The 57,671-nt window shown below is 40.5% G+C and carries 55 protein-coding genes (2 of these 55 running past the window's edge); 23 read left to right on the top strand and 32 right to left on the bottom strand.

Going from position 1 to position 57,671, the window contains the following annotated elements:
* The 4 genes from FUA25_RS10840 to FUA25_RS10825 form a co-directional block, all read right to left on the bottom strand.
* Nucleotides 1–32, bottom strand: partial view of a DUF4173 domain-containing protein gene (locus FUA25_RS10840; RefSeq protein ID WP_147756923.1) — the 5' end (the start) only. 1,324 nt of this gene lie to the left of the window's left edge; 32 of the gene's 1,356 nt are visible here — the first part of the coding sequence; it begins with the start codon at nucleotides 30–32; its stop codon lies beyond the left edge, outside the window.
* A gap of 108 nt (nucleotides 33–140) precedes the next feature.
* Nucleotides 141–431, bottom strand: coding sequence for a winged helix-turn-helix domain-containing protein (locus FUA25_RS10835; protein WP_147756969.1), 291 nt, complete (start codon nucleotides 429–431; stop codon nucleotides 141–143).
* 1 nt (nucleotide 432) lies between these two features.
* On the bottom strand, nucleotides 433–978 hold the full coding sequence (locus FUA25_RS10830) for a hypothetical protein (protein ID WP_147756922.1): 546 nt from the start codon (nucleotides 976–978) through the stop codon (nucleotides 433–435).
* Nucleotides 978–1,595: a hypothetical protein gene (locus FUA25_RS10825; RefSeq protein WP_147756921.1), complete on the bottom strand. Its 618-nt coding sequence runs from the start codon at nucleotides 1,593–1,595 to the stop codon at nucleotides 978–980. Before FUA25_RS10825 ends, FUA25_RS10830 begins: the two co-directional genes overlap by 1 nt.
* 256 nt (nucleotides 1,596–1,851) lie before the next feature.
* On the opposite strand from FUA25_RS10825, the gene FUA25_RS10820 reads away from it, so the two are divergent.
* Nucleotides 1,852–3,453: a class I SAM-dependent methyltransferase gene (locus FUA25_RS10820; protein WP_147756920.1), complete on the top strand. Its 1,602-nt coding sequence runs from the start codon at nucleotides 1,852–1,854 to the stop codon at nucleotides 3,451–3,453.
* A 65-nt stretch (nucleotides 3,454–3,518) separates the two neighbouring features.
* On the opposite strand, the gene FUA25_RS10815 is transcribed toward FUA25_RS10820, so the two are convergent.
* From FUA25_RS10815 to FUA25_RS10760, 12 genes are all read right to left on the bottom strand, one after another.
* Nucleotides 3,519–4,286, bottom strand: a complete 768-nt coding sequence (locus FUA25_RS10815) for an enoyl-CoA hydratase/isomerase family protein (protein WP_147756919.1) — start codon at nucleotides 4,284–4,286, stop codon at nucleotides 3,519–3,521.
* 55 nt (nucleotides 4,287–4,341) lie between these two features.
* Nucleotides 4,342–6,849 carry a phenylacetic acid degradation bifunctional protein PaaZ gene (paaZ, locus tag FUA25_RS10810; RefSeq protein WP_147756918.1) on the bottom strand — a complete coding sequence of 836 codons (2,508 nt, stop codon included), beginning with the start codon at nucleotides 6,847–6,849 and terminating at the stop codon, nucleotides 4,342–4,344.
* Nucleotides 6,850–6,859: 10 nt separating this feature from the next.
* The gene (locus FUA25_RS10805) at nucleotides 6,860–7,132 is read right to left on the bottom strand and encodes a hypothetical protein (RefSeq protein WP_147756917.1); all 273 of its coding nucleotides are present in this window, start codon (nucleotides 7,130–7,132) and stop codon (nucleotides 6,860–6,862) included.
* Between the two features lie 121 nt (nucleotides 7,133–7,253).
* The gene (locus FUA25_RS10800; protein WP_147756916.1) at nucleotides 7,254–7,667 is read right to left on the bottom strand and encodes a PaaI family thioesterase; all 414 of its coding nucleotides are present in this window, start codon (nucleotides 7,665–7,667) and stop codon (nucleotides 7,254–7,256) included.
* Nucleotides 7,668–7,943: 276 nt separating this feature from the next.
* A complete protein-coding gene (locus tag FUA25_RS10795) occupies nucleotides 7,944–9,077 on the bottom strand; it encodes a 3-hydroxyacyl-CoA dehydrogenase NAD-binding domain-containing protein (RefSeq protein ID WP_147756915.1) in 1,134 nt (377 codons plus the stop codon).
* A gap of 52 nt (nucleotides 9,078–9,129) precedes the next feature.
* The gene (locus FUA25_RS10790; RefSeq protein ID WP_147756914.1) at nucleotides 9,130–9,930 is read right to left on the bottom strand and encodes an enoyl-CoA hydratase/isomerase family protein; all 801 of its coding nucleotides are present in this window, start codon (nucleotides 9,928–9,930) and stop codon (nucleotides 9,130–9,132) included.
* Between the two features lie 50 nt (nucleotides 9,931–9,980).
* Nucleotides 9,981–10,445 (bottom strand): 1,2-phenylacetyl-CoA epoxidase subunit PaaD, encoded by a 465-nt coding sequence (gene paaD / locus FUA25_RS10785; protein WP_147756913.1) that lies wholly within the window; start codon nucleotides 10,443–10,445, stop codon nucleotides 9,981–9,983.
* 111 nt (nucleotides 10,446–10,556) lie between these two features.
* On the bottom strand, nucleotides 10,557–11,306 hold the full coding sequence (gene paaC / locus FUA25_RS10780) for a 1,2-phenylacetyl-CoA epoxidase subunit PaaC (protein ID WP_147756912.1): 750 nt from the start codon (nucleotides 11,304–11,306) through the stop codon (nucleotides 10,557–10,559).
* 84 nt (nucleotides 11,307–11,390) lie between these two features.
* Entirely contained in the window at nucleotides 11,391–11,672 is a 282-nt protein-coding gene (paaB, locus tag FUA25_RS10775) for a 1,2-phenylacetyl-CoA epoxidase subunit PaaB (RefSeq protein WP_147756911.1), read from the bottom strand.
* Between the two features lie 14 nt (nucleotides 11,673–11,686).
* The gene (gene paaA, locus FUA25_RS10770) at nucleotides 11,687–12,631 is read right to left on the bottom strand and encodes a 1,2-phenylacetyl-CoA epoxidase subunit PaaA (RefSeq protein WP_147756910.1); all 945 of its coding nucleotides are present in this window, start codon (nucleotides 12,629–12,631) and stop codon (nucleotides 11,687–11,689) included.
* Nucleotides 12,632–12,670: 39 nt separating this feature from the next.
* The gene (locus FUA25_RS10765; RefSeq protein WP_147756909.1) at nucleotides 12,671–12,928 is read right to left on the bottom strand and encodes a hypothetical protein; all 258 of its coding nucleotides are present in this window, start codon (nucleotides 12,926–12,928) and stop codon (nucleotides 12,671–12,673) included.
* Nucleotides 12,929–12,978: 50 nt separating this feature from the next.
* Nucleotides 12,979–14,067: a 2Fe-2S iron-sulfur cluster-binding protein gene (locus FUA25_RS10760; RefSeq protein ID WP_147756908.1), complete on the bottom strand. Its 1,089-nt coding sequence runs from the start codon at nucleotides 14,065–14,067 to the stop codon at nucleotides 12,979–12,981.
* 347 nt (nucleotides 14,068–14,414) lie between these two features.
* On the opposite strand from FUA25_RS10760, the gene clpB reads away from it, so the two are divergent.
* Nucleotides 14,415–17,006, top strand: coding sequence for an ATP-dependent chaperone ClpB (gene clpB / locus FUA25_RS10755; RefSeq protein WP_147756907.1), 2,592 nt, complete (start codon nucleotides 14,415–14,417; stop codon nucleotides 17,004–17,006).
* 150 nt (nucleotides 17,007–17,156) lie between these two features.
* On the opposite strand, the gene FUA25_RS10750 is transcribed toward clpB, so the two are convergent.
* From FUA25_RS10750 to FUA25_RS10740, 3 genes are all read right to left on the bottom strand, one after another.
* Nucleotides 17,157–19,382 carry a M1 family metallopeptidase gene (locus FUA25_RS10750; RefSeq protein ID WP_147756906.1) on the bottom strand — a complete coding sequence of 742 codons (2,226 nt, stop codon included), beginning with the start codon at nucleotides 19,380–19,382 and terminating at the stop codon, nucleotides 17,157–17,159.
* Nucleotides 19,383–19,436: 54 nt separating this feature from the next.
* Nucleotides 19,437–20,315 (bottom strand): SDR family oxidoreductase, encoded by an 879-nt coding sequence (locus FUA25_RS10745; protein ID WP_147756905.1) that lies wholly within the window; start codon nucleotides 20,313–20,315, stop codon nucleotides 19,437–19,439.
* Nucleotides 20,316–20,505: 190 nt separating this feature from the next.
* Complete coding sequence (locus tag FUA25_RS10740; protein ID WP_147756904.1) at nucleotides 20,506–21,054, bottom strand: DUF6261 family protein; 549 nt, start codon at nucleotides 21,052–21,054, stop codon at nucleotides 20,506–20,508.
* Nucleotides 21,055–21,330: 276 nt separating this feature from the next.
* Here FUA25_RS10740 and FUA25_RS10735 point away from each other — a divergent pair, with 276 nt between their 5' ends.
* The 6 genes from FUA25_RS10735 to FUA25_RS10710 all read left to right on the top strand — a co-directional run bounded on the left by FUA25_RS10735 (nucleotide 21,331) and on the right by FUA25_RS10710 (nucleotide 26,327).
* Nucleotides 21,331–22,101 (top strand): Abi-alpha family protein, encoded by a 771-nt coding sequence (locus FUA25_RS10735; protein WP_147756903.1) that lies wholly within the window; start codon nucleotides 21,331–21,333, stop codon nucleotides 22,099–22,101.
* Nucleotides 22,102–22,634: 533 nt separating this feature from the next.
* Nucleotides 22,635–23,090: a hypothetical protein gene (locus FUA25_RS10730; protein ID WP_185146692.1), complete on the top strand. Its 456-nt coding sequence runs from the start codon at nucleotides 22,635–22,637 to the stop codon at nucleotides 23,088–23,090.
* 474 nt (nucleotides 23,091–23,564) lie between these two features.
* A complete protein-coding gene (locus FUA25_RS10725; protein ID WP_147756901.1) occupies nucleotides 23,565–23,903 on the top strand; it encodes a hypothetical protein in 339 nt (112 codons plus the stop codon).
* 164 nt (nucleotides 23,904–24,067) lie between these two features.
* Nucleotides 24,068–24,622, top strand: a complete 555-nt coding sequence (locus FUA25_RS10720; protein WP_147756900.1) for a hypothetical protein — start codon at nucleotides 24,068–24,070, stop codon at nucleotides 24,620–24,622.
* Between the two features lie 576 nt (nucleotides 24,623–25,198).
* The gene (locus tag FUA25_RS10715; protein ID WP_185146691.1) at nucleotides 25,199–25,711 is read left to right on the top strand and encodes a hypothetical protein; all 513 of its coding nucleotides are present in this window, start codon (nucleotides 25,199–25,201) and stop codon (nucleotides 25,709–25,711) included.
* A gap of 97 nt (nucleotides 25,712–25,808) precedes the next feature.
* Nucleotides 25,809–26,327: a hypothetical protein gene (locus tag FUA25_RS10710; RefSeq protein WP_147756899.1), complete on the top strand. Its 519-nt coding sequence runs from the start codon at nucleotides 25,809–25,811 to the stop codon at nucleotides 26,325–26,327.
* A 346-nt stretch (nucleotides 26,328–26,673) separates the two neighbouring features.
* On the opposite strand, the gene FUA25_RS10705 is transcribed toward FUA25_RS10710, so the two are convergent.
* Together FUA25_RS10705 and FUA25_RS10700 are read right to left on the bottom strand one after the other, a co-directional pair.
* A complete protein-coding gene (locus FUA25_RS10705; RefSeq protein ID WP_147756898.1) occupies nucleotides 26,674–29,598 on the bottom strand; it encodes a M16 family metallopeptidase in 2,925 nt (974 codons plus the stop codon).
* A gap of 117 nt (nucleotides 29,599–29,715) precedes the next feature.
* Nucleotides 29,716–31,050, bottom strand: a complete 1,335-nt coding sequence (locus tag FUA25_RS10700) for a dihydroorotase (RefSeq protein WP_147756897.1) — start codon at nucleotides 31,048–31,050, stop codon at nucleotides 29,716–29,718.
* Between the two features lie 120 nt (nucleotides 31,051–31,170).
* Here FUA25_RS10700 and FUA25_RS10695 point away from each other — a divergent pair, with 120 nt between their 5' ends.
* From FUA25_RS10695 to ribA, 9 genes are all read left to right on the top strand, one after another.
* Nucleotides 31,171–32,589 carry an oligosaccharide flippase family protein gene (locus FUA25_RS10695; RefSeq protein WP_147756896.1) on the top strand — a complete coding sequence of 473 codons (1,419 nt, stop codon included), beginning with the start codon at nucleotides 31,171–31,173 and terminating at the stop codon, nucleotides 32,587–32,589.
* Nucleotides 32,590–32,595: 6 nt separating this feature from the next.
* On the top strand, nucleotides 32,596–33,033 hold the full coding sequence (dut, locus tag FUA25_RS10690) for a dUTP diphosphatase (protein ID WP_147756895.1): 438 nt from the start codon (nucleotides 32,596–32,598) through the stop codon (nucleotides 33,031–33,033).
* Between the two features lie 62 nt (nucleotides 33,034–33,095).
* Nucleotides 33,096–34,121, top strand: a complete 1,026-nt coding sequence (locus tag FUA25_RS10685) for a sugar phosphate nucleotidyltransferase (protein WP_147756894.1) — start codon at nucleotides 33,096–33,098, stop codon at nucleotides 34,119–34,121.
* A 93-nt stretch (nucleotides 34,122–34,214) separates the two neighbouring features.
* Complete coding sequence (locus FUA25_RS10680; protein ID WP_147756893.1) at nucleotides 34,215–35,042, top strand: DUF4292 domain-containing protein; 828 nt, start codon at nucleotides 34,215–34,217, stop codon at nucleotides 35,040–35,042.
* Nucleotides 35,039–36,595 carry a murein hydrolase activator EnvC family protein gene (locus FUA25_RS10675; protein WP_147756892.1) on the top strand — a complete coding sequence of 519 codons (1,557 nt, stop codon included), beginning with the start codon at nucleotides 35,039–35,041 and terminating at the stop codon, nucleotides 36,593–36,595. The genes FUA25_RS10680 and FUA25_RS10675 overlap by 4 nt, the downstream gene beginning before the upstream one ends.
* 32 nt (nucleotides 36,596–36,627) lie before the next feature.
* Entirely contained in the window at nucleotides 36,628–36,831 is a 204-nt protein-coding gene (locus FUA25_RS10670) for a twin-arginine translocase TatA/TatE family subunit (protein ID WP_147756891.1), read from the top strand.
* A gap of 6 nt (nucleotides 36,832–36,837) precedes the next feature.
* A complete protein-coding gene (locus tag FUA25_RS10665; RefSeq protein WP_147756890.1) occupies nucleotides 36,838–37,452 on the top strand; it encodes a DUF4254 domain-containing protein in 615 nt (204 codons plus the stop codon).
* Complete coding sequence (locus FUA25_RS10660; protein ID WP_147756889.1) at nucleotides 37,449–37,907, top strand: hypothetical protein; 459 nt, start codon at nucleotides 37,449–37,451, stop codon at nucleotides 37,905–37,907. The genes FUA25_RS10665 and FUA25_RS10660 overlap by 4 nt, the downstream gene beginning before the upstream one ends.
* 8 nt (nucleotides 37,908–37,915) lie before the next feature.
* Nucleotides 37,916–38,512: a GTP cyclohydrolase II gene (gene ribA, locus FUA25_RS10655; RefSeq protein ID WP_147756888.1), complete on the top strand. Its 597-nt coding sequence runs from the start codon at nucleotides 37,916–37,918 to the stop codon at nucleotides 38,510–38,512.
* Nucleotides 38,513–38,562: 50 nt separating this feature from the next.
* Here the strand turns inward: ribA and deoD are convergent, their stop codons facing one another.
* Together deoD and FUA25_RS10645 are read right to left on the bottom strand one after the other, a co-directional pair.
* A complete protein-coding gene (gene deoD / locus FUA25_RS10650) occupies nucleotides 38,563–39,270 on the bottom strand; it encodes a purine-nucleoside phosphorylase (RefSeq protein ID WP_147756887.1) in 708 nt (235 codons plus the stop codon).
* Between the two features lie 145 nt (nucleotides 39,271–39,415).
* On the bottom strand, nucleotides 39,416–39,913 hold the full coding sequence (locus tag FUA25_RS10645; RefSeq protein ID WP_147756886.1) for a hypothetical protein: 498 nt from the start codon (nucleotides 39,911–39,913) through the stop codon (nucleotides 39,416–39,418).
* Nucleotides 39,914–40,023: 110 nt separating this feature from the next.
* On the opposite strand from FUA25_RS10645, the gene FUA25_RS10640 reads away from it, so the two are divergent.
* From FUA25_RS10640 to FUA25_RS10620, 5 genes are all read left to right on the top strand, one after another.
* Nucleotides 40,024–41,757: a glycoside hydrolase family 3 protein gene (locus FUA25_RS10640; RefSeq protein ID WP_147756885.1), complete on the top strand. Its 1,734-nt coding sequence runs from the start codon at nucleotides 40,024–40,026 to the stop codon at nucleotides 41,755–41,757.
* Nucleotides 41,758–41,779: 22 nt separating this feature from the next.
* Nucleotides 41,780–42,937, top strand: coding sequence for an N-acetyl-alpha-D-glucosaminyl L-malate synthase BshA (gene bshA, locus FUA25_RS10635; protein WP_147756884.1), 1,158 nt, complete (start codon nucleotides 41,780–41,782; stop codon nucleotides 42,935–42,937).
* 63 nt (nucleotides 42,938–43,000) lie between these two features.
* Nucleotides 43,001–44,266 (top strand): DUF2851 family protein, encoded by a 1,266-nt coding sequence (locus FUA25_RS10630; RefSeq protein WP_147756883.1) that lies wholly within the window; start codon nucleotides 43,001–43,003, stop codon nucleotides 44,264–44,266.
* A gap of 11 nt (nucleotides 44,267–44,277) precedes the next feature.
* Nucleotides 44,278–44,514: a PspC family transcriptional regulator gene (locus tag FUA25_RS10625; RefSeq protein ID WP_147756882.1), complete on the top strand. Its 237-nt coding sequence runs from the start codon at nucleotides 44,278–44,280 to the stop codon at nucleotides 44,512–44,514.
* Nucleotides 44,515–44,603: 89 nt separating this feature from the next.
* Nucleotides 44,604–45,116, top strand: a complete 513-nt coding sequence (locus FUA25_RS10620; RefSeq protein ID WP_147756881.1) for an N-acetyltransferase — start codon at nucleotides 44,604–44,606, stop codon at nucleotides 45,114–45,116.
* 36 nt (nucleotides 45,117–45,152) lie between these two features.
* Here the strand turns inward: FUA25_RS10620 and FUA25_RS10615 are convergent, their stop codons facing one another.
* Complete coding sequence (locus FUA25_RS10615; protein ID WP_147756880.1) at nucleotides 45,153–45,884, bottom strand: SIMPL domain-containing protein; 732 nt, start codon at nucleotides 45,882–45,884, stop codon at nucleotides 45,153–45,155.
* Between the two features lie 67 nt (nucleotides 45,885–45,951).
* Nucleotides 45,952–46,686, bottom strand: coding sequence for a hypothetical protein (locus FUA25_RS10610; RefSeq protein ID WP_147756879.1), 735 nt, complete (start codon nucleotides 46,684–46,686; stop codon nucleotides 45,952–45,954).
* Between the two features lie 178 nt (nucleotides 46,687–46,864).
* On the opposite strand from FUA25_RS10610, the gene FUA25_RS10605 reads away from it, so the two are divergent.
* Nucleotides 46,865–50,029, top strand: a complete 3,165-nt coding sequence (locus tag FUA25_RS10605; RefSeq protein ID WP_228411686.1) for a UvrD-helicase domain-containing protein — start codon at nucleotides 46,865–46,867, stop codon at nucleotides 50,027–50,029.
* Nucleotides 50,030–50,056: 27 nt separating this feature from the next.
* On the opposite strand, the gene FUA25_RS10600 is transcribed toward FUA25_RS10605, so the two are convergent.
* The 7 genes from FUA25_RS10600 to cysS form a co-directional block, all read right to left on the bottom strand.
* Nucleotides 50,057–50,563 (bottom strand): ferritin, encoded by a 507-nt coding sequence (locus tag FUA25_RS10600; RefSeq protein WP_147756878.1) that lies wholly within the window; start codon nucleotides 50,561–50,563, stop codon nucleotides 50,057–50,059.
* A 165-nt stretch (nucleotides 50,564–50,728) separates the two neighbouring features.
* Nucleotides 50,729–51,172, bottom strand: coding sequence for a hypothetical protein (locus FUA25_RS10595; RefSeq protein WP_147756877.1), 444 nt, complete (start codon nucleotides 51,170–51,172; stop codon nucleotides 50,729–50,731).
* A gap of 92 nt (nucleotides 51,173–51,264) precedes the next feature.
* Entirely contained in the window at nucleotides 51,265–52,242 is a 978-nt protein-coding gene (locus tag FUA25_RS10590; RefSeq protein WP_147756876.1) for a glycosyltransferase family protein, read from the bottom strand.
* Between the two features lie 114 nt (nucleotides 52,243–52,356).
* Entirely contained in the window at nucleotides 52,357–53,343 is a 987-nt protein-coding gene (locus tag FUA25_RS10585) for a hypothetical protein (RefSeq protein WP_147756875.1), read from the bottom strand.
* Nucleotides 53,344–53,508: 165 nt separating this feature from the next.
* Nucleotides 53,509–56,163: a 4-alpha-glucanotransferase gene (locus FUA25_RS10580; RefSeq protein ID WP_147756874.1), complete on the bottom strand. Its 2,655-nt coding sequence runs from the start codon at nucleotides 56,161–56,163 to the stop codon at nucleotides 53,509–53,511.
* Nucleotides 56,164–56,271: 108 nt separating this feature from the next.
* The gene (locus FUA25_RS10575) at nucleotides 56,272–57,426 is read right to left on the bottom strand and encodes a T9SS type A sorting domain-containing protein (RefSeq protein ID WP_147756873.1); all 1,155 of its coding nucleotides are present in this window, start codon (nucleotides 57,424–57,426) and stop codon (nucleotides 56,272–56,274) included.
* Between the two features lie 99 nt (nucleotides 57,427–57,525).
* A protein-coding gene (gene cysS, locus FUA25_RS10570) for a cysteine--tRNA ligase (protein WP_147756872.1) crosses the window boundary here: on the bottom strand, nucleotides 57,526–57,671 show its 3' portion. It continues 1,324 nt past the right edge of the window; 146 of the gene's 1,470 nt are visible here — the last part of the coding sequence; the start codon falls outside the window, past its right edge; the stop codon is at nucleotides 57,526–57,528.

Below are 57,671 nucleotides of genomic sequence, written 5' to 3'. Positions count from 1 at the left end.
GTTGTGAGGAGGATTAAGTGATGTGTTTTCATTTTGATAAAGATTTAAGGTTGTTTGGTTATGGTTCTATTTTTTTAATGACGAAGTTTATTTATTCAAAGAACTTTGTATTTCAAAGTTAAATGATAAAAAAAATTGGTTTACCTGCCCAGTAATTTTTCGAGCGCGGTTAAATGCTCACTGAAGGCTTTTTTCCCAGAAACTGTTGCGCGGTAAGAGGTTTTTGGTTTTTTGCCGACAAATTCCTTTTTCACTTCTATATATTTTGATTTTTCCAAGGCGGTGCTGTGACTCGCAAGATTGCCGTCGGTAATTTGGAGCAGATTTTTCATTTCTGTAAAATCAACCCAGTCGTTCACCATCAGAACGGACATAATCCCCAGTCTGACGCGGCTTTCAAATTCTTTGTTGAGTTTACTGATGTTGATCATTTTAATTTTCGAAATTGCTGAAAATTCCATGTTTCTTTTTTATAAAAAACATATTTCCAAATTTTTTGGATTTAAAAACATAATAAAAGTTCCAATTACTTCTAACCAGTAATGGTTCTTTGTCAACCACCTGGTGATTAGGTGCTAAATTAATTATCATTAAGTGTGGACTTGTGTATCCGTCTACAAATTTGATTCGACCTTTATGAATACTTTTAATTGAACCATTATTAAAATATTCATAGAAAGTAAAATCATTATTTTCTTTAATCTTGTAGGTAAAATGTTCATATTGCCAATTTGCATTTTTCCCTTTAAACATCTTTCTATCAACCACATAAGTTCCATATATATCTTTTTTGTCAACTTTTGTTTTGCTGTTAATAAAGTCATTAACAAATAAAATACAAATAATTACAATAATGACTCCCCAAATCCCCAAAAATAAATTTAAATAGATTTTCTTTTTTGTTAATAAATAAGTTACTGGTAAAATTAAAGTAACCCCTAGAAAAAATAATAAGATTAAAAATGAAATAAAATACATTATTTATACTTTTTAAACATCAAAATTCCATACACAATATGCAGCAGCCCGAATCCAAGAGCCCAGAACGCCAATCCCCATCCCAGAAAAAAGAAGGAAAGCAGGCCAAGAACAATTTGACAGTAACCCAAATTCTGGATGTCGGTAAAAGTATATTTTGAAGCATTTACCAAAGCCAATCCGTAAAAAATCAATGTTGCAGGGGCAATAAACACGAACATATGGTGATACAAAAGCCCAAGACAGAAGAATCCGCCCGTTACCAACGGAACTGCAAAATTAAACAGCAGTCTTTTCGTGGTTTGATCCCAGATTTTCAGGTTGTTTTCCTTGCTTTTTCTTGCGGTGAAAAAATAACCTGATAAAACCGCGAGAACGAGGATCACAATTCCGATCATTACAAGTTCCTGCACCAAATCCGGAGTAAAGACGTTTCTGTTTCCGTCAAAATAATTGATTTCTTCGCGCTGAAAAACAAAATACACATACACTGCGCCGAGTAAAGCCACCAGTCCGGCGAAAACACCGGAAAGTCCGCTCAATGAAATAAACCGTGAACTGCGCTCCATCATCGTGCGGATGTGCGACAGGTCTTCGTGATAATTTTTTGATTCCATAAAAAGAACTTTGAATTACAAAGTTAATATTTAATTTTAAACGGCAAAATGTTTTTTGCTTTTTTTGAATGATCTGATTGTTGCCACGACACCAATTGATTTTAATGAGAGACAATGTCATTCTGAACGAAGCATTGCGAAGTGAAGAATCTCAACATAGACATATTTCTATTGTAAAGGATGGTGCTTTGGAAATTTACCTGGTTGCGGACTTAAAAAATCCCTATATTTATACAACCTCATTTCAACGTACATTATGGACAAAAAAGAGCTCCGAAGTTCCATTTTCAGACATCTCGACGGTATCGTTACCGCTCCGGTCGTCGCTGCACTTCAAAAAAAAGAGATCATTGACCAAATTTTAAGGTCGGGAAAAATCACGCTGAAAGAATTTTCAGAAAAAATGGAAAGCAACGAAGGCTACCTGAATGTTGCGCTCCGCGTTCTGGCTTCGCAGGGTTTTGTGGATTATCATCTGAACAACAATGATGAATCCGTGACAGTTTCGGCGAACGCCAACACGGGATTTCTGCTTTCATTTGCGAAAATGTATGAAGAAGTGATCCCTTTTCAGAAAGAATCCATGACTTTTAATTTTCAGCAACTGGAACCTGAATCGTTCAATAATCTCGTACAGCTTTTTGATGAATTCATGAATCATTTCGGACTTGAAATTTCAGAAGATGAAAATGAGCAAAAAGTACAGCAGCAAATCCTCAAACACATCGAAGGCTGTCTGGTCGGACCGATCATTGTTCAGCTCGGAATGAACGGCATGTTCCACAAATATTTCATGGAAACTTCCTTCCAGGCCGTTGAGTTCCATAAAAATCCGGAAAACTTTGAAAAGGTTTTGGATTTCCTGACCCACTTAGGATGGTTTACGAAAACGAATCAGAACTATAAATTCACTGAAAACGGACTGTACTTTGCGCGGCGCGCCACTGCGTACGGTGTTACCGTATCTTATCTTCCGATGTTTAACCGGATGGAAGACCTGCTTTTCGGAGATCCAAAAAAATTGAGAGAAACCGCAGAAGGCGAAGACGAAATTCACGTGGACCGCAAAATGAATGTTTGGGGGAGCGGCGGCGCCCACTCCACTTACTTTAAAGTGGTGACAGATTTTATTGTTTCCATCTTCAACCAGCCGATTCATCTTCAGCCAAAAGGAATTCTGGATATGGGTTGCGGTAACGGCGCCTTCATCCAACACATTTTTGAGACGATTGAAAGGCAAACTTTGCGCGGAAGAATGCTCGAAGATTATCCGCTTTTTCTGGTCGGGGCCGATTACAACCAGGCTGCGCTGAATGTTACACGCGCCAACCTCATCAACAACGACATCTGGGCAAAAGTAATCTGGGGCGACATTGGGAATCCGGATTTGCTGGCGAACGATTTAAAGGAAAATTACGACATCAATCTTTCGGATCTCGTGAATATCCGGACATTTCTGGATCACAACAGAATCTGGAAGGACACGAAGAATATGAATCCAGACAGAATCTCTACTTCAAGCGGTGCGTTTGCTTTTCGCGGCGCGCGTATTCCGAACAAACTCGTAGAAGAAAATCTGAAGGAACATCTGAATCTATGGCTTCCGTATATAAAAAAGAACGGTTTGCTCGTCATTGAACTTCATACTTTACAACCTGAACTTACCAGCAAACATCTCGGCGAAACTGCCGCCACAGCTTATGATGCCACCCACGGATTTTCCGACCAGTATATTGTGGAAGTGGATGTTTTCCATAAAATTTGTAATGAAGTCGGTTTGACGGTTGATAAAGATCTGTTCAAAAAATATCCGGATTCTGACCTGGCAACGGTTTCGATCAATCTGCTGAAAGCCTAAAAAGAAAAGCAAAGATTTGATCTTTGCTTTTCTTGTCTAAATTTTTACGAAAAATTACGTTAAAACTATTTAGCGCGCAGTCTTTCTTTAATTTTTTCAATATTTTGTTTTGCTGAATCTTCCAGAATTAGGCTCGCGCTCATGTGGATTCTTTCCGGCATGAGGTTTTCGAAATGTTCTGTGCCTTCCCACGAAACTTTTTTAATCAAAGCCAGTGCGTCAGAACTTCTGTTTGAAAGTTTTTCAAGAAAATCCTGAAGTTTTTTATCCATTTCAACAGTACTTGAAGACACCACGTGATATACATCGTGCTTTTCGCACCACTCAGCGCTCCGGAAATCTGCGTCGATCGACATGGCTTCGTAGGCCGATTTTCCGATTTTTCTTTCCACATAAGGCCCGATCACAAACGGCCCGATTCCCAAATTGAGTTCCGTTAACGCCATCGCAGCATCTTCCGTCGCGAAACAGTAATCCGCGGCACAGGCGATTCCTACTCCACCGCCCGTAGTTTTTCCCTGAACCCGAACGATGACCAGTTTTCCGCAGTTGCGCATCGCATTGAGCACTTTTGCAAAACCGCCGAAGAATTTCGTCGAAGTTTCAAGCTCTTCAATGGAAAGCAATTCGTCGAAACTGGCACCTGCACAAAAGGCTTTTTCGCCGTCTGATTTTAAAAGAATCGCTTTAACGCTGCTGTCTTTACTACTGTCCAGAATGGTTTGCGCTAGTTTTTCGAGAATTTCTCCGGGTAAAGAGTTGCTTTTTGGGTGTCCGAAAGTGATTTCGGCTATATTGTTTTTGATTTCGTGGTGTACAAATCCGTTGTTCATATCTTTTTTATAAATTTAATAGTCGTGTATACTGATAAACTGACTTTTAATCTTTTTAAATTCCATTACTATTAAACAACCCAAACTGTTCAAAATGATGGGTAAAATGTTTCCGGTGGAAAAGTTCCATCATTTCTTTATTCAGCGTTCCGAAACGCGGATGAAAATGTTCAGCGGTTGGGTTTTCGCGGTAGTAAATTAAAAATTCTTTCAAAGCTTCAGACAGTTTTTCTTTCGCCTCATTCAGGTTTTTAAACCTTAGGACTGGTTTTTCGCCTTCTTTCAGCAAAGGATACTGTGCGCCCGGACGGATTTTCTGATCAGTATAGATCCAGTCCTGCAGCAGTTCCATTTTTTCAGCCGGAATTTTCGGAAAATCAGACGGATCCAGTTCGCTGAAACCGTTTCTCAGTACTTCTTCCAGATGTTCCACCATCATTTGTGGTGACATTTCACCAAATTTACGTTCTGAAGACTCGGTGAGTGCGTCCATCATTTTCTGGATTTCTTTTGTTTTCAGTTCCAGGAATGGTGATTTTTTCGCGACCAAAGTGAGAATTGTGGCGACACACACGATTTCATCGCGCTGGTTTACGACTTCCACCAGCCATTTCACCACACCGCTCGGGATGTTTCTGCCTTTTACGCCTTTGTTGATTTTTTCTTTCGCTGTCAAATAAACCGTCATCGTATCTCCGGCATAAACCGGTTTGAAGAAACTTGCATTTTCCAGTCCGTAATTCGCGATAACCGGACCTTTTTTTCCGGAAACAAATAGACCTGCGGCCGCTGAGAGAATAAAATAACCATGCGCAACCGTTTTATCGAAGATGGTCCCGTTCAGGGAAGTAGCATCGGTGTGGGCATAAAAATGATCCCACGAAACATTGGAAAAATTCACGATATCGGCTTCCGTAACCGTTCTTCCGGCGGTTTCCAAAGAATCACCCACTTCCACTTCTTCGAAATATTTTCTGAAAGGATGTTTATCTGAAAATTTCTGGGTCGCCCCCTGCTGATAAATTCTGGTGATCGCCGTGAGAATATCCGGCGAACCCTGAATTGCTGTTTTCTGAAGGAAGAAATGAAGACCGTTCAATCCGCCCATTTCTTCGCCTCCGCCCGCTCTTCCGGGACCACCGTGCATTAAAGTCGGCAACGGAGATCCATGACCTGTACTTTCTTTGGCATTATCACGGTTCAGCACAAAAATCCTTCCGTGCGTTGTAGCCATTTTCCAGGCAGTTTCAGCGACAAATTTTTCATCGTGAGAAATGATGGAACCCACCAAACTTCCTTTTCCGCGTTTTGCGAGTGCAGCAGCTTCATCTGCATCTTTGTACGGCATGAGCGTTGAAACCGGACCGAAAGCTTCCACATCGTGGGAGATATTTTTCACGAAAGGACTGTCGTTATAAAAAAGTTTCGGACTCATAAATGACCCTGACTCAAAACTGGCATCGATAAGATTCTGCTGTCCGTCATAAATAAGTTCGGTTTCGGTCTGCAATAATTTTATCTTTTCAGAAACTTCGTTGAACTGGTCTTTACCCGCTAACGCGCCCATTCTGGTCTCACGGTTCAGCGGATTTCCGATTTTCACCTGATCCAAAGCTCTTGTTAACGCATTCTGAACGTCGCCAACCAAATGTTCGGGAACGATAATTCTGCGGATGGCGGTACATTTCTGACCCGATTTGGTCGTCATTTCATTTCTGACTTCCTTAATGAAAAGGTCGAATTCCGGAGTTCCGGGTTTTGCATCCAATCCTAGAATAGAGCAGTTTAAAGAATCCGCTTCCATATTGAAACGCACTGAATTCTGTGCGATGGAAGGCATTGATTTCAGTCTTTTTCCTGTAGATGCCGAGCCGGTAAACAGTACCGAATCTCCGTCTTTCATAAACTCGAGCATGTTTCCGGCACTTCCGCAAATCAGCTGGATGGCTCCTTCAGGAAGGATTCCGCTTTCAATCATATCCTGAAAAACGGCATGCGTGAGGTAACTTGTAGGCGTCGCCGGTTTCACAATACTTGGAACTCCAGCCAAAAGTGAAGTGGACAGTTTTTCAAGCATTCCCCAAACCGGAAAATTGTAGGCGTTGATCTGCACCGAAACTCCTTCGCTCGGGGTGAGAATATGTGTACCGAGGAAGGTTCCGTTTGCGGAAATTTTCTGTGTATCACCATCTACCCAAAAAGGCGTATTCGGCAGCATTCTTTTTGCCAGACCGGAATAGGTGAAAAAAGTTCCAAAGCCGCCTTCGATATCCACCCACGAATCTGCATGTGTTGCACCGGTTTTATAGGAGATTTCGTAATATTTTTTCTTTCTTTCCAGGAGATAAAGCGCTACTTTTTTCAGCATTTCGCCCCGGTCGTAAAACGACATGGAAGCGAGGTTTTTGTAACCCACCGTTCTGCCGTAATCCAGTGCCTGTTCGAAATTGATTCCTTCGGTATCCACCAATGCGACTTTATCGCCGGTTACCGAATTATAAAGCTGGTTTCCGTTTCCGGAACCTTCGATCCACTGACCGTATATATAATTTTTGAGTTTCATATTTGAAATATTATTGGGTGTTTTTTGATGTTTTAAGCGTTCTGATCAGCATTTTTACAAGAAAAAAGAGCAGCAGTAAAATCACCGCAAAATCGATGGTAAAAATTGCAGCCGGAAAAAAGTCAAAGAAAGCACTCTGTTGGGCAGGCGCCGCAGTCGGGTCCTGTGCATTTGCACTTACTGAAAGCGCGATTCCCTTCCTGACTGTATAAAATGCCGCAAAATTCAGGATGGCAAGGGTGAGAATTCCGGCAAAGAGTTTAGTTTTTGATATTTTGAACATGGTTTACGGGAACTTTTATGGAGCAATTTTCCGGATGTTAAGGTACTGAAATTTTCACTTTTGGAAAAATGGTCTTTGGAAGCCGAAGCTGTGTATTTGAAGGAACTTCGGAATGAGCCAACTACAAATCCGTTACTTTTTTTTCGATTTTATACACGGTTCCGCGAAAGGCAGCGACCAAAATTTTATGCTGATTCGTAATCGAAATGTCGTAAACCCCGGTTTTTCTTGTATCTGAAACCAAAACGCTTTCTGCAGTCAGAATATCGCCCATTTTGACGGCTTTTGTGAAATTGATGATGCAGTTCAGGGCTACAGAAGCCTCGTTGGTATTGTTGCTGGAAAACGCGAGCGCCGAGTCGGCCAGGGAAAATGTGATTCCACCATGAACAGTTTTGAGCCCGTTGATCATTTCTGGCTTTACCGGCATTTCGATCAGGCAGTATTTTTCACGGATCTCGATCAGTTGTATTCCCATCCATTTTGAGAATTCGTCCTGATTGAGCATGTATTGTGCAATTTCGTGTGGAGTCATTATTGAAGGTTGAATGTTAGGATATTTCTATTTGTGTTTTTTCGAACCAAATGATCCGAACAGCATTTTATTGGGTCTAAATAGAATAAGATTTGTCAAGAAAAAAACACAAAACATTAATAAATAGCCTTTTGCATCATAAATCTCATACAGTCCATCTTTATCAATTGTTTTTGACAGCACAAAAATCAATAACCAAAATAAAAAAACAGAAATTAATGCTTGAGTTAATGAATTGATAAAGTTTTGCCGGGTAAAAATAGTATTTATCATTGATTAGATTTTTTGAAGTAGCGGGCTTTGTCTGTATCTTTCTTCCTGATATTCACTGTGCAGATTCTGCAAAGTTTCAGAGATTTTTCCGTAACCGATTTCTTTTCCCCAAGCCAATAAACCTTTCGGATAATTCACGCCTTTCTGCATGGCGAGTTCCAGATCTTCGTCACTGGCAATTTTCAGTCTTTTTGCTTCTACCGCTTCATTGATCAGCATCGAAATGATCCGAAGAAAAATCTGTTGATAGAGGTCTTCATTTTTTTCCGGCGTCGGTCTTACCGCATTTTCTGAATAATCATAAAATCCTTTTCCGGTTTTCCGGCCGTGAAGTTTCGCTTCGCTCATCCTTTGCTGAAGAAGGCTGGGCTTAAATTTCGGATCGTAAAAATAATCGGCATACACGGTTTTTGTCACCGAAAAATTCACATCAATCCCAATCAGATCCATCAGTTCAAAAGGTCCCATTCTGAAATTCCCAACGGAACGCATGGCATCATCGACCTGTTCAGGCGTCGCCAAATTTTCTTCCACAATTCTCAGCGCTTCTCCGTAAAATGGTCTCGCAATTCGGTTCACGATAAAGCCGGGAACATCTTTTGCAATGATGGGTTCCTTGCCCCACAATTTCATTAAATCATAGATTTTTTGCTGAAGGTTTGTATCGGTCAAAAGTCCGGGAATAATTTCCACCAAAGGCATCAAAGGCGCCGGATTGAAAAAATGAATTCCGATAAAACGTTCTGGGTTCCGAAGTTCGGCCGATAAAGAAGTGATCGAAAGAGACGAAGTATTGCTTGCAATTACGCAGTCTTCTGAAACAACTGTTTCCAGTTTTCTGAAGACCTCGGTTTTGATCTCTTTGTTTTCAATTATGGCTTCAATGACCAGATCGCAGTCTTTAAGTTCCGCAAGGTCTGTGCAGCTTCTGATATTATTGTAGATTTCCACAGCCTTTTCAGCTGAAATTTTCTGTTTTTCTGTGAGCTTTTTTAAGGTATTCTTTAACTGAAAAAGCGATTTTTCGGTCTGATCCGAATTTACATCGAAAAGGAAAACTTCGCAGCCGGCTGTTGAAGCGACCTGTGCAATTCCGATTCCCATCGTACCGGAGCCGATGATTCCTATTTTTGTCATATGATATGGTAAGAAAAGGGCTCAGCTAAAAAAACCAGGCCCTCAAATGATATTACTTTCCTTTATAATTGGGTTTTCTTTTTTCTAAGAATGCGGCTACGCCTTCGTAAAAATCTTCGGTATGGGCAGCCTGCTGCTGCAAATCGCCTTCAAGCTCGAGCTGCTCTTTTAAAGTGTTGTCGTAGGAATGTGCAAAAGCTTTTTTCGTGAGTTTAATCGCAGCTGTAGGTAAATTTGACATTTTTTCAAGAATTTCCAGCGATTTTGCCTCAAACTCAGCCTCCGTGAATACCTCAGCTACCAAACCGTAGCTTTTCGCCTCCTCGGCAGTCAGTTTTTTTCCGGTAAACGCCAGATAATTGGCCAGCTGTCTTCCCAACAGTTTCGGCAAATAATAGGTTCCGCCGGTATCAGGAATAAGCCCGATGTTAACAAAAGCCTGCGCGAAAAATGCTTTTTCCGACGCGAGTACAAAATCACAGATCAAGGCCAACATGGCTCCGGCTCCGGCTGCAGGTCCGTTTACCAAAGCGATAACCGGTTTTTTGCAATGGGTGATTTCGGTCACTAATGGGTTATAATAATCCAGAACAATTCTTTCTACAATGCGGTGCTCATGATGATCAGTGCCCTGCACGAAGGCATCATCCAGGTTCTGTCCGGAACAGAAAGCTCTTCCGCGGCCTGAAATAGCTACGCAACGAACGGTTTCGTCTTCGCTGCACTCGGCTATAAAATCTTTAAGATCCCCTAATGCCGGCTTATTAAGGGCATTCATCGTTTCCGGCTGATTGAGATATGCAATCTTCAGTTTTCCGTCAAAATGAGTTACAATTTCGATCTGTGTATACATTTTTTTAATTTTTTGGGGTTAAAGTATGATTAAAACTTACTTTTTCTACGTTAGTGACATTTGAAATAGTCAAAAGGTTCGAGACAAACGTTGCACTGATAACTGGCTTTACAGAGGGTGGAACCGAAACGGCTGATCTGTTTGGTATCGGTTGAGCCACAACGCGGACATTTTTTCGGAACATTCAGATGGTCTTCTTCCGACCCTTTTTCGGGCGGAGTAATGCCGTAAATCCTTAATTTTTCGCGGGCTTCGTCGGTGATCCAGTCAGTCGTCCAGATGGGTGATATTTTGGTGATGACTTTCGCGGTAATACCCTTTTCCCTGAATAATTTAATGATGTCTTCCTCAATATTAAACATCGCAGGACACGCAGAATAAGTGGGGGTGATGATGATTTCCGCCTCATTTTCAGACACCATCTTTGCATCGCGCACAATCCCGAGCTCCACGATATTGATAACGGGTATCTCGGGATCTGGGATCTGGGATAATATTTCCAGTAAATTCTGCATGTTTTTATCTAAAAGTACTAACGTGTAATTATTTTAAAGGGTATCGAAGAGATTCTTCACTTCACTCCGCTGCGCTCCGTTCAGAATGACACGTGCAAAGACTTCCTTCTTTTACCACGTACAGTTCGGATACGTGCGCTGCATATACTGCAGTTCGCATAAAATAAACCCGAAATATTCTGTATGATAGCCTGTTCTGGAGCCTTTCTGCATAAAATCGCTTTCCGGGATTTCCAGGCCGAACTTCTGGAAATCTTCAGAAACTTTTGCTTTCCAGTCTGCATATAACATCTCAGAATCAGGAAGAATGTCCAGCTTTGCCAGATCGGATTCTCCTTCTGTTTCCGCGAACATTCCTTTCGTATATTCCCAAAGCGTCTCTACAGCAGCATTTAACCGGTTTTTGCTTTCTTCTGTTCCGCCGGCAAACATTTTCACCCACGTTGAAGTGTGTGTATAATGGTATTTCACTTCTTTCAAAGATTTTTCCGCGATGGCAGCCAGCTGCTCATCAGAACTTTTCATCAGTTCCGAATACAAAAGCTTCTGATACAGGGAGAAAAAATAGACTTTAAGAATCGTCTGCGCATAATCGCCGTTCGGAAGTTCGGAAAGCTGACAGTTCATATAGTCTTTTTCAAGACGGAGAAAGGCCAGATCGTCCTCGGTTTTGTTTTCACCCTGAATTTGCACGGCATATTTGAAAAGATTGCTGCTTTGACCCAGATAATCGAGGGCGATATTGGTAAGGGCGATATCTTCTTCGAGATAAGGTCCCTGCCCGCAAAGTTCACCCAGACGCTGACCGAAGATCAAAGTATCGTCTGCCAGTTTTAAAATATAATTGTAAAGTGGATTCATTATTTTTAGATTCAAGAATCAAGATTCAGGAATCAAGATCGCGAGATAACATCTCGGGTCTTGATTCTTGGGTCTTGGGTCTGTTTACATATTTTTTACATCATTCGGAATCGCATAAAAGGTCGGATGACGGTAGAGTTTATCGTCGGCCGGATCAAAAAAGGCTTCTTTATCCACTCCTTCGGAGGTGACGAGATATTTGCTCGGAACCACCCAGATCGAAGTGCCTTCCATTCTCCTTGTATATACGTCTCTTGCATTCTGAAGGGCCATTTCTGCCGTCGCTGCCTGCACCGTTCCTGCATGTTTGTGCGAAAGTCCCGGTTTGGTCTGGATAAACACCTCCCACATTTCTAAATTGCTCATTATTGAATATCTGTTTAAATTGTATTTGTTGCGTTTTCCATTTTACCTGCGAATGCCATTGCCGCATCTTTCACCCAGCTGTGTTCGCGCTGTGCTTTTCTTTTGGTCTCCAAGCGTTTTTTATTACAAGGTCCGTTGCCTTTCAGCACTTCCATGAATTCATCCCAAGGCAAATCGCCGAAATCGTAATGCTGGGTTTCTTCGTTCCATTTTAATTTATCATCCGGAATTTTAAGGCCTAAAAACTCAGCCTGACCAACGGTAACATCGATAAATCTTTGTCTTAGGGCATCATTGCTTTCCCTTTTTACCCGGTAATCCATAGATTTCTTTGAATTCGGCGAAGACTCATCATTCGGGCCAAACATCATTAAAGCCGGCCACCAGAAACGGTTCAAAGCTTCCTGCGCCAGATCTTTCTGTTCTTTTGTGCCGCGGCAGAGCGTCATCAAGATTTCGTAACCCTGTCTTTGGTGAAAGGATTCCTCTTTACAGATTCTCACCATCGCTCTGGAATACGGTCCATAAGAATTTCCCATCAGCATCACCTGGTTCATGATCGCTGCGCCGTCAACCAGCCAGCCGATCGCACCGATATCTGCCCAGGAAAGCGCCGGATAATTGAAAATGCTCGAATATTTTGCTTTTCCGGAAAGCATATCATTGTATACAGAATCCCGGTCGGCAGCGATTTCGCCGTTATTCAAGGTTTCCGCAGCAGCATATAAATAGAGTCCGTGACCTGCTTCGTCCTGAATTTTGGCCAGAAGTGCCATTTTTCTCCGGAGTGAGGGCGCTCTGGTAATCCAGTTGGCTTCCGGCAGCATCCCGACGATTTCGGAATGGGCGTGCTGAGAAATCTGACGTACGAGTAATTTTCTGTAATCATCGGGCATTACATCTTTCGGCTCCACTTTATTTTCGGCCTGAACGTATTCTAAAAATTTTTCCTGATTCATTTTTATATTCTAAAAAGTAAAACAATATCTTGTTAAATCCTATAATTTGCCATCGTGCAAATCATCTTTCAGATAAATCCCGACTTTGGAATCGATGAATTCCCCTGCCACAAAACTGATGGTTTTGTCGCTGCCTTCGATCTGATATTCTTTGAAGAAGTAAACATTTCCCTGGTCCGGGCCTTTTACTTCAACTTTCTTGTCGACACAGTGCCAATAATGGTTCCAGATATTGATTCCGTCAATCCTGAATTCCTCATTTTCGTCGACTGCTCTTACAAATTTCCAGTTTGTCATCGTTTTTTAGTTTTGAAAACTTTCAGGATTTCAATAACCCCGAAGCTCTGTTAAACATCGTAATTCAGCATCACAACATTCGTCGTGGGATGGCACTGACAGGTAAGGACGAATCCTCTCGCGACCTCATCGTCAGTAAGGGCAAAGTTCTTTTCCATAAACACCTCCCCTTCCATGACCTGCGCTTTACAGGTACAGCAAACGCCGCCTTTGCACGCGAAAGGAACCGGAAGCTTGTCATTTAATGCCTGATCCAGAATGCTTCTTTTCTTCGAATTAAGATGGAAAGAATATTCATCATCATCAATAATCAGCGTCACCATGCTTTCCAAATTGGGAATTGCTTTAAACTCGTCGCTCATTTCCGCATTCTCTTCATCGTCGGGAGCGGCGTAATATTCGTACATGATCTGAAGCGACGGTACTTTTTTATCGTTTTTCAGATAACCGGAAATGCCTTTAATCATTTCCGAAGGCCCGCAGATGAAGAACGTAGCGTCCTGCACTTTAATTTCCGGAAGTCTTTCAAACAGACCCTCCAGTTTTTCGGCCGAAATTCTGCCTTCAAAGAGTTCGTCCTCATAATGTTTCTCCCGCGAAAGCAGGTAAATCACTTTCAAACGACCTGCGAATTTTTCCACAAGCCCGTCGATTTCTTTCTTGAAAATAATATCGTTTACACTTTTATTGCTGAAAAAAAGATAAGCTTTGCTTTTCGGCTCCTGATAAAGTGCCTCCTTTAAATTGGACAAGACCGGAGAAATCCCGCTTCCTGCTGCCAATCCGATATATGTTTTCTCGTTGGAAGCATGATAATTGGTAAAGAAATGCCCCATTGGCGCAAGTACTTCCACCGAATCACCCAGCTTCAGTTCTGTATTTAAAAACGTGGAAACCCTTCCGTCTTCCAGATGTTTTACCAAAATTTCAAGTTCGGAATTCCCTTCGCTCGGCGCATTCACAATGGAGTAAGAACGTCGTAAATCTTCGTCCCCGAAAATGAACCGGACATTCAGATACTGCCCCTGCTTAAAAGCAAATTCATGACGCAGATGCTGCGGAATCTCAAAAGCTATGTTTACGGAATCATTCGTTTCCTTCGTTACCCGTACTGTTTTTAATAAATGAAAATGATGCATATTTTTATAAAAAAACTCGAAAAATGTGAGTCCAACAAATATACTGATTTTTTTAAGGGTAAAAAATCCATTTGTATATCCTCATATTTTCTTCATTTAAAAAGACATGAGTACTAATCAATTTAGTCATCATTTCAATCACCAAAACTGTTAAATCCGGAAATTTTGTCTTAACTATCACGTGCTCAAATGCTTAAAACGGAAATTTTGTCTTAAAAATTTATAAAAAATGCTTAAAGAATGGTTTTTGCGGATAACGATTTTGATTAAAAAGATTGATAATTGCAGGAAAGAATCCATAAATTTGTATGGGTTCTTCGTGTTTCAAAACCAAAAAACCAATTCTTATGAACTTAAACCAATATACCGTTAAATCGCAGGAAGCCATCCAGAAAGCACAGCAAATTGCTATGGAGTTCGGCCACCAGAGTATTGAACCTCAGCATTTGCTTGAAGGGATTCTTCAGTCAGATGAAAACATCTCGGTTTTTCTCATGAAGAAATCGGAAGCAGAACTCAGTTTAGTGAGAGACCGTAACCGCGAAAATCTTGAAAAGCTCCCGAAAGTGGAAGGCGGAAGCATCTATCTCTCGCAGTCCGCGAACAAAGTCTTATTAGATGCCCCGAATATCGCGAAGAAAATGGGCGACGAATATGTGACGATTGAACACCTCTGGCTCTCTCTTCTGGAAGTGAATTCCGACGTTTCAAAAATGCTGAAAGACATGGGCGTTACGAAAAAAGGTCTGGAAGCCGCCATCAATGAACTCAGAAAAGGCTCAAAAGCCACTTCTGCAAGTTCTGAGGAAACCTATCAGAGTCTGAACAAATACGCGAAAAACTTCAACGAACTCGCAGCAGAAGGAAAGCTCGATCCGGTCATCGGCCGTGACGAGGAAATCCGCAGGGTTCTGCAGATTTTATCGCGGAGAACAAAAAACAACCCCATTTTAATCGGTGAACCGGGAGTCGGGAAAACGGCGATCGCCGAGGGAATTGCGCACCGTATTATTTCAGGGGACATTCCCGAGAACCTGATGGACAAAACACTTTTTTCCCTCGACATGGGTGCGCTGATCGCCGGTGCAAAATACAAAGGAGAGTTTGAAGAAAGACTGAAATCAGTTGTGAATGAAGTCATTAAATCCGACGGGCAAATCATTCTTTTCATTGATGAAATCCACACGCTGGTAGGAGCCGGCGGCGGCGAAGGTGCGATGGATGCAGCAAATATCCTGAAACCCGCTTTGGCACGGGGAGAACTAAGAGCAATCGGTGCAACGACTTTAAATGAATATCAGAAATATTTTGAAAAAGACAAAGCGCTTGAAAGACGTTTCCAGAAAGTGATGGTGGAAGAACCGGATACCGAATCCGCAATTTCGATTCTTCGCGGAATCAAAGACAAATACGAAGCCCACCACAAAGTAAGAATCAAAGACGAAGCGATAATCGCTGCCGTAGAGCAGTCGCAACGTTATATTACAGACCGTTTTCTGCCGGATAAAGCCATTGATTTGATCGATGAAGCTTCCGCAAAACTCAGAATGGAAATCAATTCAAAACCGGAAGAACTCGATGTTCTCGACCGTAAACTCATGCAGATGGAAATTGAACTCGCCGCCATTTCCCGGGAAGGAAATGAAACGAAGATCAATCATCTGAAGGAAGACATATCGAAGATCTCGGAACAACGCAACGAGATCTATGCGAAATGGCTGAAGGAAAAGCAGAAATCTGAAGATCTCACATCCATTAAAAATGATATTGAGGCTTTGAAACATGAAGCCGAACGTGCTTCGCGTGCCGGAGATTATGCAAAAGTAGCAGAAATTCAGTACGGGAAAATCAAGGAAAAAGAAAGTGAACTGCAAAAACTCGAACTCGAGATGCAGAACCACCAGAATGAGCTGATCAAAGAAGAAGTCACCGCCGAAAATATTTCTGAAGTCATTTCTAAATGGACCGGAATTCCGGTCATGAAACTGCTGCAGAGTGAAAGGGAAAAACTCCTGCATCTTGAAGACCAGCTCCACAAAAGAGTGGTGGGTCAGGAAGAAGCCATTACTTCGGTCGCCGATGCCATCCGCAGAAACCGGGCCGGGCTTAATGACGAAAAAAAACCGATCGGAAGTTTCCTTTTTCTGGGAACTACAGGGGTTGGGAAAACAGAGCTCGCGAAAGCACTTGCAGAATATCTTTTCGATGACGAAAACAATATGACGCGGATTGACATGAGTGAATATCAGGAAAGGCATTCGGTTTCAAGACTTGTAGGCGCTCCTCCGGGATATGTAGGTTACGATGAAGGCGGCCAGCTGACCGAGGCAGTACGCAGAAGACCTTATTCGGTAGTGCTTCTCGACGAAGTTGAAAAAGCACATCCCGATGTTTTCAACACTTTGCTGCAGGTTCTGGATGACGGCCGACTGACCGACAATAAAGGACGTGTGGTGAATTTCAAGAATTCCATCATCATCATGACTTCGAACCTCGGTTCACATCTGATTCAGGAGAATTTTGAAAATATTACGGATGACAATGTGGATGAAATCGTTGATAAGACGAAGGAAGAAGTCTTCAGCCTGCTGAAACAGACCCTAAGACCGGAGTTTCTTAACCGGATTGATGAAATTGTACTCTTCCAGCCTTTAAACAAAAAAGAAATCGGAAAAATTGTACATTATCAGCTTCGCGGCTTCAACAAAATGCTGGAAAAACGGGGAATCCTGATGACAGCTACCGAAGACGCCATCAACTATATCACGAACAAAGGTTATGACCCAAGTTTCGGGGCCAGACCGCTGAAAAGAGTGTTGCAGCAGGAAGTGCTGAATAAACTGTCGAAAGAAATCCTTGCAGGAAATGTAAACGACGGCGACCGCATTATCCTCGATTATTTTGATGAAAGCGGCTTGGTTTTCAGACCGGCGGAATAAAACTTACACCTCCCTGATTATAAAACAAACCCTCCGAAGTTTACGCTTCGAAGGGTTTGTTTTATTTACTGTACTTGCGAGGAACTACCAACCGTCGATAGATAATGGTATTGCTTCACTGCATTCCGCTCGCAATGACGGTTGAGTATTTTATTCTTTAATGAAATTGATGGTCTGTCCACCCTGAGTAATGTCAAAGTTTTTTCGGTCTTTGCTGAACTGCATTTCAATTCCTGCCATTGCGAAGCTGAATTTTCCATCACCCTCATAATCGAGTGGGAAAAACTGTTGTCCGGTAGCCTGTGCCATGAGTTTGCCATTTTCCACTTTCAAGGTAAATTTCAGACCGGGAATTTTCGGTGAAGAGAAAATTCCGGTAAATTCCTGAAGGTTCACTTTTTCTGCAGTGGCTGCATCACCCATTTTTACGGTATTATTCGAAAGGTCGGCATCAGGTAAGGTTCCCTTAGGATCGAGTTTTACCGAAACGATCTCTTTTGTAGTCGGCGCTTCAAAAGTCCATTCTGTATTTCTTTTCCAGATTTCCACAGGAAGTTTAATATTCTGGCTTGTTCCGTCTTTATATTTCACTTCCAGATCAACCGGCATCGGCAACTGACCGATATTTTCAAGTTTGATAAGGGATCCTTTCGCAAAATTTCCGTCAACATATTTCACACTTTTCACACTCTGGTCAATTTTCCATTTGTTCATGAACCATCCTCTCCAGAACCAGTTCAGTTCCTCGCCTGAAACATTTTCCATTGTTCTGAAGAAATCTTCCGGAGTCGGATGTTTAAATGCCCATCTCTTGATGTATTCTCTGAAAGCGTTATCAAATTTCTCTTCGCCCAGAATATTCTCACGAAGCATGGTTAAGCCGGCGCCCGGTTTGTAATAACCGAGATAGCCGAGGTTCATTTCTTTTAAATTATCAGGAGCGGTCATTACCGGTTCCATATTGTCGTTGTTAAGGGCAGCAGACAGGCTCTGCAAAGATTTCGGCTGGTAATATTCGCCATTGTTGAAAGCTTTTTCGGAAATGGAATTAATGAAGGTGTTGAATCCTTCATCCATCCAGGCGAAAAGCCTTTCGTTGGATCCTACGATCATCGGAAACCAGTTGTGTCCGAATTCATGATCGGTCACCCCCCATAAATCATAGCCTTTTGAATTCATATGACAGAATACGATTCCAGGATATTCCATTCCCCCTTCATTTCCGGCAACATTTACTGCGGCAGGATAGGTATATTCATACCACTGTTTTGAATAATGTTCGATGGAAGATTTCGTATATTCCGTAGACCTTCCCCATGCTTCAGTTCCGTCGCTTTCCACGGGATAAGCGGATATTGCCATTGATTTTTTACCGCTCGGAAGATTGATTCTTGCAGCATCCAGAATAAATGCAGCGGAAGAAGCCCAGGCAAAATCACGGGCTTTATCAATTTTAAACTTCCAGGTCTTGGTAGAATTTGCAGTTTTAGGACCGGCATTTACTTCGGCTGCCGAACGGATCATAACGGTTTTATCACTGTTTTTTGCCAGTTCCCATTTCCTGTTCTGGTCGTCGGAATATACTTCTTTCGCATTAAGCAGTGCGCCTGAAGCTACCACATAATGATTGGAAGGTACCGTAAGATTCGCAGTAATGCTGCCGTACTCAAGGTAAAATTCGCCTGCTCCCAGATAAGGAAGCGTGTTCCAGCCCATCACATCGTCATACACACACATTCTTGGATACCACTGGGCAATCGTGAAGATTTTACCGTTTTTGGTATCTTCAACACCCATCCGGTCTGAGCCGTAATCGGGTGAGGTAAACGAATAGGTGATTTTTAATTTTATTTCGCCGCCGCCAGCTTTAAGCTCAGTGGGAAGGCTAATCTGCATCCGTGTGTCGGAAACGGTATATTTTGCAGCGCTTTTTATTTTTTTCCCATTCTCCGAAACAATTTCCACTGACTGAATGGTGTAGCCACCATCAAAATCGCCGTGTGCGCCATTTCTGCTGCCTCCCACCGGAATCACTGCATTTCCTCTTGAATTTTTCCTGAATAAATTCTGATCCAGCTGAAGCCAGAGAAATTCCAAGGTATCGAAACTGTTGTTCGTGTACGTGATTTCTGCAGTGCCTTTGATTTCTTTTTTCTGCTCGTTCAGGGTAGCATTCAGCACATAATCGGCGCTGTTCTGCCAGTAATGGTGGCCGGGTTTGCCGCTTGCAGAACGGGTTTCGGTCCCGTTATTCTGATAAAAAAAAGGTTTGAAAGCTTCGGTGTAGCTGTATTTTGGAGTTTCGTTCTGCGCCGAGAAAGCGGCAGGAACAGCCATCGCAACAGCCAGGATAAGTCCAGAAAATTTGATTTTCATATGATTATTTATTAATAGGTATGAAAAAAAGCCTTTTTTGTTACACAGGTGCTGTTAATTTGATTTTTTTGCTTTAATCATGGCTTCCAGCATGTCCCACATTTCCTGCGGAATTTCCTCGAGCATATTGAATTCCCCTGCACCCTGAAGCCATTCGCCGCCGTCGATGGTTACGACTTCCCCATTCATATAAGCAGAATAATCGGAAACCAGATAAGCGGCCAGATTCGCCAGTTCCTGGTGTTCGCCGACTCTTCGGAGGGGCACTTTTTTCCGCATGTCGAACTTCTCCTGCAAATCTCCCGGAAGCAAACGGTCCCAAGCGCCTTTTGTTGGAAAAGGTCCCGGTGCGATGGCGTTGAAGCGGATGCCGTATTTTGCCCATTCTACCGCAAGACTTCTCGTCATTGCCAGCACTCCGGCTTTTGCACACGCCGAAGGAACTACGTAAGCAGAACCTGTCCAGGCATAAGTGGTGACAATATTCAGCACGGTTCCGGGGATTTTATTTTCGATCCAGTATTTCCCGACGGAAAGCGTACAGTTTTTTGTGCCTTTCAGAACAATATCGAGAATGGAATCAAAGGCAGAATGCGTGAGTCTTTCGGTAGGAGAGATGAAATTTCCGGCCGCGTTGTTGAGCAGGATATCGATTCTGCCGAATTCCTTTATTGCGGCGTCCTTCATGGCTTCTACCTCATCCCAGTTTCGTACGTCGCAGGCTACGCAGAGCACTTTTCCGCCCGTCTGTTCTTCGAGTTCCTTTGCAGTGGTCTGCAGTTTTTCCAGATTCCGGGAAGTGATGACGACTTTAGCGCCGAGTTCGAGGAAATATTTGGTCATGGCCTTGCCAAGACCGCTTCCGCCACCGGTTACAATGGCTACTTTATCTTTCAGGGCGCCTTCGCGCAGCATGGGTTCTGTGTATTTCATTGGGAAAAGGTTAAGTTGTTAAGTTGTTGAGTTGTTGAGTTGTTGAGTTGATAAAGTTAATGAAAATTTGAAGCGGTGCATTGGGGATTGCAATGCAGCACACACAGATTCCGCTTATGGCTTATTGCTTTTGGCGTATTGCTAAAGAAAAACCACCAAGCCGGCGGTTTTTCTGTCATAATCAAAGGTTTTATTCTCCAGGAGCGCTTGGGTTTCCCGGCGGCGCTACGCGGTGAAGCAGCAATGCATTGTACTGATCGGTGAGTGCATTGAGCTGATTAATCACCGTAGTATAAGGCGATGGCGGCGTTTCTGCCAACGTGTGCAGCGCATCGATGCGGTCGCGAAGGGCGTAATACGTCTCATTCACTTTCTCCCTTTTGGATTTGATGGTCTCCGGATTGGCGGCGCCGTATTCCTGGGTTCGGGTGAGGTATTCGTCATTAAACTGCGTGTTGGCGTCCTGCAGCTCGCTGAGCCAGGGCTGCAGACTGAAAGCCGTCACTGCCGCGGCCAGTTCCGGTTTGTTCGCAAAATCGTTCAGCATATTGTTCAGCGTGGCGGTTTCCGACTGATAATTCTGGCGCGCGATTCCGCTGCCGTACATCGCCATATTGGCCAGCAGTTTTTCGGCTTTCTGTTTTTTGTCGGCTTCGTAATGTCCCGAAAACTGTAGGCACAGGTGCAACAGGTTTTCGGGAAACTGAGCAGCACCGCCCCCATTTTGTGCTGAAAACAACCTGCATAGTGCTGCGCTTCTTCTCTTTTGGACTCACCCAAAATTAAAAAAATTATTGCTGAATTGGTAAAGTTTTGATTAAAATTATTGATTGTCTTTAAAGATTTTTGGTGAATGGGGTGTATTCCATAATTAATTTATGGGTGAATAGTTGCGTGGAAAGGTTTTTTGAGTAGATTAGCGGGTGGAAGATCTACGAAATCTACTGACATAAAAGAGTTGGTATTTTTCTACCAGTTTCTTATATACATAAATATTAATCTATAAAACATAAAAATGAATGGTTTGGAATTACTAGCTAGTAAAAAAGCAATCGACACTGCTGCAGCAAGTAGCGAGAAACTAATTAAGGGATTATTTGGAAGTGCTTTTAATGAAGCTGGCGAACTAATCGCAGACCAAGTTAGATTAAGAAGATTTAAGAATCAAGTTTTAATTCTTGAAAAAGCTCAAAAATATCTCGTCGATAAAAAAGTTGAGTACCAAAAAATTAATTTAAAAGTGTTGGCACCATTACTTGAATTTTCCTCTTTTGAAGAGGATGAACGTTTGCAGGAAATGTGGGCAATGCTAATTAAGAATTTACTTGTAAAACCCTTTCCAATATTACTTCAGCAAAATGCTATTTCTGTTCTAAATAAAATTTCAAATGAAGAAGTATCAATTTTAAATTACATTTATATTCAATTAAATAAAAAAAGAAGCGACCGTGCCGTTGAAAGTATCCGACAACCTCCATTAAGTTCTTTCTTTGAAGAAAGTAAAAAAAAGCAACCAGCAGATTTTAGAATTGATTGGTTTAGTTTTGCAATTAAAGATATTTCACAAGCAATTAAATTATCTTCTGATAGCGCTGAAACACTGATATCAAATTTAGTTGCGATAGGCACCCTAAAGTATGAAACGGAAGTAGAGATAACAAGCGCTGAAAAATCTTCGGAAGATCCAGAAGACCGAGATTTAGAAATTGATCTAGAAGTCACTGATTATGCTTACGTAAAGATGACGAAACTTGGATTTGTATTTGTTGAACTTTGTAAAGATTAAAAACTTTATATTAATGATATCACCGCTGTCCAAACTTTGACAACTTTGCACTCTGTCGCTTCATCTTATAATAATCTTTCTACTAAACTGTCACTGCGACCTGAGTTGAGTACTTTTTATGTGCAGCAAAGCGGGATCCTGAAAACCAAAAGCACGGGTGCAACAGCATTTCGGGAAACTGAGCAGCACCGTCCCCATTTTGTGCTGAAACCAACCTGCATCTTGCTGCGCTTTTTCTCTTTTGGGCTCAACCAAAATTAAAAAAATTATTGCTGAATTGGCAAAGTTTCAATTAAAATTATTGATTGTCTTTAAAGTTTTTCGGTGGATGGTCTATATTCCACAATTAATTTATGGGGAATTGTTGGGTGGGAAGGTTTTTTGAGTAGATTAGCGGAAGAAAAAGTAGGACGCTTATTATACAAAGCCAACGGGAGTTTGGGGGATATGTATAGGCTTGTCGTTCATATAAACGAGTTGGGAAAAATTGCCCTTTGAAACGATTTTTTCCAATGACCTTAAATCATGCTACCATGAAACAAATTTTATTATTGTTATTAATATTGTTTTCAAGTGATGCTTTGGCCTGTACCTGTGTTCGCTCATCTAGAGAAGGCGCCATTATTAATAGTGATGTTATTATCAGTGGAAAAATACTGTCTGAACGGACAATTAGAGTGAAGACGGAAGCTTACCCCCAAAATAGAAGTTCTTTAGTTAAAAAGTACTCCGTTTTAGTGACAGAAAAATTTAAAGGTACACTTAGAAAAAGAAAAATTTTATTATATGGTTCATTGGGGAATTGCGCGTACAATTTCCGCGTTGGAGAAAATTATCTGATTTATATGATTTATCGAGAACGACATACAAATGAGAGCTCGAAAGTCAAAAAATTCCTATATGCTAACAAATGTATGAGGCCAAGTTTAATTGAAAATGATGAGATTGAAAAAGTTCGAACGCTTTGTATAGGCAAAGGCTACAACTAACCATAACAATTACAGGTAACTGCGCTTTCAGAGAGTACTCAGGTGATGGGTGCAACAGCATTTCGGGAAACTACGCAGCACCGCCCCCATTTTGTGCTGAAACCAACCTGCATCGCGATGCGCTTCTTCTCTTTTGGGCTCACCCAAAATTAAAAAATTTATTGCTGAATTAGCAAGGTTTCGACTTAATTTTTTAATTGTCTTTAAGGATTTTCGATCGATGGGATGTATTCCATAATTAATTTATGGGGGAATGGTTGCGAGGGAAGGTTTTTTGAGTAGATTAGCGGGAGGAAAAGTATGAGCTTATTATACAAAGCCAACGGAAGTTGGTGGGATTTATATAGTTTGGTCATACATATAAACGAGTTAGCTGCAATGTTACAACCAGCAGTTCATCAAAAGAAAAACTGATCTTATTTAATTTATAATAATCAAATTATCTCTAAAGTGAGTAATGTAAATAATAAAAATATGAACATTGTCTTGATTTGTTATTTAATAATTACATTAATAGCAAGCTTGTATATTGCAAAAAATGATATAATAAATATTTCAAATGATACAAGTTCAAAAAACATAGTATTATTTTTAATTACTTTACTTGATATATTCTTTACATTGATGTTATTTAAATGGAAAAAGTGGGCGCTTTATGGACTTGGAATGACAACGTTTGTAACATTCATATATAATTTATCAGAGGGAATGGACTTTTTAGTCTCAGTAATTGGCCTATCTGGGTTCTTAATAATTTTAGGATTATTATTCCTTAAAAAAAACGGGAAATCTGGTTACGAAAATTTAGAATAATAACACTGCAGCTAACACAGTATTTCTATTAGCGGGGTTGAAGTTTACATCATCAAGATTTTCGCTAGTTGTTCATTTTGTTATATTTACAAAAAGCAGTTATAAGAATCCCCGCCAACAGAAACACCCGGCCGTTACCTACAATTTTATCAAAGACCTCGCAAATGAAAGAAACAACTGAACATAATTGGATTTCATTTTTCAAAAATAAACTAGAAAACTCTAATTTATATTTAAGAAAACAACTTGAGAAAAATGGTAACACAATTTTTGATGTTTATGTTCCCAAAAATCCCGCTGACAAAACCGAAATAACTGCTGGATTTCTACAAGACAGATTAATAATATTACGATTTGAAAATCCAAAAACAAAGGGTTTCACAAGACAACAAGAAATTGAATATTTTTATGCAAATGATTTTACTGAAAACAATTCTTATGGAAATCCAGGTCTTGAATTTAATGAAATTAACAAGAATGCGATAAATAATCAACTCGACTATGGGTTAAAAGGGGCTGAAGTTCAATTTTATAAAAATGGTAAGTTATTTAAGTCGAAAATATATATTGATGAACCAAATGAATATTCTACAACTATAAACTTCGAAAAAAAAACTTTCTGGGAAAATTTAAGATCGCTTTTCGAAAATAATAAAAATGAATTTATAACTGAAACTCGAATAGAATTAAAAGAAATATTTGGAGGAATTAAGAAATGAAAAAACTGCTGGTAACAAGAGTTTTGCAATAGTGGGGCGAAACTGCAAAGTTCAACGGTTGTCCTTCGGTTCAACTTTTATACAAAATTGAAGATTTGTGCTTCGATTGCCCACCATCGCAAAGCTCCGAACCGTTAACGGAAATGATTCAAAAAATTGCGTTTAAATTGAAGTAGTCACCGCGCCCCGACCTGAGTGGAGCTCTTTTTATGTGTAGCAAGCGGGATCCCGGAAACCGAAAGCACGGTGCAAAAGAAGCACCGCCAACATCTGTGCTGAAACCAACCTGCATAGTTCTACGCTTCTTCTCTTTGTGGCTCAACCAAAATTAAAAAAATTATTGCTGAATTGGCAAGGTTTCGACTTAATTTTTTAATTGTCTTTAAAGGTTTTGTTGGATGGAGTGTATTTTCGTAATTATTTTATGGGTGAATAGTTGCGTGGGGAGGTTTTTTGAGTAGATTAGCGGGAGGAAAAGTATGACGCTTATTATACAACGCAAACGGAGGGTGTGGGATTTATATAGTTTTGTCATACATATAAACGAGTTATGGGTAAGCTTAAAGACCGACATGAATGACATTTACAGGAATAGACAATCAGACCGTTGAACTTAAAATTATCAACTACCAATATCCGAAAATTACAGACGGGGATTGGGATAGTAATTGGTTGAATATTTATATTAAAGTAAATAGTAAACTTGGACTTTGGGAAACAGTTGACCCTTCTTTAACGACCTGGGACTTTAAAAGACTAATACAATGGTTCGATAATCTTTCTAATAATACTCGACCAGAATGTTTAGACATTTGCTTCTTAGAACCAAATATATCATTTGAACTAACGAACAATTTTGATTCCGAAATAAAAGCAATTAAAATAAAGTTTGACCTTGAATTCCGACCACAATCTGCAATCGAAGACATAGAATATTTTGTTGAATTTATTGCCGACAATAATATTATAAAAAACATAGTAAACGACTTAAATAAGGAACTTGAAAAATATCCAGAAAGAAAGCCAACCCATAACAACAGGTTTAAAAAATTGCGGGCGAAGTGCTTAAACTTCTTTCATCAATTTTAATTAATTTTAGTGCGGGCAGACAAGTTTTTGCAAGAAAAACCGCAAATTCTTAAACCTGCCAATCGTTAGCTGCAATATTTCAAAAAAACTGCCCTAAATGAAAAACAAAAATGTTTACATCACAGAATTAATAAAAGAAGGAGATAATTACTCTAGTGAGAACAATAAAAAAATTGCTCATGGTCAGTATATTAGTGATGCAAGTACAGAGTTTTTATCATGGATTTCAAAAGTTGAAGATTATATTTATACAAATTTTGATGAAAATAGCGGACCTTATAAAATGTTACAGTCAGCCAATAAATCCAAATTCAGCGGTTATTATTTATCGGAATTTGATAGAGAGTTAGCGAAATTTAAGGGAGCAATAAAATCTTGCGAAACATTAAAACCTAACAAATCAAAATCAGAGAATTTAATTATTAGTTTAATTAAAAACCCTTTTTTTTGGACTGTATTAGTCATAACAATAGGCGGAGCATACAAACTTGGTTTTGACAATGGAAATTCTAAATTTGATACTGAAAAACAAGAATTTAAAGACCGAAATAAAATTCTGAATGATAGCATAAATTTACTTAAAACTGAAAATGATAAATTAAAAAGAAAAAAATAATACTGCAGCTAATAACTAAGCTTTCGTCTTGTCCGCAGGACACGAGATGAAAGCCCCCTGCACAAACTCTCCGGCCTTTCCGCTTTTCTTTCTAAAAATAATCTTTCTACTAAGCAATCACTGCGCCCCCACCTGAGTGGAGCTCTTTTTCTGTGTAGCAAAGCGAAACAGAAAAAATCGGGATCCCTTCGCAGGCTCAGGGTAAACGCGGGCGGTTCCGATAGCTATCCGGAGGCGCCCAAATAAAAACTTTGGGATTGCTTCGTCATCGTGCCTCCTCCTCGCAATGACACAAAAAAACTGCTCCGAATCCGGAGCAGTTTCTGTAATCAGTATGCTGTAAGGTTTAGTACCCGAAAAGTTCTTCCAGGGTAATTTTCTTCACTTCGCCAATCTTTTTTAGATCGTCCATTTTCATATTCTTTTCAGAAGCCACCAACGCATACGTGTAAGGCTTGCCTGAAATATTGGTCGCATGGAAGTTTTTAAGGTCGTTCATCGTAATCTTGTCCACATTTGTGTACAGGTCTTTACGGATATCGTCTTTCAAGCCGAGTTGTTTAGCACCCAGATATCTGAAGATGATATCGTCCTGCATAATCCTTTCGGTCTGGATGTCCTTCTTCACCGAATTCTTGGCCAGATCCAGGTTTACAGGAAGCTGAGGCATGGTGGTAAGCAGTTCGTTCATGGCGCCTACGGCATCACCAAACTTATCGGCCTGGCTGCCCACATAACTCATCATATAATACTGGTCCTCTTTTTTCGAAGGCTGCACATAATACCCGTAGGTACTGTAAGCCAAAGCTTTACTTTCACGAATGGTCTGGAAAACTACAGAGCCCATACCACCACCGAAATAGTTGTTGAAAACCATTACCATAGGTGTTTTGGCCGGATCGTAGGTATCCGTATTGCGGATCCATCTTGTTTCGGCCTGAACCATATCATAATCCGTGAACAGCACCTGAGTTTTGGTCTGTGGAAGCTGCTTAAAAGTCTTCAGCGGTCCCGCAGAGGCAAACGTTGACGGAACTTTGTGCATGGTTCCCAGTTTTGCAGTGAGGTTTTTAAGAGATTCCGGTCCGTAATAAATGACCGTCTGCTCATAATTGTTCAAGTTTTTCATTTTGTCCACAAGTTCCTGAGTGGTGATCGCATTGATTTCCGCATCGGAAAGCGTGTTGTTGAATTTATTCTTCGGGCCGTACATGGCATAGCTCGTAAGTCCCTGCAGAATGGCTCCCTTATTGGCTTTTGCATCCTTTCTGGATTTTGCAATACGGGCTTTAAGCGCCGCAAGCGCGGTTTCGTCCGGTTTTGCGTTCACAACAAGGTCTTCATAAAGCTTCACCGCCTTATCAAAATTCTCCTGCAAACCTTCAATGGTCACCATGGTGTACTCCTCACCTGTGGATACATTGAAACTCGACGCGATCTTGTAGAACTCCTTGGAGATTTCTTCAGAAGACTTTTTGTCGGTTCCTAAAAACTGAAGGTACTGGGAGGCCAGAGACTGTTTAGGATCATTAAGTGTTCCTACTTTGTAACGGTATCTCAGTCTGTACAGTTGGTTATCGGTATTCGGTACGTAAAGAACCTCAGCTTTACCCAATTTGGACTTCTGGATATCCTTATCGAAGTTCAGGAACACAGGCTCTGAAGGCGTTGATGGCATCTCGTTCACCATTTTTACGAACGCAGACTGCTTATCCGGGTTCGTTTCAACAGGGGTGATAGACGGTTTCTCAATTTTCTGCGGGTTTTTGTTCTCGCCTTTTTTCTTAAGGATGGCCACATAATTATTGCCGAAGTACTTATTTGCAAAGGCTACGACGTCTTCTTTTGTGATTTTGGAGATATCATCTACATACGCAACCTGGTCTTTCCAGTCCAGTTCGGCGTTAAAAGCACTCTGCAGCATGGATGCTCTGTCGCCGTAACGTTCGGTGCTCTGGATTTTCTCTTTTTTGATGTTGTTGATGATTGATGGAATTAAATCAGCATCAAAATTTCCTTTTTTCAGGTTTTCGATTTCGCTAAGCACCAGGGTCTGTACTTCTTCCAGGGTCTGTCCCGTTGTTGGGGCTGCGGAAAGATAGAGGATTCCGTGATCCTGCAGGGTGTACGTGAATGCACTTGCACGAAGCAATTTTTGTTTTTTAACAAGGTTCAGATCCAGAAGTCCTGCCTTTCCGTTGGTCAGGATAGATCCTACCAGATCTGCAAGCAGAACGTCTTTGTCTTTATTTCCCGGCAAACGGTAACCGATGGTAAGGCTTTCGGCATCAGGTCCTACAATTTCTTTAACGATTGGAGCGGCCATTGGCTGTTCGGGCTGGAAGGTATATTTCGGCACCGGCTTGTTCTTCATATAGGAGAAGGCCTTATCAATTTTCGCAATCGCATCGTCAGGATTAAAATCTCCGGAGAGGATTACTCCCATATTGTTGGGAACATAATAATTGTTGAAATAGTTACGGATCTCAACAAGGGAAGGGTTCTTTAAATGCTCCACGGTTCCGATCGTCGTCTGTTTACCGTAGTTGTGGTTCTTAAACAAAGTCGCGAAAAGGGTTTCGAAAACCTTTCTTCCGTCATTGTCCAGAGTTCTGTTCTTTTCCTCGTAGACGGCTTCAAGCTCGGTGTGGAAAATCCTCAGTACCGGATTTCTGAATCTTTCGGCCTGAACAGCCAGGTAACGGTCCAGTGAGCTGGAGGGAACATCGTCTGTATAAACGGTTTCCTCAAAATTCGTCCAGGCGTTGGTGCCTTGGGCGCCCATTCCGGTCAACATCTTGTCGTATTCGTTGGCAATGGCATATTTTGCAGCCACTCCCGAGACTGAATCGATCTTCTTGTAGATCGCCTTACGCTTAACTTCGTCTTTGGATTTGTTATACTGTTCGTACAGTGCGTCAATCTTGTCCAGTTCCACTTTTTCTTTGGCCCAGTCCAGGGATCCGTACTTGTCGGTACCTTTGAAAAGCATGTGCTCCAGATAGTGCGCCAATCCGGTGTTCGTAGCAGGATCGGTCTTGCTGCCCGCTTTTGTTGCGATGTACGCCTGAATTCTCGGGTCCTTCTTGGTAGGGCTCAGGATTACGGTAAGACCGTTCTTCAGGGTATAAAACCTGGCCTGCGTGGGATCATTGGTTACGTACTTATACGTGTAACCGCCACTCTTAGCTTCTTTCCACTGGTAGTCCTGTGCCTGAGCACTGAAGAGGATCCCCGCAGCAAAAAGCATCAATAACTTTTTTCTTATCATGATTGTTGGGTTAGTTAATGAATTAGACGTTGAAATTTATTAAATGTTGCATTACTGCACAAGTATTTATGTTATTACCACCCAAGGGATCTTCACATTTTACTCTAGATTTTCAGCTTATCTCGTAAATAGAAGGCGCTCCGCGAACTTTTCTTCGGACACCTTGTCGTCCTGAAAAGCCAGATGTCCGTTTACAAAAGTATGGGTGATTTTCGAATGGAAAGTAGTTCCTTCCAGCGGGCTCCAGCCGCATTTGTACAGAATATTGTCTTTGGAAACAGTAGAAGTTTCGTCCAAATCAACAAGAACAAGGTCGGCCTTATAATTTTCTCTGATGAAGCCGCGTTTTTCAATTTCAAAAAGGATTGCAGGGTTGTGACACATTTTCTCCACGATTTTCTCCAGAGCGATTTTTCCGTTCCTGAAATTTTCGAGCATCATCATCAAAGCATGCTGAACCAAAGGTCCTCCTGAAGGTGCTTTCGTATACACATTTTGCTTTTCTTCCCAGGTGTGGGGTGCATGATCGGTCGCAATAACATCAATTCGGTCGTCAAGCAGCGCTTCCCATAGTCCTTCCCGGTCTTTTTCTGTTTTTACCGCAGGGTTCCATTTGATGAGAGTTCCCTTTGTGTCATAATCTTCGTTGGTGAATGTCAGATGATGCACACATACTTCGGCCGTGATTTTTTTATCTTTTAAGGGAATATCATTTCTGAAAAGCTCCGTCTCTTTTGCAGTGGAAATATGGAAAAGATGCAGCCTTGCACCGGTCTTTTTCGCCAGTTCAACTGCTTTTGAAGAAGAAATATAACACGCTTCCTCACTTCTGATGAGGTGATGGTATTTCATCGGAATATCGTCTCCGTATTCGGCCTTATATTTTTCGGCGTTGGCTCTGATCGTGGCTTCATCTTCGCAGTGAACCGCGATGAGCATTTTGGTTTTGCTGAAAATATTTTCTAAGGTCTCTGGGTTGTCCACAAGCATATTTCCGGTCGAGGAACCCAGAAAAAGTTTGATCCCCGCTACATTTCGTGGGTTGGTCTTCAAAACTTCGTCCAGATTATCGTTGGTTCCGCCCATCATGAAAGAATAGTTCGCAAATGATTTTTTGGAAGCGATTTTGTATTTCTCTTCCAGAATTACCTGGGTCACGGCATTCGGAACCGTGTTGGGCTGTTCAATAAAACTGGTGATTCCGCCCGCGACCGCAGCTCTTGATTCGGTTTCAATATCGCCTTTATGCGTGAGTCCCGGTTCACGAAAATGCACCTGATCATCAATCACACCTGGTAAAAGATATTTGCCGGCCGCGTCAATAATTTGATCTGTATTTTCTTCAGAAATATCTTTTTGAATTTTAATAATGAGGTCATTCTCAATGAGCACATCACTTTCAAAAATTTGATTTTCGTTGACGATTCTGGCATTTTTAATCAGGGTCTTCATGGATTTAAAAGATTTATTTTCAGCGTAAAATTAGGATTTTTAAAATAATTTCACGGCCGTATTTTCAGTAAATCCGGAATCTCAAATCTATTTATTTACATTTGCACAAAATACTGTGTTTTGAAAAAACTTCTTAACGAAACCATCATTTACGGCATTGGTGCTATTCTGCCCAGGATTATTATTTTCATTCTTAATCCTTTATATATTCATCACATCAGTACCGATGAATTTGCACAGTTTACCAATCTGTATGCAATGATCTCATTCGTGAATATTATACTCACTTTCGGTTTTGAGACGGCATATTTCCGTTTTTCTTCAGAGGATGAAAACAGGGAAAAGACTTTTAATACTTCTTTCTGGTTTCTGGCTGGGACCTCCACTTTATTTTTACTGCTCTGTTTAGTCTTTAATCAACCGCTTGCCACCCAGTTAGGATATACCAAAAACCCAGAATTCATTAAATGGTTTGCCTGGATTGCTTTTTTTGATACGCTTTGCGTCATTCCTTTTGCATGGCTGAGATACCACAACAAACCAGTCAAATATTCCCTGATCCGCGTTTTACAGTCTTTGGTTCAAACGGTGGTGGTGGTAGCCCTGTTTCTTTATATTCCGGCAGAAATTTCAGAAAAATTCGGAATGGAGGAAAAGGTTTCCTACCCATTCTACAGCAATTTGGTAGGGAGTTTAATAGGAGTTCTCATGCTCTTACCCATCATTCTGAAAGTGAAGTTTGAATTCGCAAAAGACCTGTTTTTACGGATGATCAGCTATTCGTGGCCCATCATGGTTGCTGGATTCGCATTTATGGTAAATGAAAACTTTGACAAAGCCATTCAGTATTATATGATTGATGAGCGTGACGCTGGCGCCTATGGCGGATGTTACAAGCTGGCGGTTTTGATGACGCTGTTTGTTACGGCTTACCGAATGGGAATCGAGCCGTTTTTCTTTAAACAGATGCAGAACGAAAACGCCAAACTCACTTATGCAAAAGTGACCGAATATTTTACTTTTTTCGCTTCCATTGTAGCGATGGGAATTATTGCAAATATTTCGTGGCTCAAAACGCTTTTTATTCCCAACCAGTCCTATTGGACCGCGATTGACATTATTCCGATCATCGTGATTGCCAATTTATGTTTCGGTATCTATTACAACCTTTCAACCTGGTATAAAGTAACCGACAGAACAAAAATAGGAACAGTAATTTCCTGGGCAGGAGCTCTTTTAACAATTGTATTGAATTTGGTTTTACTTAAAAAATTCGGATTTATGGTTTCGGCCTGGACGACTTTGGGTGCATACTTCCTGATGATGGTTATGTCCTATTTTTTAGGGCAGAAATATTATCCCATCCCTTACAGGATTAAAAGAATTTCTCTTTGTCTGATTCTTTTGGCAGCATTCAGCTTCGTCTCCTATCAATTATTTGATGCTAATTTTTGGATAGGAAACGCATTATTTATCATCTTTACGGGAATCATTATTTATTCAGAAAAAGATTTTGTTCTGAATAAAATCAAAAAATAGCTTTTCATGAATATAAAAATCAACAACCGGTCAAAGCACGCTTTACCCCAATATCAAACTGCCCTGTCCGCAGGAATGGATATCCATGCAAATCTGGAAGAGCCTGTGACTCTCAAATCCCTCGAAAGAAAACTGATCTCTACCGGCCTGTCAATCGAACTTCCGCAAGGCTATGAAGCACAGATCAGACCCCGGAGCGGACTGGCGATAAAAAACGGAATAACTGTACTGAATACGCCTGGAACAATCGATGCAGATTACCGGGGCGAAATAGGAGTAATTTTAGTAAATTTATCCGGTGAAGAATTTACGGTGAATAACGGAGACCGGATCGCTCAAATGGTCATTGCAAAACATGAAAATGCTAACTGGGTTCAGGTGGATCATCTTAGCGAAACCGAACGCGGCAGTGGCGGATTCGGCAGTACTTCAAAACCAAAATAATTAATAATTCGTAGTATATTTAGTAAATAGCTGTCACAACAGCTCAAAAAATAAAACAGACCATGAAAATAATCGTTCCGATGGCGGGTCGAGGTTCCCGATTAAGACCTCACACTTTAACGGTACCGAAACCTTTGATCCCGATTGCCGGAAAACCCATCGTACAGCGTTTGGTGGAAGATATTGTGAAAGTTGCGGGCGAAGAGATTGACGAAATCGCTTTTATCATTGGTGATTTCGGTCCCGATGTGGAAGCTTCTTTAATGGAAATTGCTCAAAAACTCGGCGCAAAAGGCAGCGTCTACATTCAGGATGAACCTCTGGGTACCGCTCACGCCATAAAATGTGCAGAAAAATCAATGCAGGGCGATGTGGTTGTAGCTTTTGCCGACACCCTTTTCAAAGCAGATTTTGTCCTCGATAAAAACTCTGATGGTGTGATCTGGGTAAAAAAAGTGGAAGATCCATCCGCTTTCGGAGTCGTAAAACTCGATGATTACGGTTTTATTACCGATTTTGTGGAAAAACCCCAGACTTTTGTGTCAGATTTAGCGATTATTGGAATTTATTACTTCAATTCCGCAGAAAAACTCATGGATGAAATCAATCACATTATGGATAATGACATCAAAGTGAGCGGCGAGTTTCAACTGACCACGGCTCTGGAAAATCTGCGGGCAAAAGGAGCGAAATTCTCCCTCGGAAAAGTGGATGATTGGATGGACTGTGGAAACAAAAATGCCACTGTAGAGACCAACGGTAAAGTCCTGGAATACGAGAGAGCAAACGTTGCGAACTTCCCCGCCTCAGCAAAAATTGAAAACTGCCTTATCATTCCGCCGTGTTTTATCGGAGAAAATGTGGAGATTTCAAATTCCAAGATCGGGCCCGGAGTTTCTCTTGGAAACAATACCATTGTCATCAATTCAAATATCGACAATTCACTGATTCAGGAAAATACCATTATCGACCATGGGAATTTAAGCAATTCAATGATCGGCAATTCCGCACGTTATTTTGGGGTGGCACGAGAAATTTCTTTGGGTGATTTTTCCGTTTTGGACTTTTTATCAAAGCAGGAATTATAAGAACCGCAAAAGGGAAATCTAAAAGCTCCGCAGATGATTTTGTGCGGTTTGGCGTTAATATTGCAAACGCTGTAAACAGTTAAAATAAAGAAAATGAGACAATTAATCTCTTTACTGTTTTGTACATTCATTCTGTTTTCGTGTACCAGCCGAAACGGATTGAAAGACGCTGCTTCAGAAACCGCAAAAGATGACTCCAGACCGAAAGAAAGCAATAAAGCCATTGCTGACCGGATTACCTTTTTTGAAAAAGTGCTGATTGGTCCCAAATTCAGCCAGATAAAGATGTCCGGGAAAATGATGGTCGAAACAGGTGCGCCCATTCCTTCTTTAAACACCACGATTTATATTGAACAGAACCAGAAGATCTGGATGAATCTTACTGCCGTTTTTTTCAATGTTTCCCGCGGAATCGCTACTGCCGAAGGCATAAAGGCTAAGAATAATTTCGAAAAAACCTACATCGATTCGGATTTTGAATACCTGAACAATTTGCTGAATGTAAATTTCATCGATTATAAAGCGCTGGAAAACATTCTTATCGGCAGGACTTTTATTAAACTCAATGATTCGCAGTTTCAGCTGACCAAAAATTCTCAGGGGTTTAAAATGGCTTCTTTGGTCAACCAGAAAATAGTGAAGGAGGATAAAACCACCGAATATAAGGTACTCCTTTACTACGCAAACAATTATGATCTGACTAAAGTTCAGATTCAGGATGTAAATTCACCGGATGAACTTGAAATTTCCTATACCAATTGGGAAGCTTTTAATGAAATGAGACTCCCGAAAAATGTTAAAATATTACTAAAAGGCACAAAAAACGGAGAAATTTTGTTGGAAAATACGAACTTTGAAAGTTCGAAGATGGCAACCCCCTACTCGGTTCCCAATAATTACACGAAAATTGAGATTAGATGATTAAAAAATTGAGCTTTTTGGTAGGAATTCTATTGTTCGGATTTGTTTTCGGACAGAAAAAGGAACTCCTTCAGAAGCAGAATGCAGAACTGAAAAAACAAATTGCTGCCATTAATGCAGATCTCGCCAAAACCCGCAACGAATCCAAGCTTTCCGTAGCATATCTGAACAGTGTAAATAAAAAAATTGGACTGCGCGAAAAAGTTTACACCAATACCCAGAAAGAAAAAAAATTCCTCGACGATGAAATTTATCTTCGTCAGTTGGAAATCAACCGTCAGAACCGCGAACTGGCTGTTCTCAGAAAAAATTACGCTCAGGTTCTCGTAAATGCTTACAAAAACAAAGGGGTCCAGAACAAAGTGACCTTCATCCTTTCTTCAAAAAATATGGGCGAAGCCCTCAGGAGAGTTCAGTACCTGAAAGAATATTCCGATTATCAGAAAAGAAAAGCTCAGGAAATTACGGGCGCTGCCGAAGTGCTTCGGAAATCTGTAGCTGAAAAACAGAAATCGGCAAAAAACAAGGAAGTTTTGCTCTCTAACCAGGTGAAAGATTTAAAGACCATCAGCGCAGAAAAAATGATGAAAGAGCAGTTGCTGAAGGACTTCAAGAAAAATGAATCCAAACTTACCGCAGAGTTACAGCAGAAGCAGGCACAGTCGAAAAAACTGGAAGGACAGATCAGATCCATCATTTCCGAAGAAATAAGGCTTGCCAAAGCGAATGATGAAGCCCGGAAAAAAGCTGAAGCTGAGAAAATCCGGTTGGCCACCCTTGCTGCAGAGCGGGAAAAGGCAAAAATTGATGCCTTAAACAAGGCCAAAGCTGATGAACTGGAGAGAAACCGTATTGCAGCGGATCTGGAATCGAAAAAAGCTGCAGATCTGGCTGCCCGAAAAGCAGCCGACGAAAAGAAAAGAACGGAGGAGGCGGCGAAAAACGCAGCAAATGCAAAAGATGAGGAAAGAAGAATTGCTGCCGCAAAAGATGCTGCAAATGCAGCCGCCGCTGCAAAAGTAGCCGCAGATAAAGCCGCCGCTGCCAGAGCTGCAGAAAACGCTTTGACTAAAAAAAGTGATGCTGAGAAAAAAGCGGTAGAAGTAAAAGCCATGACCAACTTCGGGGTTTCCACTGCAGCGGGCAACAATTTTGCTGCAAACCGTGGAAAAATTGGTTTCCCCGTCGAGAAAGGTCAGGTAACACATCGATTCGGGAGACAGCCACATCCGGTTTTCAAGAATATTGTAGAGGAAAATAATGGAATTAAAATTTCTGTTCCTTCAGGTACGCGTGCAAAATGCGTGTTCCCGGGAACGGTTTCTAAAGTACTGGATCCGGGCGACGGTACCAGAACTGTCATCATCAGACATGGTGACTATTATTCCATTTACTCGAATTTAAGCAATTCTACGGTCTCTGCCAATCAGCAGGTTTCTGCGGGAACGCCGGTCGGTACTGTCGCACAGGATTTTGACGGCACCAATACACTGGATTTCCAGATATGGAACGGTAAAAATCCAGTTGACCCTTTAGGATGGATTTCTTATTGAAAAATAATCTAACTTTGTAAAAAATATATAAAATGTACAATTTAACCATTTTAAGTCTTTCATGGCAGCATATCCTGATTGTGGCCATTCTTTTATTATTGCTTTTCGGCGGAAAAAAGATCCCCGAATTAATGAGAGGAATGGGTTCCGGAATCAAGGAATTCAAAGATGCCGTGAAGGAGGAAGATAAAAAACCAACGGAAAACCACCCTAACGAAAACATTAAAACTGAATAAATTTTAATGGATTTTACGCGAACAGCCTGGGAAATTTTTAACCGGTCAATTGACGATTATCACCTCATCGACAGTGTTGATGCCACTGAAGTAAATGTCTATCCTGATGAAAGTTTGGAACGTCTTTTGTATTCCAAGAATTGGATTGACACCGTTCAGTGGCATCTGGAGGATATCATTCGTGATGAAAATATAGAACCTGCAGAAGCACTACGACTCAAAAGAAGAATCGATGCTTCAAACCAGCAACGTACTGATTTGGTTGAATATATTGATACCTGGTTTTTAAAAAAATTCCAAAATACAACACCCCGTCAAGATGCTAAAATAAATACTGAAACACCGGCATGGGCGGTTGACAGACTTTCGATTTTAGCACTAAAAATTTACCACATGTCTCTTGAAGCAAACCGTGAATCTGCGAATGAAGAACACCGGATAAAATGCGGGCACAAGCTTAATGTTTTACTGGAACAGCAAAAAGATCTCACTACTTCTATAGATCAGTTACTTGGTGATATTGAGAATGGAAATGTTAAGATGAAAGTGTACAGACAGATGAAAATGTACAACGACGAAAGTCTTAACCCAATCCTCTATCAAAAGGAACATCAAAAATGAAAAATATAGTTTACAGCGTGTTATTACTGATTTTAGGGTCATGTGCTTCAGAAAAACTGAACATGTCTCCTCTGAACAATAATGGCACGACTTCAAAAACTACAGCCATTAAAGATTTCGATACTTTCAACAATTACATTACCCAAAATGAGAACGCAGCAGAAATAACCAATCTGCTCTCGTCATTCCCAAAGTTTTCAAAGAATAAGTCTTTAAATCTGGAGGCCGCAGCCATGATTGTTAACATTCAGGATTATCTTTATGCAGTTGAAGCTGGAAACGCACCGGGTAAAGAGAGAGCTCTCAAAGGATTTGAAAAATCCTATAAAAAAGTACAGACTTTAAGAAAAAAACTCTCTCCCGATGAAGATAAAATTCTGAACCGCTATCTTGTGAGGATAAAAACCAATATCAACAGTATTGAGTATTACCTCCATACCCCGGTAAACAACTAAATAATTCCATGATTAAAATTCAAGCGGAAGCCAATGTTCCCACAGAATATGGTATCTTCCGGATGATTGCCTTCTCAGAAGAAGAAAGTGACTGGATGCCGCACATGGCCATCATCGCTGAAAATACAGATTTTTCGCAACCCATTAACGTCAGATTTCATTCTGAATGCATTACCGGCGAAGTTTTCCATTCTAAAAAATGTGAATGCGGACAGCAGTTGGATGCAGCAATGAAATTCATCCATGAAAACGGGGGGATTATCGTCTACCTGCGTCAGGAAGGCCGGAACATCGGCATCATCAATAAACTGAAAGCGTATTCATTACAGGAAAAAGGTTTTGATACCGTTCAGGCAAATCTTGAGCTTGGACTTCCTGCTGATGACAGAGATTTCTCAGCAGCCATCGAGATTCTGAATATCCTTGAAGTAAAAAACGTGAATCTTTTAACGAATAATCCCGAAAAAATTAAAATTGTGACCGAAAGCAATATTCATCTCAATAAAAGAATCCCTTTACAGATCGATTCCACTTTGGAAAGTGAAGGCTATCTAAAGGTGAAGAAAGATTATTTCGGGCATCTGCTGGAAGACGACGACGAATAAAAAACGCTTTGAAATTTCAAAGCGTTTTATTTTTGTGTAAAAACCTAAGATTATAACTGTAATGCTGTTTCTAAAGCCAGTTCAATCATGGGTTTCAGGGATTTCTCTCTTTCGTCGGCAGAGATCTGTTCACGGGTGGGAATGATATCTGACACCGTAAGCAATGTAGCGGCGTTTTTGCCCAGATATTTAGCATTCGCAAAAAGTGCAAAAGCTTCCATTTCAACAGCTAAACATCCGTATTTTGAGGCAATTTCCGGAATGGTAGTATCTTTTCTGTAAAAAATGTCGCTTGTGTGAATATTGGTCGGCTTAATTTCTAACGACAATTTTTGGGCTGTTTCATTCATCAGTGCAAATGAATTTCCCTGATTTGCAATCAGCTCATCCTCATTTCCCCACGCAAATTTTGCATAAGTTGATTCACTCGCTGCATTTTCCACATTCAGAAGGTCAAAAAGTTTCAGATCACTGGTGTAGGCTCCACACGTGCCGATTCTGATAATCGTATCCACTTCATATTCGGTGAAAAGTTCAAAAGAATAAATCCCGATGCTCGGAACGCCCATTCCGCTGGCTCCTACTGAGATTTCTTTTCCTTTGTAAAGTCCTGTAAAATAGTAGATATTCCTGGTCTGGCTTACGAGTCTTACCTCATCCAGAAAATTATCTGCTATGTATTTTGCCCGGAGCGGATCTCCCGGCTGTAAAACTGTTTTAGCGATTTCCCCTTTTTTGGCTGCGATATGAACACTCATTTTTTATTCTTTTAATTGAGGTTTAAATGTAAGAAAATCCAGTGAAAATAAATCATTTCTAAACCTGTTTTTACTACATGCCGAAATATAAAAAAAGCCTACTTTTAAGTAGGCTTCGATTGAATAATTTACAGATTAAGAAGGATTAATTCTTGTCCTTAATATTGTAAAATTTAATAACGCTTTGGTAGTCATTATAATCAACATTCGCATTTCTACCGGCTGATGCAGGGATTAAAACAATACGGAAACGCTGATTGTTCTGATATTTATTCGCTTCTGCAGCTGTCATAGTAGTCTGATCGAAATTGCTTTCCGTATAAATTTCAATAGCGGTAGCATCAAAAAGGAAATTATAATCCAGTTCTCTACCTGCAGACAGAAACTCCGTCTTAGGCAATAACTGCCAAACCGCAGAAGCAGTTGTATTTGAGTTAATATTTCTGTACACCAAAACAACATCACTTGTAGCAATGTCGATTCCCTGAGTCAGTGTATAACTGTTTGTACTGTTAAGCGTACCGGTAACATCACGCATCAGTACTGGATTGTCTTCTACAATAACTTCGTCATTCCGGTCTGTACAACTTACTGCAGCGATGCTGAAAATTGCCAGCAGGAATATTGTTAAATAATTTTTCATTTTTAAAAATTTTAGATTGTTCCCGGTGAGCTATTCAAAACATATACCAATGTTTATTAAACCCACATTTTAGTATAAAAATTGTATTTTTGTTTATATTTAAATTCATAATGATCAAATACATTATCGCCCTTATAACAGCAGTTGCTTTCAATCCGTTCGTTTTTGCACAGTATCAGCCGAAAAACCTTTCGGGCGCTGATTTGAAGGCTGCCAACTCATGGGTCGATCAAACATATCATTCGCTTTCACAGGACGAAAAACTCGGTCAGCTGTTTATCGTAGCACTTTATACCAATAAAGGTGAAGATTATATCAATAATGTCAGAAATCTGGTTATCAATGAAAAACTGGGCGGACTGATCCTGATGCAGGACGATGCAGCTCGCGAAATCAATCTCGTCAACGAATTTCAGGCAAAATCCAGAATTCCGCTGATGATTGGGATGGATGCAGAATGGGGACTTTTTCAGAGAATTGCCACTGCACATAAATTTCCCTGGGCAATGACATTGGGCGCAATACAGAATAAAAGCCTGATTACAGAAATGTCCGCAAAAATCGCTCAGGATGCCAAAAGAATGGGCGTAAACTGGGATTTTGCACCCGTTGTTGATGTCAATACAAATCCGGATAACCCGATTATCGGCAACAGAAGTTTCGGATCTGAAGTTACGAATGTAGTAAACTCAGCTGCAGCTTATGCACAGGGCCTTCAGCAGAATAATATTCTGGCCGCCATCAAGCATTTTCCCGGGCATGGCGATACGAGTACAGATTCCCATCTCGATCTCCCTGTCGTTTCCCACGATCTCAAAAGACTGAACGCGGTGGAAATTGCCCCGTTCAAAGCGCTCATGGATAAAGGAATAGGCGGGGTAATGGTAGCCCATTTGTACGTTCCTGCCCTTGAAAGCGAAAAAGGAATCCCGGCATCGGTTTCAAAAAGTATTGTGACGGGAATTTTAAAAGAAAAATTAGGATATAAAGGATTGATCATTACCGATGCCCTGAATATGGGTGCTGTCGCAAAACACTATAAGCCGGGAGAACTCGATGCTCTTGCTTTCAAAGCCGGTAATGACATTATGCTGTTCTCAGACGGAGTAAAGGAAGGCAAAAGGCTGATTCAGCTGGCGATTGAAAATAAAGAAATCTCCCAAAACCGCGTTGAAGAAAGTGTCAAAAAAATTCTCCTGACCAAATATTTTTTAGGCTTGACAAAATACGAAGCCAGAAATCCGGAAAACATCAATAGTGACCTGAATAACGGTTCACACACGGAAATCGTTCAGAAAATGTATTCCAATGCACTTACCCTGATTAAAGATGAAAAAAAACTGCTTCCATTAAACTGCAATGAAACCTACTATTATGTCCCACTGGAAGAAGCACCTTACCAAACTTTCGCGGATCAGCTGAATTTAAACACCACGGTCATCCTTAAAAAGCCATCAGAAATTTCTTCAATTCCGTCCAATTCAAAGGTGATTGTCGGATTTCATAAAGACAATTCAACTGCGTATAAACCTTATAAGATTTCGCCTGAAAGCAAAAAAATCCTTGGTGACCTTACTAAAAATCAAAACATTATTTTGAATGTTTTCGGCTCGGCCTATGCCCTGAAAGATATCGATATTTCCAAAGTTTCCACCGTTTTGGTGGCCTACGAAAACAATGATGACTCAATGACGGCCACTGCGAAAGCGCTTTTGGGGAAAACAAAAATCTCCGGAAGACTTCCGGTTTTGGTTAATGATCAACTGACAGCCGGAATGGGAATGGATTTGAATACTACAACACCAATTGACTTCAACAAAAAAGTAAAAACAGTAATTGAGTAATTTCAATTAAAATAAAAACTCTATGAAAATCGGAATTCTCTGTTATCCAACATACGGCGGTAGCGGCATCGTTGCCACAGAACTCGGCATGTCTCTTGCCAACAAAGGCTATGAAGTGCATTTTATCAGTTCAGCGCTTCCGGCGCGGCTTGATATTACCAACCCAAATATATTTTTCCATCGGGTAAATGTGCAGACGTATCCGCTGTTTCAGTACCAACCATACGACATTGCCCTTTCATCCATGATTTACCGAGTTGTAAATTTATACAAACTCGATATTCTGCACGCGCATTATGCGATCCCTTACGCTTACGCTGCTTTCACCGCAAAACAGATGCTGAAAGAAGAAGGAAAAGATATTCCTTTGGTTACAACGCTTCACGGAACGGATATTACGCTGGTCGGCCAGCATCCGAGCTACAAACATGCTGTAGAATTCTCGATTAACCAGTCAGACACCGTTACGTCGGTTTCCGAAAGTCTTAAAGCCGATACTTTAAAATTTTTCAATATTAAAAAAGAGATTCAGGTCATCACGAATTTCATCGACAATTCCGAATTTGAAGAGGTTAATACCTGTCAAAGAAAACAGTTTGCCGAGGATGATGAAAAAATTCTCATTCACGTCTCCAATCTGCGCCCTGTAAAGCGGGTGGAAGAGGTTCTGCAGATTTTTAAAACTGTAAATGCCAAAGTAAAATCCAAACTCATCGTCATTGGAGAGGGCCCAGATATGGAAAAAATCACTCAGTTCCTGGAAGAAAATCCGGAGCTGATCGGAAAAATACGTCTTTTAGGTAAAGTCAATGATCTGTACCGCATTCTTCAGCTTTCTGATGTGTTTTTACTGCCTTCAGAACAGGAAAGTTTCGGTTTGGCGGCGCTCGAAGCGATGGCCGCAGAAACGCCTGTCATCAGTTCCAATGCAGGGGGAATTCCGGAGGTGAATATTCAGGGTGAAACCGGATTTCTGGCAGAGGTTGGAAATGTAGAAGCCATGAGCAACTACACCATTAAGCTTCTAAGCGATGAAAAACTCCTTGCCCAAATGAAAAAAAATGCGAAACAGCAGGCCATTAAGTTTGACCTGAAAAACATTCTACCACTTTACGAAAAAATGTACAGCGATACGCTGAAGAATTTTGCAAAGCTGAAGCCTGTAGAAGAGAAGATTTAAATCATCTACCGGATGCTGGACCGGTAAAAAATCAGTTTTAGGAAACTTTGTTCTTTATCAATCATGAACGAGAAACTCCTTCAATATCTCTGGAATTTCAAGATTTTTAAAAATTTTGATTTCCGTGATACGGCAGGAAATGAAATAGAGATCCTGGATTTCGGAAAGTGGAATTATGATTCGGGACCTGATTTCCTCTTCGGAAAAATAAAGGTTCATGATGTGGTTTTAGCCGGAAACATTGAACTTCATGTGAAATCTTCGGACTGGATTTTTCACCGTCACAGCGGCAATCCGGAATTTGAAAACCTGATTCTTCATGTTGTTTTTCAGGATGATACTGAGATCGAAGAACTCAAGAACAAAAATATTCCAACGCTTGAACTCAGTGATTATATCGATGATTCGCTGCTTTGGAAATATGAATCTTTACTGAAAGAAAACAGTTTTATTCCGTGCGAAAAAATCTTTAATCCTGATAAAATTCCGTTTTATTTTGCCGAGGAAAGCCTGTTGAAGAAACTCGACCTGAAATCTATAGAAATCGAAGCAGATCTCGCACAGTTTAAAAATAACTACGAAGCGGTTTTGTTTCACCGGTTGGCTTACGCTTTCGGGCTGAAAGTAAATGCATTTATCTTCAAACAGATGGCTGAAAGTATTGATTTCAGTGTTTTAAACAGGATCAGGCAGAACCGGGTTCAACTGGAATCGCTCTTTTTCGGAATCTGCGGCTGGCTTGATGCGCCTGAAGACGAATACATGAATATTTGGAAACGTGAATTTGATTTTCTGAAAACGAAATTTCAGCTACCGGATCTCCGTTTCACGCCGAAATTCTCAAAGCTCAGACCGCCAAATTTTCCAACGGTCAGGCTTTCGCAACTCGCCGCACTCTATCATTCAGACCAAAACCTGTTTTCAAAGATCATTTCAGCCAGAAAAGCGGAAGAACTCTATGAGCTTTTCAAAAATGTCAAAGCGAGCGAATATTGGGACAACCGCTTCAGTTTCGGAAAAATCTCAACAGTGACCGGAGAAAAATTTTTAACGGAAGATTTTATTGACCTTGTTTTCATCAATGCTGTTTTGCCACTGAAATATACCTTCCATAAAAACAATCAGGAAAACAACAGCGATGAAATCCTGAGTTTTTACAGCCGGATCGGCGCTGAAAAAAATTCGGTAACCGAAGGTTGGAAATCATTAAAAGTGCCGATGCGGAACGCTTTAGACAGCCAGGCTTATATTTTCCATCACAAACATTTCTGCACGCTTAAAAATTGTTTAAATTGCGGAATCGGTTTTCAACTATTAAAAAATTCGTAAAAAAGAATAAAATGCACGAACCACATTTCATTACAAACATCCGCCACAACGTAGAACGGGAATGGTTTGGTGTATTGACGAGAATGGGTTCCAAACTTGGGATCCCCGTTTCCAAACTGCGCGTTTTCTTCATCTACTCTACTTTTGCCACGGTTGGATTCTTTTTCCTCATTTATCTGATCCTGGCGTTCTCGCTTTGGGTTAAGGATATTTTCATCACAAGACGCCCGAATGTCTTTGACCTGTAATCTTCGATATTTTTTTTAAAAATTTTGATTCTGATTTCAATTATTTCGTTCCAAAAATGTAGATTTGGGAAAAATAATTCAGCTTTGATATGGAATATGTACAGGTAACTTCAACCGATGATTTCAGGACAGATGAAATTTACAAATCGTATTGTGAAACCTTTCCGGAAGACGAAAGACGCGGCGAATCACAGTTCAGGTGTCTATTTAAAAATCCCAAGGTAAAAGTTCATGCGCTGCTTGATGACCTGAACAATGTGGGTTATCTGATTTCCTGGGAACTGACCAATTTTATATTTATTGAGCATTTTGAGATTTTTTCTGAATTCAGAAGTCAAAAATACGGTGCTGAGATGATCAGCCATCTCTTTAAGAATTACTCTCATATCGTTCTGGAAGCAGAACCGGAGCATCTGGACGAAGATGCAAAGCGGAGACTGCAGTTCTATACCAACAACGGTTTCTCGGTTATTGATGAGGATTATGTACAGCCTTGTTATGAAGAAGGAAAAAACCCTTTAAATCTCTGGCTTCTCGCCAACTGGCAACCTGAAAAGACCGACTGGATCAAGGAGGAAATTTACGATGTCGTTTATTGCTAAAAGCTTTCGTTGTTGGTCTGAAATACAGTTTTCGTATTAATCCACCTCATATTCCAGTTTAATGGTGATACTCGCTTCTTTGTCTTTTGAAGAGGTGTTAAAGGTGCCGCCGTATGAAAATTCTTCAGTAGAATTCGGTTCGGTGATCTGGGTGACTCCCATCGTTGCTTTTTTCAGGTTTCCGAGGCTACTTCCCGCATTTTCAGCGATCTTTTCCGCGCGCTGTTTGGCATCTTTTGTGGCATCTGCAATCATCTGCTGTTTCACAGTGGCCAGTTTGGTGTAAAAATAATTGGGTGGCGACGAAGTGAATTCGATTCCCAGATTGATAATTTCAGTAATATTTCTGGAAAGATTTTCGATTTTTGACACCTCTTTGCTGTCAATAGACACCGACTGTGACAGCTGATAACCGGAAAAAGTCTGATGGCTGGCTCCGTTGGAGTCGTTCGAATACGTGAATTGCTTCTGAATATCCACAGCCGAAAAAACCATTTCATTTTTTGCAATTCCCTTCGAAAGCAAATAATTTTCGATGATTTTTTTATCGTTTGCTAGCGATTCATAGGCCGATTTCAGTTCAAAACTGTTTCGCGAAAAATCACCCTTCCATGCGATGAGATCCGAAGTAAATTTCTGTGTGCCTAATCCTGTAACGGATATGGTATTGTCTGCCTTATTCCGGTTTTTGATAGCGCTGCCCAAAAGCGCAAGTCCGATAACAAAACCTAAGGCTGCGATGGCTATGGCGATAATATTTCTGTTCATATCAGTAGAATATTCTATAAAATTATAAAACTTTTTGAAATATAAAGTTAGATTTATTTATGGTTTATTATTTCGCGTTTTTATACGCTTTACTTTTCTCCTCAATCAGCATCTGTATCTTCATCAGTTCTGACGGCGTATAATACCCATACTTCAAGATGTTGCTGAAATCAAAATTCTGTAAAGCAAAATTGAGAAAAGCATCTGTCTCTTCTCTTCTGATGTTTATTTCAGCGAAATAAGCTGCTCCTAAATCTGTAACCAGACTTCTGTAAAACTCAATTTTATCCCATTTATTTTTAACTTTACCAATGGAGAAACCTGGCCCGACCGGCTGAACAAATTCACCGGGCTGAGACGCCATGATGGTAGGATCTGAGCGTTGCTGAATATAATCCATCAGTTCCCCTTTCTTCGCTGCTAATTTTCTTGAATCGCCATAATGTTTCACATCCTGTTTAAGATTACCGGTGGGCTTGTACACCAGATTCACTTCTTCAATCAGGATTTCGCTTTTAACCAGAACAATGCTGACAGGTTTACTGAAATTGGTTGATTTTATATGGATGATTTGCCTTTCAAAGCCTTCTTTCGCGATGCGGATTTCGTCTTTTGCCTCAACTTCGATCATGAAATTTCCTGAATGATCCGTAAGGTACTTTTGTCCGGATCTTATATTTACTATTTCTGCGCCAGAAATCATCTCACCGGATTCCGCCGAAACATTTCCAAAAATGTATTGCTGCGCCTGGAAATTTATAAAGAATAGGAAAAAAACGAGCAGGGATAATTGTATTTTCATAAGCATTAGTTTTGCGATAAATGTAATTGTATTTATCATGCATTTTTAAAGTTTAACCACCCTTAACGCGTTTTAGGAATTATTTTGAAATAAGGATTCTAAAATTGTTAAAACCAGACTTAAAACTGTTAAATTTTCCGGCGATTTTTCATTAAATTGCAGTTTGTAATCTCCAAAAATGTTGAAAAACTACATCTCCATCAATGCCTCGGCCGGTTCCGGGAAAACCTTTGCACTTGTGCAGAGGCTTTTGATGATCTGTCTGAAAAACCCACACCAACCCGATGCAATCCGTCATATTCTGGCGCTGACTTTTACCAATAAAGCCGCAAATGAAATGAAGGAAAGAATTTTCGACTGGCTGAAAGAGTTTACACGACAGGATTATTACAGCAGCGACAAACTGAAGCAGATCCGAGAAAAATTTGAAACCGAAGGAATTCACATCACGCTGGAGGAACTTCACAGGCGCTCCCAAAAAGTACTCAATTTCATCCTTCACCACTATTCCACACTGAACATTGGGACCATCGATAAGTTTAACTCACGATTGGTCCGGAGTTTTTCCTATGAACTGGGTCTGGCGCAGAATTTCAATCTAGAAATTCAGGCCGAACCGCTTCTTCTGGAAGCCGTCGATAAAATGCTGGAGCAGATTGGCGAAGAAAATACCGTTTCGGAAGCTTTTCTGGATTTCATCAATTATAATCTCGATAACAATGAACGCGTAAATCTTAACAAAACACTCTACAGTTCCGCAAAGAAATTCCTCAGCGATGTGCATTACGATGAATTGAAAAAAAATGACGGCTTCGACTGGAATGCCTACGAACTCACAAAGGAAAATGTCCGTAAAGATCTGGCTGAGCTTCGCAAAAACTCACTGGAAATTGCGGAAAGCGTCCTACAGCTCCTGAAAGAGAAAAACCTGGAACAGGACGATTTTGCCGGCGGAAAAACGCGGAGCATCGCCAAATTCTTTTTTGAAATTATTAAATATTACCGCCAGGAAAGAGATAAATTCCCATTTCCGGAAAAGGAAAATTCTGCGATGGAAGTTTTCTTAAGCGGTGCATCTTCAAAATCAAAAAACAGGGAATCGGAAATCTTTGAAATCATGGATTTTCTGATCGAAAACCGGAGTTTGCTGATCAAAAACTATATTCAGATCAGGAAAAAGGAAAAAATGCTGAGTGCGCTGCTTCCGCTGCGGGTAAATAAAGACATCCAGGAAAAACTGCTCCAGATTGAAGAGGAAAATGATCTCGTTCTGCTTTCTAAATTCAATATTTTAATCAACGAAAATCTTAAAAATGAACCCTCTTCATTTATTTATGAGAAAATAGGGAATCAGTATCAGCATTATTTTTTCGACGAATTTCAGGATACGTCGAAAATGCAGTGGGAAAATTTCATTCCGCTTCGTGATCATACCGTTTCCATGGAAAACACGACGTTTACAATCGTTGGAGACCCAAAACAGAGCATCTACCGTTTTCGGGGCGGCGATAGCCAGATCATGCTCGATATTAACAGCGGAAACGAAAAAACACTGGCTCAGATTCATGTGGAAAACCTGGAAATGAACCGCCGGAGCGCGAAAAATATTGTACAGTTCAACAACGACCTTTACCAGTATCTTGCAGATTTTTCCGGTCTGAATGCCGCACACCAAAAGATCTTCGGTTTGGAAGCCCAGCAAACTGCAATCTCGGAAATCGGGGGACGAGTGAAAGTTAATCTTTTTGAAAGTTCCACGCAGGAAACCTTTTACAATGAAGTTGCCGGAAAAATGCAGGCCGACATTCAGGAATGTCTGGATAACGGTTTTAATTTCTCGGATATTACGATTCTTTGCCGCGGAAATTTTGAGATTTTTACTTTTTCGCAGCTTCTGAGCAATATCAAAGTCAATTACAACGGCGAAAACATTTACATCAAAACCATTTCGGAAAAAGGACTCACACTTGATCTTTCCGCAACGCTTTTGGCGCTGATTGAATTTTTGAAATGGTTCGGTCAGCCCAACAACGCGCAGTATCTCGTAAAAATGATGTATTTTCTGCATACTTCCGGAAGAATTAAAATGGAAGATTTCACACAGGAAATCACAGAAGTTCTGGACATTAAAAACAAAAAAGAAACGGAAGCTTTTCTGCAGCAGAAATACGGCCTCAAACTTCAGCAGACCGATTTTCCGCATCTGAATCTCTACAATTTCGTGGAATATTATCTGAAGGAATTCGCCGTTGAAAACCGGGAAACAGATTTTCTGCTGAATTTTCTCGAAATGACCTTTAATTATTCCCAAAACACCTCATCGACCTTAAAGGATTTTCTGAAATATTGGGAAGAAGAAGGCGCAAAAACCTCTATTCAGGCGTCGGAAAATGTGGATGCCATTGAGATTATGACCATTCATAAAGCCAAAGGTCTGGAATTTCCGGTGGTATTTTTGCCGATGCGAAACAGCCATAAAGACACGAACTTTAACAGCTGGTTTGGTCTGGAAGACCATGAGCATCTGAAATCGGTAAATATTTCAGGTTTCGACGCGGTTTTGGAAAATTACGATGAGGAACTGCATGTCTTCAATTCCGAAAATCTTTATCAGAATAAAATTGACCGGTTCTGCATTCAGTATGTGGCGACAACCAGGCCCGTAGAGCAGCTTTTTCTTTATCTTGAAAAACCATATGTGAATGCCAAAGGAGAAGAAAGCGAAACTAAAATTGAGATCCTGAATTTCATCAGGGAAAAAAATCTGAACAAAGAAAATGAGTTTGACCTTTTTGAGACCAATCCTGAAATTCTGAAAAAACAGGGCCTTCGGAAAAACAAACTGCACGATACCCAAAGCATTCATCTCTTGAAAGAGCAAAAAAACACCTCTAATCCTGTTAAGATTGCCACTCCTTCCAAAAACTACCAGAACAGGGTTGAAAAAGTGAGAATCGGAATCTTCACCCATGAAATTCTGGCTAAAATCTATACCGAAAAAGATGTGGCACCGGTGCTGGAAGATTATGAGATCCAGGGCATCATTACCCAGGAAGAAAAAATGGAAATTTTGCCTTCGCTGATGGACATTATCAGGAAATATCCCGATTATTTCAGGGAAGACCAACAGGTGATCAATGAAAGGGATATTATGATCTCAGAAAACGGAAAGACCGATCTCTACAGACCCGACAGGATGTTAGTCACTGAAGGCGGTTACTTCATCATCGATTTCAAAACCGGCGGTGAAAAAGAAAAACATCAGAAGCAGATCGAAACCTACATTACGGTTCTCAAAAAACTCGGCAAAAAAGTAAGCGGCAGCAAGATTATCTATGTATAAAAAAGGTCCCGAATTCGGGACCTTTTTTTATGCTGTTTGTGGATTAAAAACCCTCGTTGCCAGCTCCTGATCAAAAAGGTAAAGCGCAGAAGGATTATCACATACCATTTTTATTTTGGACACCAACTGCGAGGCATTGGCTTCTTCTTCAACCTGTTCGTTGATGAACCACTGTAGGAAAGAAACTGTTGCAAAATCACCTTCATCATTTGCATTCTTAACAATATTAAAAATACTTTTTGTCACGATTTTTTCGTGTTCCAGCGCTTTTTCAAAAATTTCCACAGCATTGGTGAACTCATAGGGCGGTTTGGCAATTTCTCCCAAAATAATCTGTTCGCCAACATCCTTCAGATAATCGAACATTTTGTCCGCATGCATGAGTTCCTCTTTACTCTGGATCCGGAAATAGTTGGCAATGCCGTCCAGATCTTTCGCACAGAACCAGGCAGACATGGATAAATAAAGTTGAGCTGCATACTGTTCTTTTGTGATCTGTTCATTAATGAGTCGGGTTATATTCTGTGATATCATGATTATACATTTTCTCAAATATAAAATTTTTTATGAATAAGTATCAAATTTTCATCCCTACTTTCCTAATAATAAAAAGTGCGGAAATAAAAATTCCCGCACTTCCCACATTAAAAACTAAAATTATGAACTATATGACCGAAATGGCCTTTATTTTTAATCCTATTAACTCTTCATCGCTTTTTTGCCACCCATAGGCGCTCTATGTTTTTTCATTTTGGCCTTCCTTTCCAGCATTTTCTGCTGTTTTTTAGCCTGCCATTTTGCATATTGATCAGAAGTAAGAATTTTTCGCATCTCATCATCCATCTGCTGCATATTTTGCTTCATCCCCTCCATTTTCTGCTTTCTCATTTCCTGATTTCTTTGCATGGCTACTTTTCTTTCAGCCTGATGCCTTTCCTGAATCGCATGAATCTGATTCAATTGGCTTTGGGTAAGATTTAGCTCTTTCTGCATTTCCGCAAAATGCTGCTCTCTTTTCTGTTCTTGATTTTTTACCATTTCAGCTCTGCGTTGCTGCATTTTTTCTTTTTGTGCGGGGGTAACCTGAGCCATTGCAAAACTTCCGAATCCCACCAATACTAAACTTAAAACTAATTTTTTCATCTTATTACCTTTTTATTGTTATTTGATGGTTTGATATCAGATTTCCGTTGAAGTTAAAGTGTTTTTTCACAATTTTTGTTAAATTTTTACACTTATCTGGATGCTATAACTTTAGCGAGAATTCCATCCGTTTCATCCGGGTAATTCACCTTAATAATGTCATCACTTTCCACCCATCTTTTCAGTTTAAGGTTGAATTCCTTTTGGTTCCAGATCACAGGTATTCCCATTTTTTCGAGGGCAAGTGCATTGCATTGCTGCTCATACTGATGAGTCATAGGAACCGACAGAACTTTTTTTCCTAAAAAAAGGGCTTCAGCAGGACCTTCGAAACCTCCGCCTGTCAAAAATCCTTTTGATGTTGCCAACGAGCTCAGAAAATCTGCGTTGCAGATGGGGAAAACCTCCGCATTGTCTTTAACATATCCCTTCACTGCATGTTTGGAGAAAATCTGCCAGTTGGTGTCCGGAATATTCCTGATTTGATTCAAGATAAATTCATCAGAATACGCAGGGAGATAAACGGTGTAATGATCGGAATTTCCGATTTTCAAATTCCTGACTTCACTTCTGATGACAGGTGTGTAAATGTGTTCATCATATTTTTCAAAATGAAAAGCAAAATATTCGGTAGCTGGCGCATAATGAGTCGTAATGAATTTGCCCCAGTGAAAACCTTCCAGCTGTGGAGTTTTTGAAGATAAAAAAGCAGATTGGTGACTTAAAGCTACCGATTTTTTGTTTCTTAATTTACATGCCCAGGCCGTAACCGGTTCAAAATCATTGATGATCAGATCATAATCATTTACAGGAAGTTCCCGTATCTCTTTTAAAAAGTTGAAACTGTCAAAACGCTTCCAGGTTTCCCCGAAGTCGATACTTCCGCGTTTCCCGAACACATATCCAAACCCTTTGTACTGGTATTTGATGTCATCCTCAAGACCCACTTCAGCCTGGGTACCACTTAAAAGCAGGTCTAACTGACCATATTTTTTAAGATGCGGAATTATTTCTCTGGCTCTGCTGACGTGTCCGTTTCCGGTACCCTGAATGCTGTAAAGAATTTTCATCAATACAAAATTAGCCTAAAAACCAAGCCGTAATTAAATGTGAATAAAATTTAAAAAAGAGCAGATCTCTCTGCTCTTCCTTTCACTTTTTACTATTTATTACTTCTATAAATCTTATCTAAACCCTCCGCGTTTTCCTGTGCTTGGAGTGGAATTTTGCTGCGGAGCGGCTGTTGATCCGGAACGCATTCCCGAACTACTACTGCTGCTTCGCATTCCGGTGCTGGTACTTGGCGCTACCGTTGTTTGGCTGCTTCTTGGAGCTACCGGTCTGATTCCACTATTTGTAACCGGCCTTGTATTCACAGTTCCACTCGAACTATTTCTGAATCCCCTGTTATTTGAGTTGGTTGTAGTAGTTGAAGGATTTCTGAAACCTCCGCTGTTTGTTGTGTTTCGTACTTCAGTATTTCTTACCGACTCATTTCTAAATCCGTTGCCCTGCTGAATACTGCTGCTGTTTGTATCTCTGAAACTACTCGTGTGAGGGTTTTTTGTCTGACTCCAGCCATATTTATTGCCATGGGTCTCCAAAAATCTGTTTCGGTCTACTCTATAAACATTGGTATTAACTCGGGCATAACGCGGCTGCACCCTGTATCTCGGCGCATAATAATCTCTTCTGTAATTCTGGAAATAAACAACAGGATTATAGCCATTGTAATAATTGTTCTGAAAAACGATGAATATCTGAGGTCCCATAATCTGCTGTAAGGTATAGAATCTGTCGTAATACCATCTGTCAGGATTATGACGGTAATATGAATTCCAGTTCGAGTATGAGCCATACATTTCATTCAGCATAATAATCTGCTGAATTTGGCGTCTGGAAAGTCTTGAACTTCTGAAGAAATCATTCCAGTTTACCATTACAATACTGTTTCTGTAATCGTTGTAATAGCTTTGATAATAATTATCTGCATAATAATCGGTAGGATAATCGTAATAATAATCTTCCGGAAATGCATAATCATCGCTGTAACCGTTATTATTTCCATAATAACCGTTGTTGGTGTTATCGTTTCCCCAACCGTTATTGCTGTACTGTGCGTAAGTCAGTGTTCCTAAAACCACCGCCAATCCTAAAAATATTTTTTTCATCTTATTTGCTGGTATTAAATTGTGAATTGAACAACCCATTTTCCTTAGAGAAAGGTAATTTAAGAGGTTACCGTCAATTTGATGCCAATATAAAAAGGAAGTTAAACCTAAGAGCGAAAACTTCTTTTTAAACCACTACAAAGCTCTGATTTCCAAGTGATAAATTTATTTTCTGTTGGAATCTTCAACCCATCCGGCGATTTTGTGGTTAAATTCTTTCCTCTTAAGCATTTCTTCGAGGCTTACGTGCATTCGGTACCGCCAGTAATGAGGAAAAACCTGCGGATCGTTGATTCTTTCCGCGTCCATATCCGGACGCGTAAGTTTCTCATCTGTTGCGTAAAACTCCTGAACAGGAAAAATGGCAAGCATTGCATCACTGTAAAGATGCTGTGTCATGATCATCCCGGCAATTTCAGGATGCAGATCATGCGGCGCCGTTCCCCACTGACCCAGTTGTTCACTGAAATATTTCTGTATCAGAGTCCGGTCCTCATGCCACCATTGTCTCAACGTTGAGCTGTCGTGTGAACTTGCGGTGACCACATTCATATATCCTGAATTTTCCGGACAATGCCATGAAATGTTTTCTGACGGCATTCGCTGAACTTTAAGAGCAGTAATTCCAAGCCTGTCCATCACCTCCGGAACCACTTCTGGAACCATTCCTAAATCTTCGCCGCAAATCAACATATTGGTCGAATTTAGGATTACCGGTAGTTTTTCCATGGCTTCCTGAAACCATAAGGTATCCTGACGTCTGAAAAAATAGTCGATGTACAGATCGTAGACACTCCTTTTTTCCTCATCTGGGAGATATTTATATGACTCCGTTTCAGTGATATTGATTCTCGGATGATAAACAAGTTCTCCATTCTCGGTTTCTTCCGGAAGGAATAATACATTTGCGGAAAGCGCAAGCAGATTTTCCTGAGGCCATATGGAAGGATTTTTTTCGAAAAACTGAGTAAGTTTTCTTTGAGAATCAAATTCGTCTTTAAAAGAGTACATCCCATCCTTATTACAGATGAAATAATTACGGACGGCTGCACTTTCATCGCCGAAATAATGCTGAAGAATTTCATCATTAATATAAGGCTTACAATACCTCTCGAAACTGAAGGCAATTTTTCGTGCATAAAATTCTTCCATTTTTACAGGCACAGCAGGAGAAAAATAACCCAAAACCCCTTGGGTGGCACTCATTGGTATTCTCCATATTCTGAAAAAGCCAAGAATATGGTCAATCCTCATGGCATCAAAATACTGTTCCAGGGCTTTAAAACGGTTTTTCCACCAACGGTAACCGTCCTTTTTCATGGCTTCCCAGTTATAAACAGGAAATTCCCAGTTTTGGCCCAGACCGCTGAACTGGTCCGGTGGGGCTCCGGCCTGAAAATCCATCCCAAAAAGGGAAGGTTCTGTCCATGCTTCCACCGAATAGCGGTAAATTCCAATCGGAAGGTCCCCTTTTATAGAAATTCCAAGATTATGGGCGTAATCAACCGATTCTTTCAACTGTAAATGGAGTTGATACTGCACCCAAGAATGCAGCATTGCCTTTTCATAATCTTTATTGGCAGGGGCAAAAAAAACAGAAATTTTACCCGCAATGTATTTTTTATGGGTCTTCCAGGTATTAAAATCTGGCGTATTGTATTTGTCCCTTAACACACAGAAAGCCGAATAAGGCACCAGCCATTCTTCATTTTCTTTAAGAAATTTCCTGAAATTCCGGTCCTTTAAAATCAGGTCTTTATGGTTTTCAAAAATCTTTCTTATAAATTTCCATTTCCCGGAAATTATCTTCTCATAATCGATTAAAGTCAGCGCGTTGAGTGAGGCTTTTTCAGTATGAAATTCTTCAACTAATTCCTGAGGTAAAGAATATTCCAACTTTTCAATATTTAAATACTGAGGATGAAGCGCGTAGACGGAGATTGCAGCATACGGATAAGAGTCGGACCAGGTGTAATTCGCGGTGGTATCGTTGACCGGAAGAATCTGCAGAACCGAAAGATTCGTTTCAGCAGCCCAGTCGGCAAGATTTTTAAGATCCATAAACTCACCGACGCCGAAACCATTCCTAGTTCTGAGCGCAAAAACCGGGACTGCAACTCCGGCTGCGTGGTACATTTCAAAGGACTTGAATTTGAAAAAATGATCAGCTTTGATCTGAAGAATATTTTTTTCGGGATTTGGCAAAGCCCATCTGTTGTCGCCGTTTTCAATATCAAAAACTTCTCCGGTATCAGAATTCATAAGTCCGTATTTGTACTGAATCATACGGTTTTCAGAAACTTCCACGGCGGTTTCCCAAATTCCAAAATCGGTCTGCGACATCGGAACCGATTTCAGATACTCCCAGTTTCCGAGGGCTTCACAGTTTCCCAAAATTACAATTTTCGAGTTCGGGTGATAAATAGGGGCTTCGATACGGAAAAGATGCGTGTGTTTTTTTAAAACAGAAACTTTTTCGGGTTTGAAATCTTTCAGGTTATTCTGCAGAACCTTGTTATTGAGATAGTTTTCAGGGAAATTCTTAAGATTCCAGGCGTCGTAAATCTGAAATTCAGAATAAATATGGCTAAAGTGGAGTGCATGAAATGGAAGTTCCGCGTCGGTTATATTTCCTTCCGAATCTGAAACCTGATATCTGTAGCTAATGTTTTTTGAAAAATAATCAATTTCAGTCTGCCAGTTCCCGTTGTCGGTATAGGTGAGCTCATAAATTTTACCCGGTGCAAGATTTTCAAATATTTGGAGTTGAATCTTCTCACCGTTTCTAGTATGATAATTTAAATGGAAATAGAGCTTCATGTTTTGCCTTTAGAACATGCAATTTATGAATTTATTAAAATATCCTGTCAAATAAAAACCTCTCCTAAAAAGTTCGGGAGAGGCTGATATTAATAAGTTTCAGAAAATTTATTCAGAAATAATAATTTTCTTAGTTAAAATAATGTTTTTAGCTTCGTCTTTCACCGTCACGACAAAAACGCCGGAGTTTAAGTTGTTCAATTCAATTTTCGCCGCAGTTCTGGCTGCATTGGTCACCTCTTTTTGCATGACTCTTTTTCCAGAAAAATCGTAAACCTCAACGGAAAGTGCACCTTTGGTGTTTGGAGCCGCCAGATTAAAGAATTTTTCTTTGATATTGGTCGGGTAAATGTTCACCTCATTGGAAACAGCGACATTCGGAATTTTTCGGTCGTTTGCAAAATATTTACTTGCCAGATCATACACATGCATGTTTTGAGGCCCATCCATAGATTTTGCCGACAGATCTTTCAGATTAACTTCGTAAAAAGACTGCCCTTTTGCACTTGCGATCACTACATTGCCCAATTCATTCACTGCTGCGCCGTTTACCGTATAGTTTTCCGGAAGACCATTTACTTTTCCAAGAAACTGCGCATTTAAATCAGCAGTAAAGATTTTAAACACATTGCCGGAAGCCGAGAACACATAAAAATTATTTTCAGCATCAGCAATCATATCGCCGCCGTAGCCGACATTCATAACGTCGAAACGGTTATTCCCATTTGAAGGATCATTTTTAAGCGCGCCTAAATCTGTAACGGTGTATTCGCCATTTTTCTGGCTGATTCTGATCATTTGTGAACCGCTGTTGTTCAGCGTATAGATGTTTCCGTCATAACCTGCAGCCATTCTCGTGATATGAGAACCCATGTCACAAGGGGTTGTTTTAATGACATTGTTTTCCACCAGCTTTATTTTACCTGAAACGGTATTTAAAACATAGATATTGGAAGAAAAAAGAGGCGTGTAAACCAAGTCACCAGATGATGCATACGCCAAACCGGCCATCTGCATGGTCTGGGAATGATGAATGCTTGCTTTATCCTCGTTGACCTGTTTTCTTAGAATCTGGGAATACACGGACGGGGTGCTTTGATCAGAAAATATAATCTGATCAGAATTCCCATTGAAATTCAGACTGCGGAAATCATTGAAAACAATATTGGGAGTATCTTTACCGGTGAGGGCAAAAATATCTTGCTGTGCAGTAATAATGCTGCCTGTAAACAGCAAAAATAAAGGAAGTAATGTTTTTTTCATATTGCTTAATTTTTTATGATTTAACTTAATAACCAGAAAACAGGTACTAAATTAAGCAATATTTTATGAAATCAGAAAAAATTTTATTAAATCAATAGATTAATTCAAAAGATAAGTCGTCCCTTCTCGCCCATCTTTTAGCTCGATTCCATCTTCAAGCAAACGGTTGCGGATCTGGTCTGACAGCTCAAAGTTCTTGGCTTTTCGGGCCTGATTTCTCAGTTCAATAAGTACCTGTAACGCCT

The organism is Chryseobacterium sp. (assembly GCF_008014695.1).
Classification (GTDB): domain Bacteria; phylum Bacteroidota; class Bacteroidia; order Flavobacteriales; family Weeksellaceae; genus Kaistella.
Note: the sequence above shows the minus strand (reverse complement) of the source record. Positions and strands in the feature narration are given on the sequence as shown.

Bases quoted from the DNA above. Each gene is read 5' to 3' on its own strand.
- FUA25_RS10615 (WP_147756880.1), bottom strand. From the start codon at position 45,884: ATGAACAGAAATATTATCGCCATAGCCATCGCAGCCTTAGGTTTTGTT.
- FUA25_RS10820 (WP_147756920.1), top strand. From the start codon at position 1,852: ATGGACAAAAAAGAGCTCCGAAGTTCCATTTTCAGACATCTCGACGGT.
- FUA25_RS10795 (WP_147756915.1), bottom strand. From the start codon at position 9,077: ATGACAAAAATAGGAATCATCGGCTCCGGTACGATGGGAATCGGAATT.
- FUA25_RS10700 (WP_147756897.1), bottom strand. From the start codon at position 31,050: ATGAAGACCCTGATTAAAAATGCCAGAATCGTCAACGAAAATCAAATT.
- FUA25_RS10605 (WP_228411686.1), top strand. From the start codon at position 46,865: ATGTTGAAAAACTACATCTCCATCAATGCCTCGGCCGGTTCCGGGAAA.
- FUA25_RS10585 (WP_147756875.1), bottom strand. From the start codon at position 53,343: ATGAAAAAAATATTTTTAGGATTGGCGGTGGTTTTAGGAACACTGACT.
- FUA25_RS10790 (WP_147756914.1), bottom strand. From the start codon at position 9,930: ATGTATACACAGATCGAAATTGTAACTCATTTTGACGGAAAACTGAAG.
- FUA25_RS10760 (WP_147756908.1), bottom strand. From the start codon at position 14,067: ATGCATCATTTTCATTTATTAAAAACAGTACGGGTAACGAAGGAAACG.
- FUA25_RS10685 (WP_147756894.1), top strand. From the start codon at position 33,096: ATGAAAATAATCGTTCCGATGGCGGGTCGAGGTTCCCGATTAAGACCT.
- ribA (WP_147756888.1), top strand. From the start codon at position 37,916: ATGATTAAAATTCAAGCGGAAGCCAATGTTCCCACAGAATATGGTATC.
- FUA25_RS10640 (WP_147756885.1), top strand. From the start codon at position 40,024: ATGATCAAATACATTATCGCCCTTATAACAGCAGTTGCTTTCAATCCG.
- FUA25_RS10580 (WP_147756874.1), bottom strand. From the start codon at position 56,163: ATGAAGCTCTATTTCCATTTAAATTATCATACTAGAAACGGTGAGAAG.
- dut (WP_147756895.1), top strand. From the start codon at position 32,596: ATGAATATAAAAATCAACAACCGGTCAAAGCACGCTTTACCCCAATAT.
- deoD (WP_147756887.1), bottom strand. From the start codon at position 39,270: ATGAGTGTTCATATCGCAGCCAAAAAAGGGGAAATCGCTAAAACAGTT.
- FUA25_RS10705 (WP_147756898.1), bottom strand. From the start codon at position 29,598: ATGATAAGAAAAAAGTTATTGATGCTTTTTGCTGCGGGGATCCTCTTC.
- FUA25_RS10710 (WP_147756899.1), top strand. From the start codon at position 25,809: ATGAAAAACAAAAATGTTTACATCACAGAATTAATAAAAGAAGGAGAT.
- FUA25_RS10805 (WP_147756917.1), bottom strand. From the start codon at position 7,132: ATGTTCAAAATATCAAAAACTAAACTCTTTGCCGGAATTCTCACCCTT.
- paaC (WP_147756912.1), bottom strand. From the start codon at position 11,306: ATGAATCCACTTTACAATTATATTTTAAAACTGGCAGACGATACTTTG.
- paaA (WP_147756910.1), bottom strand. From the start codon at position 12,631: ATGAATCAGGAAAAATTTTTAGAATACGTTCAGGCCGAAAATAAAGTG.
- FUA25_RS10835 (WP_147756969.1), bottom strand. From the start codon at position 431: ATGATCAACATCAGTAAACTCAACAAAGAATTTGAAAGCCGCGTCAGA.
- FUA25_RS10735 (WP_147756903.1), top strand. From the start codon at position 21,331: ATGAATGGTTTGGAATTACTAGCTAGTAAAAAAGCAATCGACACTGCT.
- bshA (WP_147756884.1), top strand. From the start codon at position 41,780: ATGAAAATCGGAATTCTCTGTTATCCAACATACGGCGGTAGCGGCATC.
- FUA25_RS10625 (WP_147756882.1), top strand. From the start codon at position 44,278: ATGCACGAACCACATTTCATTACAAACATCCGCCACAACGTAGAACGG.
- FUA25_RS10590 (WP_147756876.1), bottom strand. From the start codon at position 52,242: ATGAAAATTCTTTACAGCATTCAGGGTACCGGAAACGGACACGTCAGC.
- FUA25_RS10800 (WP_147756916.1), bottom strand. From the start codon at position 7,667: ATGACTCCACACGAAATTGCACAATACATGCTCAATCAGGACGAATTC.
- FUA25_RS10675 (WP_147756892.1), top strand. From the start codon at position 35,039: ATGATTAAAAAATTGAGCTTTTTGGTAGGAATTCTATTGTTCGGATTT.
- FUA25_RS10595 (WP_147756877.1), bottom strand. From the start codon at position 51,172: ATGAAAAAATTAGTTTTAAGTTTAGTATTGGTGGGATTCGGAAGTTTT.
- FUA25_RS10725 (WP_147756901.1), top strand. From the start codon at position 23,565: ATGAACATTGTCTTGATTTGTTATTTAATAATTACATTAATAGCAAGC.
- FUA25_RS10665 (WP_147756890.1), top strand. From the start codon at position 36,838: ATGGATTTTACGCGAACAGCCTGGGAAATTTTTAACCGGTCAATTGAC.
- FUA25_RS10600 (WP_147756878.1), bottom strand. From the start codon at position 50,563: ATGATATCACAGAATATAACCCGACTCATTAATGAACAGATCACAAAA.
- FUA25_RS10620 (WP_147756881.1), top strand. From the start codon at position 44,604: ATGGAATATGTACAGGTAACTTCAACCGATGATTTCAGGACAGATGAA.
- clpB (WP_147756907.1), top strand. From the start codon at position 14,415: ATGAACTTAAACCAATATACCGTTAAATCGCAGGAAGCCATCCAGAAA.
- FUA25_RS10720 (WP_147756900.1), top strand. From the start codon at position 24,068: ATGAAAGAAACAACTGAACATAATTGGATTTCATTTTTCAAAAATAAA.
- FUA25_RS10610 (WP_147756879.1), bottom strand. From the start codon at position 46,686: ATGAAAATACAATTATCCCTGCTCGTTTTTTTCCTATTCTTTATAAAT.
- FUA25_RS10745 (WP_147756905.1), bottom strand. From the start codon at position 20,315: ATGAAATACACAGAACCCATGCTGCGCGAAGGCGCCCTGAAAGATAAA.
- FUA25_RS10660 (WP_147756889.1), top strand. From the start codon at position 37,449: ATGAAAAATATAGTTTACAGCGTGTTATTACTGATTTTAGGGTCATGT.
- FUA25_RS10825 (WP_147756921.1), bottom strand. From the start codon at position 1,595: ATGGAATCAAAAAATTATCACGAAGACCTGTCGCACATCCGCACGATG.
- FUA25_RS10575 (WP_147756873.1), bottom strand. From the start codon at position 57,426: ATGAAAAAAACATTACTTCCTTTATTTTTGCTGTTTACAGGCAGCATT.
- paaB (WP_147756911.1), bottom strand. From the start codon at position 11,672: ATGAGCAATTTAGAAATGTGGGAGGTGTTTATCCAGACCAAACCGGGA.
- FUA25_RS10715 (WP_185146691.1), top strand. From the start codon at position 25,199: ATGACATTTACAGGAATAGACAATCAGACCGTTGAACTTAAAATTATC.
- FUA25_RS10645 (WP_147756886.1), bottom strand. From the start codon at position 39,913: ATGAAAAATTATTTAACAATATTCCTGCTGGCAATTTTCAGCATCGCT.
- paaD (WP_147756913.1), bottom strand. From the start codon at position 10,445: ATGCAGAATTTACTGGAAATATTATCCCAGATCCCAGATCCCGAGATA.
- FUA25_RS10830 (WP_147756922.1), bottom strand. From the start codon at position 978: ATGTATTTTATTTCATTTTTAATCTTATTATTTTTTCTAGGGGTTACT.
- FUA25_RS10670 (WP_147756891.1), top strand. From the start codon at position 36,628: ATGTACAATTTAACCATTTTAAGTCTTTCATGGCAGCATATCCTGATT.
- paaZ (WP_147756918.1), bottom strand. From the start codon at position 6,849: ATGAAACTCAAAAATTATATATACGGTCAGTGGATCGAAGGTTCCGGA.
- FUA25_RS10730 (WP_185146692.1), top strand. From the start codon at position 22,635: ATGAAACAAATTTTATTATTGTTATTAATATTGTTTTCAAGTGATGCT.
- FUA25_RS10750 (WP_147756906.1), bottom strand. From the start codon at position 19,382: ATGAAAATCAAATTTTCTGGACTTATCCTGGCTGTTGCGATGGCTGTT.
- FUA25_RS10815 (WP_147756919.1), bottom strand. From the start codon at position 4,286: ATGAACAACGGATTTGTACACCACGAAATCAAAAACAATATAGCCGAA.
- FUA25_RS10630 (WP_147756883.1), top strand. From the start codon at position 43,001: ATGAACGAGAAACTCCTTCAATATCTCTGGAATTTCAAGATTTTTAAA.
- FUA25_RS10765 (WP_147756909.1), bottom strand. From the start codon at position 12,928: ATGACAAACTGGAAATTTGTAAGAGCAGTCGACGAAAATGAGGAATTC.
- FUA25_RS10680 (WP_147756893.1), top strand. From the start codon at position 34,215: ATGAGACAATTAATCTCTTTACTGTTTTGTACATTCATTCTGTTTTCG.